This window comes from Ornithinimicrobium panacihumi, assembly GCF_052073805.1.
Taxonomy (GTDB): Bacteria; Actinomycetota; Actinomycetes; order Actinomycetales; family Dermatophilaceae; genus Ornithinicoccus; species Ornithinicoccus panacihumi.
In genome coordinates, this window is record NZ_JBQGWG010000002.1 from 54,532 (window position 1) to 108,793 (window position 54,262).

Sequence of the window (54,262 nt, forward strand, 5' to 3'; positions counted from 1 at the left end):
GCCCTTGGTGTAGCCCGCCTTGTCGATCAGCCAGGCCGCCGATGTTTTGACGGTGGCGCCGTCGGCCGAGGGGAACTGCGGGGGCACCGGCCCGTCGGGCCCGAGCCGGTCCGCCGCCCGCGCCACGAGCTCCTCGAGCTGGGCCACCGGCAGGATCGGGTTGGTGAAGAAGGAGCCGCAGCTCCACGTGTCGTGGTCCTGCGCGTCCAGCACCATCCCCCGACGGCGGCGCTGGTCCAGCACGGCCTCCCGCGCCCGCGCCAGAGGCACCCGGTCGCCGACGGCGACGTCCAGACCGCGCGCGAGATCCGCATACCCGATGGGTTGTGAGAGCTCGGTCGGCCGGAGCTGGAAGGAGACGTCCAGGACCACGTGGCGCGGGGTGACGGCACCGGCGTCGGCGTCGGGGCCGAGCATGGACTCCTTGAGCACGGAGTGGCGGTAGGAGAAGTCGAGGTCGGCGCTGAACATCGTGCGGACCCGCTTCTCGTGGCGGTCCCAGACCCGCACGGAGGCGATCGTCTGGGCGACCTCCTGGCCGTAGGCGCCGACGTTCTGCACCGGGGTGGCGCCGGTCGCGCCGGGGATGCCGGAGAGGGCCTCGATCCCGGACCAGCCCTCCTCGCAGGCGTGGGCCACGACGTCGTCCCAGGTCTCCCCGGCCGCGACGGTCGCGAGCACCCCGCCGCAGGCCGAGGCCGACGGGACGGTGATGCCGCGGGTGGCCACGCGCACGACGGTGCCGGGGAAGCCCTCGTCGGCCACGAGCAGGTTGGACCCGCCGCCGACGACGAGCAGCGGCTCGCCGGCCTCGTCCACGCTGCGGACGGCCTCGATGAGCTCGGCCTCGGTCGTGGCGGTGACCATGGCGCGCGGCGGACCGCCCACGCGCATCGTCGTCAGGGTCGCGAGCGCAGCGGTCACGCGCGGACCACGGCCTGGCACCGGCCCAGGACCTTCTCACCGGCGCAGGTCGCGGTCAGCTCCAGAGTCTGGGTGGGGCCGTGCTCGTCCTCGCCGCTCTTCTTCACCACGCCCTCGACCAGGACCTCCACGGTCGCGCCCTCGGGGACGACGACCATGCCGGTGAAGCGGGTCGAGCAGGACAGGATCCGGCCCGGGTCGCCGCAGACGTAGGCCGTCACCACGTCCATCGCGGCGCCCATGGTCCACATGCCGTGCGCGATGACGTCGGGCAGGCCGACGGCGCGGGCGACCTCGGGGTCCTGGTGGATGGGGTTCTGGTCACCGGAGGCGTCGGCATAGGCCACGAGCCGGTCGCGGTCGACGGTCAGGGTGCGGGTGAGAGCCTGCTCGTCCACGGGCAGCCGGGTCGCACGGTCCTGGGGGGCCTGGCTCATCAGCCCTCACCCCTGACCACGATCATGGAGGTCACGGTCGTGACCGGGCGGTCGACCGCGTCGGTCAGCTCGACGCGGGTGGAGACCATGCCGTGGCCGCCGGCCTCACGGACCGTGTCGACGTGCAGGGTGCCGCGCAGCACGTCGCCGGCCACGATAGGGCGGTGGTGCACGAAGCCCTCCTGGCCGTGCACCACGCGGGAGAAGTCGATCCCGGCCTCCGGGTCCTGCACCAGCTGCGCCTCGCAGCGCTGGGCGAGGGTGACCGCGAATGTGGGCGGGGCCACCACGTCGGCGTGGCCCAGGCCCTGGGCGACGACGGGGTCACGGTGGGCGGCGGAGGTCGCGCCGACGGCGTCGGCGAAGGCGACGACCTGCTCGCGGGTCACCTCGAACGGGCCGGCGGGGGCGTACTCCCGGCCGGCGAAGTCTGGGTTGACGGGCATGCCGGCCAGCCTAACGCCGCCCGGGCACGACGAAGGCCGCCACCCGGGTGGGTGACGGCCTCACGCGTGATGCTGCGGCTGGTGCCTCAGCGGGTCTCGCGGTGCGCGGTGTGCTTGCCGCAGCGCGGGCAGAACTTCGCCATCTCGAGCCGGTCGGGGTTGTTCCGACGGTTCTTCTTGGTGATGTAGTTGCGCTCCTTGCACTCCGTGCACGCCAGGGTGATCTTGGGGCGGATGTCAGCGGACTTGCTGGCCACGGTGCAACCTGCTCTCGGAAGGTGGTTCTCGGTCTGGACGGGGGTACCGGGATGGTACGTGGTAGCGGGAGCGGGGCTCGATCCCGCGACCTCACGATTATGAGTCGTGCGCTCTAACCAGCTGAGCTATCCCGCCTCGGGCGACCGACGCTCTGGCCGGCCTGCCAGAGCCCCCAAACGGAATCGAACCGTTGACCTTCTCCTTACCATGGAGACGCTCTACCGACTGAGCTATAGGGGCCTGCTACCCGCAGGCAGCGAGAAGCAACTTTACACGCCACAGGGCGCACCGACAAAATCCGCGTCGGCTAGTGCTGCTCCCGTATCTCCACGGGCTGCACGTGGGCGGTCAGGTGCAGCCGGGAGGCGTCGCGCGAGGTGACGGCGAGCCGCATACCGTCCTCCTCCACCCCGTCACCGCGCAGGACGACGGTCGAGGGCAGCAGGATGGGCTTGACGAACTGCACGTCAACGGTGAACGCGTCGGCCAGGCGGGGCTGGACGGCGGCGAGCACCTTGGCGTGGGTCCACATGCCGTGGGCGATCGCGCGCGGGAACCCCAGCGCCTTGGCCGTCAGCGCGGTCAGGTGGATGGGGTTGGCGTCGCCGGAGACCGAGGCGTAGCGGCGGCCCAGATCCTTGGGGAGGCGCCAGGTGGCCAGCTCGGTCCCGGGCAGCGGCGAGGCGTCGGTCGAGGGTGCGGCCCCGCCCGGGGTCGTGGGGGTGCCGGAGCCGGCCGTTCCGCCGGACTCCTCCGAGCGCCCACGGACCAGGTAGGTGCTGCGCCCCTCCCACACGACCTCGTCGCCCACACGGGCCTCGCCGACCAGGTCGACGGTGTGGCCCTTGCGGTGGGGGGCGAGGCGCTCGCTCCAGGAGGAGAGCGTGAGGTCCTCGGCGACCCGGACCGGGCGGTGCTGGGTCATCGAGTTGGCCACGTGGACCATGCCCATCATCGGGAAGGGGAAGTCCTTGCCCGACATCAGCGCCACCTGCATCGGGAAGGTCAGCACGTGCAGCCAGGTGGCCGGCACCCGGTCGGAGAGGACGGAGCCGGTGACCTCGCAGTAGTCGGTCAGCCGTCGCACGTCCTGCTCGACGCCGGTCATCATCAGCCGCGTCTGGGGCAGCGTGCCCTTGGCGCCGGGGCGGGAGAAACCCGTCGCGACGCCGCGGGCGAACATCGGAGCGATCGCCGGCGGCCCGTCGAGGAGACGGACGTCCAGGTCTGTCATCTCAGGCCCCGATCTGGGACTGGCCGCAGACCCGCACGACCTGGCCGGTGACGGCGGCGGAGGCGGGCTCGGAGAGCCAGGCGATCGTCTCGGCGACGTCGACCGGCTTGCCGCCCTGCTGCAACGAGTTGATGCGGCGGGCGACCTCACGGGTGCCCATCGGCATCTTGGCGGTCATCTCCGTCTCGATGAAGCCGGGGGCGACGGCGTTGACCGTGATGCCCCGCCCGGCCAGGCGCGGGTCGGCACCCATGGCCCAGACCAGGCCGATGACGCCGGCCTTGGATGCGGCGTAGTTGGTCTGGCCGCGGTTGCCGGCGATCCCCGAGGTCGAGGCGACTCCGATGATCCGGCCGCCGTCGTCCAGGCCACCGGGCAGCGCCGGGTCGAGGAGGATCTCGTTCATCCGGATCTGGGCGGCCAGGTTGACCTCGAGCACGCTGCCCCAGCGGTCCTCGTCGGTGTTGGCCAGCAGCTTGTCGCGGGTGATGCCGGCGTTGTGCACGATCGTGTGGATCCGGGCGGAGTCGCCGAAGCGCTGAGCCACGTGGGCGGCGATGCGCCGCCCGGCGTCCGGGCTGGTGATGTCCAGCTGCAGGGCGGTGCCGCCGATCTTGTTGGCGACCGCGGCCAGGCCCTGGCCACCGGCCGGGACGTCGACCGCCACGACCATGGCACCGTCGCGGGCGAAGACCTCGGCGATGCCGGCACCGATGCCACGGCCGGCGCCGGTGACCACGACGATCTGGCCCTCGAACGGACGCGCGGCGCCCACCTCGGCGACGCGGCCCTCGGCGGCATGACCGACGTGGACGACCTGGCCGGAGACGTAGGCCGAGCGGCCCTCGAGGAAGAACCCGAGGGTCGAGGCCAGGTCGGTGGCGGTCGTGGGGGTGTCGGTGAGCAGGTCGACGCGGACCAGGTTGGCGGTGGCGCCGGCGCGCAGCTCCTTGCCGACGCTGCGCACGATGCCCTCCAGCGCCTGCTGCACGGCCACGGCGGTCGGGGCGCCGGCGGACTCCGGCTCGACGCCGACCACGATCACGCGGCCGGAGGGCTCCAGCCCCTTCATGGCGGGACGGAGCAGGCCGCGGACGGTCTCCAGGTCGGCGATGGAGGTCGCCGAGGTGGCGTCGACCACGAGCGCCCCGATCTTGGCCTCGTAGGGGGCGGGCACCTCACGGGTGCGGCCGTCCTCGGTGGTCTCGGTGACCCGGGTGGCCGGGGTGTCGACCAGGGCATCCTGGACCTGCACGCCGAGCAGCTCGAGGCTCTCGCGGGTCAGGCGCGGGGCACCCCCGACGGTGCCGAGGGCGACGGCCCCCTTGGGCAGCTCACGGCCACGGCGCAGGCGGGCGGCCTGCGGGACGCCCAACTGCTTGGCCAGCGGGTTGGTGGTCAGCATCGTCATCAGGTCGGCCATGTCAGCACCCTTCCAGGATCGCGACGACGCCCTGGCCGCCGGCAGCGCAGATGGAGATCAGGCCGCGGCTGCCCGCGCCCTTCTCGTGGAGCATCTTGGCCAGGCTGGCCACGATGCGGCCGCCGGTGGCGGCGAACGGGTGGCCCGCGGCGAGCGAGGACCCGTTGACGTTGAGCTTGCTGCGGTCGATGGACCCCAGCGGGGCGTCTAGCCCGAGGCGGTCGCGGCAGAAGTCCTCGGACTCCCAGGCGGTCATCGTGGCCAGGACGGTCGAGGCGAAGGCCTCGTGGATCTCGTAGTAGTCGAAGTCCTGCAGCGTCAGGCCCTGGCGCTCCAGGAGGCGCGGCACGGCGTAGGCCGGGGCCATCAGCAGCCCCTCGTCGCCGGAGACGTAGTCGACCGCGGCGACCTCGGCGTCGACGAAACGGGCCAGGGCCGGGAGGTGGTGCTCGTCGGCCCAGGCCTGGGAGCCCAGCAGCACCAGGGCCGCGCCGTCGGACAGCGGGGTGGAGTTGCCGGCCGTCATGGTCGCGCCCTCGCCCTTGCCGAACACGGGGGACAGCTTCGCGAGCTTCTCCACCGAGGTGTCGGCGCGCAGGCCCTGGTCCCGGGACAGCTTGAGGAAGCCGGTGGCCAGGTCGTCGAAGAAGCCGGAGTCCCAGGCCCGGGCCAGGTTGTGGTGGCTGGCGGCGGCCAGCTCGTCCTGGGCCTCGCGGGTGATGCCCCACTCCTTGGCGGTGCGCGCCTGGTGCTCGCCCATGGACAGGCCGGTGCGCGGCTCGGCGTTGCGGGGGGTCTCGGGCGCCAGGTCACCGGGGCGGATCGAGGCCAGCGCCTTGACCCGGGCCATCGGGGTGCGGGCGTGGTTGGCCTTGAGCAGGGCCTTGCGCAGGCCCTCGCCGACGGCGATCGGGGCGTCGCTGGCGGAGTCCACGCCACCGGCGATGCCGGACTCGATCTGGCCGAGCTGGATCTTGTTGGCGACCTGGATGACGGTCTCCAGGCCGGTGCCGCAGGCCTGGGTCAGGTCGTAGGCGGGGGTCGTCGGCGACAGCGCCGAGCCGAGCACGGACTCACGGGTCAGGTTGAAGTCGCGGGCGTGCTTGAGCACGGCGCCGGCAGCCACCTCGCCCACGCGCTGGCCGGCCAGGCCGAAGCGGGCCACAAGGCCGTCGAGGGCGGCGGTGAGCATCGCCTGGTTGGACGCGCTGGCATAGGCACCCCCGGCCTTGCCAAAGGGGATCCGGTTGCCGCCGACGATCACTGCGTCGGTGAGGGATCGGGACGGGGTCTGCGGGGTCGACTGCTGGGTCGTCGGCTGCTGGGTCATCGAGAACTCCTCGTGCAGGGCGTGCGTCATCGCGGGAAAACTATCCGATACCGACTGTAGCCGATACGGCGGGTACTTGGTACTGTGAAATCCATGACCACCTCCGCCTCGAGCTCTGGCACCGCGTCGCCCCGCGGCTCCGGCCTGCTGCCCGCGGTCGTGCGTGACGGCCGCGACGCCCGGTGGGAGGCGCACCGCACCCGTCGTCGTCGCCAGCTGGTCGAGGCGGCCCTGCGCGCGATCCGCAAGCATGGCGCCGGCGTCGGGATGGACGAGATCGCGGCCGAGGCCGCCACCAGCAAGACGGTCCTCTACCGCCACCTCGGCGACAAGGCCAGCCTCTACCGCGCCGTGGTGGCCGCGGTCGACGAGACCATCCTGACCGACCTCGAGGCCGCCCGCCAGCGCGAGGAGGACATCGTCGCCCGGCTCGCCGCGATGGTCACCAGCTATCTGTCGATGGTCGAGCGCGACCCGGAGATCTATCGCTTCGTGATGACCCGCCCGCTGGAGGCGCCCGAGAGCGGCTCTGCCGACCCCGTCCACCAGATCACCGACCGGATCGCCGAGCAGTTGACCGAGTCCCTCCGGGAGCACCTCGACCAGCTGGGCCGCCCCGGCCCGACGACCCTGGCCGCCGTCTGGGGCCACGGGATCGTCGGCTTCGTCCAGTCGGCGGCCGACCACTGGCTGGCCCGCCAGCCAGGCCCCGAACCCCTGAGCATCCAGGAGGTCAGCGACGCGGTCGTCGCCCTGATCTCCCCCGGCCTGAACATCTCCCCCGGACCCAACCTGCCCCCCGACCCCGCGAGGAAGACGCCATGAGCACCGACACCCATGTCCCGCACCCCTCCACCGACGTCGAGATGCCCGCCGTCGCCGGCGACGCCGCCACCGAGGAGCGCACCCGCGAGCGCATCAGCGACCTCGGGCAGAGCCTGCGCACCGCCACGGGCGGACGCTACGGCGAGGTCCGCGACCTGGCCAGGGCCACCCTCCCGGCCGAGGCCATGGTCCGTGACCCCGACATGTCGCTGGACGAGGCCCGGGAGTGGACCCGCCGCACGCTGGCCACGATGGTCGAGCACGGCGCGGCCGGCAGCGGCTTCCCGCTGGAGCAGGGAGGCCTGAACGACGTCGGCCGCTCCTGCGTCGACTTCGAGCTGACCGCCCACGGCGACCTGTCGGTGACCGTCAAGTCCGGCGTGCACTTCGGGCTCTTCGGCGGCGCGGTCACCTCGCTGGGGACCGCCTGGCACCACGAGAACGTCCTGCCCCCGACCCTGTCGCTGGAGCAGATCGGCTGCTACGCGATGACCGAGTACGGCCACGGCTCGGACGTCTCGTCGCTGGAGACCACCCTCACATACGACGCCGGCAGCGACGAGCTGGTGGTGCACTCCCCCACCCCGTCCTCCACCAAGGCCTACATCGGCGCGGCCGCCGCCGATGCCCGCATGGCCGCGGTCTACGGCCAGCTGATCGTCGACGGCAAGGGCCACGGCGTCCACGTCGCCCTGGTCCCGGTCCGTGACGAGGACGGCAACCCGATGCCCGGGGTCACCCTCGGCGACCACGGCCTCAAGGGCGGCCTGGCCGGGGTCGACAACGGCACCATCACCTTCGACCAGGTGCGGGTCCCCCGTCGGATGCTGCTCAACCGCTACGGCGGCATCAGCGACGAGGGCCGCTACGAGTCCGACATCGAGGGCGACAACAAGCGCTTCTTCACCATGCTGGGCACCCTGGTGCGTGGCCGCATCTGCGTGGCCGCCGGGGCGGCCGTGTCCAGCCGCAAGTCGCTGTCCATCGCCACCCGCTACGCCCTGCGCCGCCGCCAGTTCGACGCCCCGGGCCACGAGGGCGAGGTCACGCTGCTGGACTACCTGGCCCACCAGCGCAAGCTGCTGCCGGCCATCGCCACCTGCTACGCCCACACCTTCGCCCTCAACGAGGTCTTCGAGCGCCTCCAGGAGCTGCACGAGGCCCCGGAGAAGGACCAGGTCGCCCAGCGCGAGCTGGAGACCCGCGCCGCCGGCCTGAAGGCGGTCATCACCCGCTTCGCCAACGACACCAACCAGGTCGCCCGCGAGGCCTGCGGCGGCGCGGGCTACATGGCCGAGAACGGCCTGACCGTCCTGCGCCAGGACGCCGACGTCTTCGCCACCTTCGAGGGCGACAACACGGTGCTCCTGCAGCTGGTCGCCAAGGGCCTGCTGAGCAACTACAAGGAGATGTTCGGCGACCTGGACATGCGCGGCATGGTGCAGTTCGCCGCGCGCTCCATCGGTGACCAGTTCATCGAGGTCACCGCCGCCCGGCCCTTCGTCTCCCGCCTCATCGCCACGGCGGCCCGCCGCTCCGAGGACGAGACGCTGCTCGAGCGCGGCTGGCACCTGTCGATGTTCGCCGACCGCGAGAAGCACGTCCTGGAGACCGTCGCCAACCGGCTGCGCAAGAACGCCAAGGACTCCGACTCCTTCCGCGCGTTCAACGAGGCCCAGGACCACGTCCTGCTGGCCGCCCGGACCCACGTCGACCGCGTCATCCTGGAGGCCTTCGTGGCCGGCATCGAGGAGTGCCAGGACGAGGAGGCCCGCACGGTGCTGGAGCGCCTGTGCACCCTCTACGCCCTGAGCTCGATCGAGGCCGACTCCGGCTGGTTCCAGGAGCACAACCGCATGTCGGCCGCCCGGTCCAAGGCCGTCACCGCCCAGATCAACCGGCTGTGCGCCGAGCTGCGTCCTGACGCGCTGGCGATCGTGGAGGGCATGGGCGTGCCCGAGGCCTGGCTCAACTCGGCGATGCTGCGCGAGCCGGAACGGTGGACGCCGGGTGCCGGGCAGGCTCAGGCCGACACCGGGCAGGTTCAGCCGAGCGCGGTCGCCACCGCCGAGTAGACGGCGGTCAGCACCAGGAGCACGGCGAAAGTGCGCTGGAGGAGGGTCGGGTCCAGCCTCGGCCCCCACCAGCCGCCCAGCAGGGTCCCCACGATCGCGGCGGCGACGTAGACGGCGACCAGCGGGACGTCCACCGACAGGTCCGTGCCGAGCCGACCGAGCAGGCCGGTGGCGCAGTTCAGCGTGATGACCAGCAGGGAGGTCCCGACGGCCTGCGTCATCGGCAGCCGGAGGACCAGGACCAGCGCGGGCACGATCGCGAACCCGCCGCCGACGCCGAAGAAGCCGGTCAGCACCCCGACACCGGTGGCCACGACCAGCACCAGCCAGGCGCGGACCCAGCGGACCGAGAACGGCCGCCAGGTCACCCAGGGCGCGCCGTGCTCCTTGGGGTCGGTCCGTTCCTGCACGCCTGACCGGCGCCACATCACCCCGGCGACGAGCAGCAGCAGGGCGGCGAAGAGCCCCATGGTCAGGTCCGGGTCGGCCTCGGCCCCGACGCGACCCCCCAGGACCGCACCCGCGGTGCCGAGCAGGCCGAAGGCGATGCCGTCGGCCCAGCGGACTCTGCCGTGACGGGCGTGCTGGATCACGGCCACGATCCCGGTGAGCCCCACGACGATCAACGAGGTGGTCGTCGCAACGGCAGGCGGCTGGTCCAGCAGGTAGACCAGGGCCGGGACGGTGATGATCGCCCCGCCCCCGCCGAGGGCACCCATGACGAGACCGACCAGCAGGCCGACCGTGATCTCGATGACGATGTCCATCGCGGCCCAGTGTCCTCCACCGGGTGATCAGGAGGGCCGGCGGCCCCTCATGCTCCGGCCGCGTCGGCGAGGCGACCGGAGAGCTCCTGCATCCGGTCCTTCAGCTCGGGCGGCTCCAGCACCTCGAAAGGCACGTCGAGCCACAGGATGTCCCCGACCAGGTGGTCCAGCGTCGAGGCACCCGTCTCCAGCTCGCAGGTGCCGTCGCCGAGATCGCTGAGGGTGCCGGCGTTCTGCGGGATCTTGACGGACATCTCCTGCGCCTCCGCGTGGAGGCGCAGGCGCGCCACATACCGGTAGGGAGACCGGATCACGGACTCGCGGATGTAGGCGACCGCGTCCGGGGCCTCGCGCCTGGTGAAGCGGAAGCTGGTGAGGTGCAGGCTGTCGGGCGCCACCCGGTCCAGCCGGAAGGAGCGCCAGTCCTGGCGGTCCGTGTCGTGGGCCAGCAGATACCACCGCCGCCCCATCGCGACGACCCGGTAGGGCTCGACGCGGCGGGCGCTGGCGGTCCCGTCGCGGGCCAGGTAGTCGAAGTCGACCAGCACGCGGTCGCGGCAGGCGCGGGCGACGCCGCTGAGGACCCCTGCCTCCACCGCCGCGCCGGGCCCCTCGACGGAGACGACCGCCTCCGAGAGCGCCTCGACCTCGGCGCGCAGCCGCCCGGGCAGCACCTGGTCGAGCTTGGCCAGCGCCCGCAGCGCCGACTCCTCCACTCCGGTGACCGAGCCACCGGCCGCCAGGCGCAGGCTCACCGTGACCGCGACCGCCTCGTCCGGGTCGAGCAGCAGGGGAGGGAGCTTGCCGCCGGCGCCGAGCTGGTATCCACCACCGGTCCCCGAGCTGGCCCGCACCGGGTAGCCGAGGTCGCGGAGCCGCTCGACGTCCCGGCGGACGCTTCGCGTGGTGACCCCGAGCCGGTCCGCCAGCTCCTCCCCCGTCCACAGGGCGCGGCCCTGGAGCAGCCCCAGCAGCTTCAGCACCCGGGCGGTCGTGTCGCTCATGGCCCCACTCTTGCACCGATCGAGGACGAATTCTGTCCGCGAGGGGGTGGACGCTGGGGCCATGACTCAGACAGCGCACGGCACGGCCCACGACAGCTCGCACGACACCGCCCCGGACACGGCCGGCCAGCCGGCCCATGTCGTGCTCGTCCCGGGCTTCTGGCTCGGGGCCTGGGCCTGGGAGGATGTCGTCGGCCACCTGCGCGCCGGCGGGCTCGAACCGCTCGTCCTGACGCTGCCCGGCCTCGACCCCGAGGGCACGAGCACCGGGCGGGGCGCGATCACCCTCGAGGACCACGTGACGGCGATCGAGGACGCCCTCGCTGCGGCCCCGGCCGGCGCGCGGACGATCCTGGTCGCGCACAGCGGGGCGGCGATCCCGGCCACGGTGGCGCTGGACCGGCACGTCGAGCGGGTGGACCACGTGGTCTGGGTCGACACCGCACCGGTGGTCCACGGGTTCGCCCTCGCCCCCGACGTCGAGGGCGGTGAGCACCCGCTCTCGGCCCAGTGGGACGAGGAGTTCGAGATGGGCGCGATGGAGGGCCTCACGGAGCAGCAGCTCACGACCTTCCGGGAGCGGGCCGTGCCCCAGCCGACGGGCACCATGCGCGACGCTGCCGCCCTGCGCGACGAGCGCCGGCTCGACGTCCCCGGCACGGTCGTCTGCACGGCCTTCGACGCGGACTCCTACCGCTCCTACGCCGAGCAGGGGATGGACCTTCTCGCCGGCATCCTGGAGCACCGCCAGCTGCGGCTGGTCGACCTGCCCACCGGCCACTGGCCGATGTGGAGCCGCCCGGGCGACCTCGCGGAGATCATCCTCGAGGTCGCCCGGGCGGAGTAGGTCCTCCTGGGGCGGTCAGCCCTTGGCCGCGCGGGCGTGCTCCAGGGTGTCCTCCAGCGCCTGCACGATCTGCTCCAGGTCCTCTGCGGAGATGGACAGCGGCGGCGCCAGTCGGATCGTCGAGCCGTGGGTGTCCTTGGCCAGCACGCCACGCTTGGCCATGCCCTTGCAGGCCTCCTTGCCAGTCATCAGCTCGGGGTCGATGTCGATCCCGGCCCACAGGCCACGGACGCGGACCTCCTGCACTCCCTTGCCGATGAGCGACTCCAGGTGCTCGCGGAAGCGGGGCTCGAGCTCCTTGGCGCGCTGCTGGAACTCACCGGTGGCCAGCAGCTTGACCACGGCGTGGCCGACGGCGGCGGCCAGCGGGTTGCCGCCGAAGGTCGAGCCGTGGGTGCCGGGGGTGATGACCTCCATGACGTCCTTGTTGGCGGCGACCGCGGAGACGGGGACGATGCCACCGCCCAGGGCCTTGCCCAGGGTGTAGACGTCGGCCTCGACACCTTCGTACTCGCAGGCCAGCGTGGTGCCGGTGCGGCCCAGGCCCGACTGGATCTCGTCGGCGATCATCAGCAGGTTGCGCTCGGTGCACAGCTCGCGCACGCCCGGCAGGAAACCCTCCTTGGGGATCTGGACGCCCATCTCGCCCTGGATCGGCTCGAGCAGCACCGCCACCGTGTTGTCGGTGATCGCGGCCTCGATCGCGGCCAGGTCGCCGTAGGGCACGCTGGTGAAGCCGGGGGTGTAGGGGCCGTAGTCATCGCGCGCCTCGGGGTCGTTGGAGAAGGACACGATCGTGGTGGTGCGGCCGTGGAAGTTGTTCTCCATGACGATGATGTGCGCCTCGTCGGCCTCCACACCCTTGACCCGGTAGCCCCACTTGCGGGCCAGCTTGATCGCGGTCTCCACGGCCTCGGCACCCGAGTTCATCGGCAGGACCATGTCCTTGCCGACCAGCTGGGCCAGGTCTCGGCAGAAGGGCCCCAGCATGTCGTTGTGGAAGGCGCGGCTGGTCAGCGTCGCCCGGTCGAGCTGGTCCTTGGCGGCCTTGATCAGCTCGGGGTGGCGGTGCCCGAAGTTCAGCGCGGAGTAGCCGGCGAGCGCGTCCAGGTAGTGGTTGCCCTCGACGTCGGTCACCCAGGCACCCTCGGCGCTGGCCACGACGACCGGCAGCGGGCTGTAGTTGTGGGCGGCGACCTCGTCCTCGAGGTTGATGTAGTCCTGGTTGGTGGACAGGTTCGCGTTCGCGGAGGCGTTCGTCATGGGCGTCATCCTAGGGTGCGGCGCCGACCCCCGGAGGGCAGGGGGCACGGCAATTCATACACGGTCACGCATAAGTATGCAGCATCCGCGGCGGTGCTGCGGGCCACGCCGATCAGCTCGCGTCGAGGGCGTCCCCGGCCTGCTCGGGCAGGAGGAAGAAGGCCGCGGCGGCACCGATCAGGAAGGTGACCCCGAAGAGCGCGAAAAGTCCACCGTTGCCCCATACCCCGAGGATCACCGGGACCGACAGGGGCGCCAGGATCGAGGCGATGCGCCCGAAACCGGCGGCCGCACCCGCCCCGGAACCACGCACGGTGGTCGGGTAGATCTCGGGCGTGACCGCATACAGGGCACCCCAGGCGCCGAGGTTGAAGAAGGACAGCGCCATGCCCGCCGCGATGATCTGCCCCGGGCCGTCGGCCAGCCCGAAGAGGGCGGCCGAGACGCCCGAGCCGACGAGGAAGGTCGCCAGGGTCAGCCGGCGGCCCCAGACCTCGACGAGGAAGGCCGCCGCCGCATAACCGGGCAGCTGGGCGAGCGTGATGATCAAGGTGTAGCCGAAGCTCTTGACCAGGTCGTAGCCCTGCGCGAAGAGCAGCGAGGGCAACCAGATGAAGGCGCCGTAGTAGGAGAAGTTGACGCAGAACCAGACGAGCCAGATCCCGGCGGTGCGGACGCGGTAGGCGGCCGACCAGAGCTGGCCCGGCGTGCGCGGCGGAGTCGGCGGGAGGGCGCGGGACTCGGGGTGGTCCAGGCCGGCGGAGCGCTCGAAGGACCGGACGACCTCCTCGGCCTCCTCGACCCGACCGCGGCGCTCGAGGAAGAGCGGCGACTCGGGCATCCCCCACCGGATCACGACGGCCCACAGCGCGGGAACCAGGCCGACGGCGAAGGCGATCCGCCAGCCGTTCTCGAAGTTGGGGACGATGTAGAACCCGATGAGGGCGGCCAGCAGCCAGCCGACAGCCCAGAAGGACTCCAGCGCCACGACCATGCGCCCGCGGATCTTCGTGGGCGAGAGCTCGCTCACCAGCGTCGAGGCCACGGGCAGCTCGGCGCCCAGCCCGATCCCGACCAGGAAGCGCAGCAGGAGCAGCATCGCCAGCCCCGTCGCCAGCGCGCTCGCGCCGGTCGCCAGGCCGTAGACGACCAGGGTCAGGGCGAAGACGGTGCGGCGGCCGTAGCGGTCGGCGAGCATCCCGCCGAAGGTCGCCCCCAGGGCCATGCCGACGAAGCCGATCGACAGCAGCCAGGACTGCTCGGTCTTGGTCAGGTCCCACTCCGTGGCGATCGCGAGCCCGACGAAGGAGATGAGCCCGACGTCCATCGCGTCCAGGGCCCAGCCGGTGCCGGACCCGAAGAGCACCTGGGTGTGCTTGCGGGTGTAGGGAAGTCGGCCCATCCGCTCCGGGCGGGTCGGCGCGTCGGTAGAAGACATGAGGGGGATGCTATGCCTTTGCCGGGGCCTGCCGAACCGAAGGCTCGGGGACGGTGCCAGGATGGGAGGGTGACCACGCTCCAGCACTTCGAGGCCGCCTACTCCGACACCTACCTGACGGACGTGCTCTTCGACGCGTTCGTCGACCACCCGCCGATCCGCGCCCGCCGGATCACGGTGCACACCGACCACGTCTCCGAGCCGGACGTCCGTCGTCAGGTGCGCGTGCGGGTCACGGTGACCGGCGAGCGCCTGCAGAAGACCGATGAGGGCTGGGCCACGGCCGGCCCGGCGATCCGCGCCTACGGCCTCGCCGAGGAGCCGGTCCGGTATGGCGTGTGCCGCAAGGCGGTCCTCGACGCCCTGGAGCGCCATGGGCTGGAGCCTGCGGATGTGGCGGGGTTCGCCTTCCTGGAGCCCTGGGATGAGCACGAGAAGACCCTGGACGCCGGCACGGCCGACCTGAGCGGGAGCCGCAACGTGGTCACCGCGATCGTGGACCGGCCCGACCTGCCGGGGCCCAGGGCCTGACGGCCGGCGGCTAACCGCGCGGGCTCCGGACGCGGTCGTTCACCTGCCGGAGCACGTCGCTGCTCACGTCCTGGAGGGCGTCGGTGAAGCCGGCCTCGGACGAGGTGGCGACCAGACGCGTCAGTCCGTGGATCTTCGCCTCCAGGGTGGTCTTCATCCCGGGCTGGTCGCGATCCTTGACCGACAGCTCCAGCTCGGCGCTGCGGTCCTCCAGCCGGTTGAGCAGCTGACGGAAGGTCCTCTCGACCTCGGGGCGGTCGGCCTCGGCCAGTCCTCCGGCGAACGTGACGCGTTCCATGTGTCCTCTCCTCGTTGAGCGGTGGACCACCATTGTCCCACCGCTCCATCGGGTGCGAACGCGCAGGTCAACCTCACCTTCGCGCCCCTTCAACGGTAGTTGGTGAACTGGATCGCGAAGTCCAGGTCCTTGCTCTTGAGGAGCCGCTGGACGGCCTGCAGGTCGTCGCGGGACTTGGAGGTCACCCGCAGCTCGTCGCCCTGGATCTGCGGCTTGACGCCCTTGGGTCCCTCGTCGCGGATGATCTTGGAGACCTTCTTGGCGTTCTCGCTCGAGATGCCCTCGGTCAGCGCAGCCTCGAGACGGTACTCCTTGCCCGAGGCCCTGGGCTCGCCGTCGTTGCTGTAGTCCAGGTGCTTGAGGGAGACCCCTCGCTTGACCAGCTTGGTCTGGAGCACGTCGAGCACCGCCAGGCAGCGCTCCTCGCTGTTGGCGGCCATCTTGATGGAGCTGCCCGAGAGCTCGACGGAGGCGCCCACGTTCTTGAAGTCGTAGCGCTGGGAGATCTCCTTGGCCGCCTGGTTCACGGCGTTGGCCACCTCCTGGTGGTCGATCTTGCTGACGATGTCGAAGGACGAGTCGGCCATGTGCTTGTCTCCTGGTTCGGTCGGCGGTCGATTGGCTGTTATCCTTTCATCCGCGCCTCGCTCGAGGCGCAGCGGCAGGTTGTCCGAGTGGCCAATGGAAGCGGACTGTAAATCCGTCGGCGTACGCCTACGCAGGTTCGAATCCTGCACCTGCCACGCGATCACGAGAGGCACCGGGAGATCCCCGGTGCCTCTCGTGCTGTCGGGGCCCGTAGTTCGGTCGGATGGTGCAACAGGCCGGTGTTCACCGACATAGTGATGGTGTCCGATGCATCACGACACATCACGACGACACATTCCGGAGGAGGCCGCGATGGCCCTGCGCCTCGCTGGGGGCGACCCCACGGCCGGCGACCTGCGGACCGAGCGGGACACCGTCTGGTTCGACAGGTTCTTCGCCGACCACGCCACTTCCATCCACCGTTATTTCGTGCGACGCGCCGACCCCAACGACGTCGAGGACCTCACGGCCGAGGTCTTCGCCACGGCGTGGCGGCGCAGGGACAAGGTCCCGGCGGACTTCGAGCTGCCCTGGCTCTACAAGACCGCGTCGTTCGTGCTCGCCAACCACCGGCGCAAGCCGACGCTGACGCTGCTGGCCGACTACGGCCACGACGACAGCGGCGGCGCGCGTCATCCCTCTCGCAGCGTCGACCCGGCCGAGCTGGTCATGGTCGATGACGAGGTGCGGCGGGCCATGTCACGACTCAGCGCCCGGGACCGCTCGGTGCTGATGCTCCATGCCTGGGAAGGTCTGGACGGGGAGGGCCTGGCGCACGCGCTGGGCCTCACGCGAGGAGGCGCGGCCGCCGCGCTCTCGCGGGCCAGAGCCAGGTTGCGTCAGGCGTGGGAGGACGACCACTAGGTCGACCCCCATGTCATCCCTGTCCGATCACGGTTCTGCGAGGAGTACACGATGAACCACCACCACGACGACGAGGCCCTGGCCAGGCTGCGGGCCAGCGATCCGGCCACCGGGTCCCATCCCGACCTGCACTCGCTGCGGCGCACCATCGCTGCCAAGGCTCCCACCAGCCAGGGTGACGACGCCGACGTCGTCACCGGCATCGACGACGACCTGCTGCGCGGTCCCCGGGTGCGGGCACCCTGGATCGCGGCGGCCGCCGTCGCCGCCATCGGCATGGGTGCGGGCGGCTACGCGCTCGGCGCCCAGTCCACGACGGCCACCCCGGCAGCCGGTGGCGCCGACGACGCCGGCCAGACCGCCAGCCAGACCGTCGCCGCCGACGCCGACGCCGACGCCGACGCCGAGGAGATCGTCCCCGACAAGTCCGGGATGGGCGGCGGTGGCGGGATGAACGGCACCTACTACGATCCCGGTCCCGTCCGGCTGGTGGCCAGCGAGGGCCTGTCCGACGAGCGGACCACCGGCGAGGTCAAGGCGCTCGTCAGCGGGACCGACCCGGTCGAGTTCGCCGAGGAATGGGCCCAGGAGCTGGGCATGACCGTGACCGCGCTGGATGAGCGCGCCCAAACCTGGTTCGGGCCCAACGCCCTGCTCGACGCCGACAAGCTGCGCGTGGTGACGGCGTACCGGTCGGACACGGGGGCCCTCAACTTCAACTACGAGGACATCCTCGGCAGCCCTTCCTGCACGGAGATCTTCTCGGCGGTGCTCGGCAGCGACCTGGAGTCGGCCAAGGAGGAGTGGGAGCGCAGCGTCGACGGCCAGGTCCCGTTCCCCGACGCCTCACGTTGCACCCCGGCGCAAGGAGACCGCCCCTCCCAGCAGGAGGCCATCTCCATGACCCAGGACTTCTTGGCGAGCACCGGTCTGGATCTGGACGAGTTCGAGTTCAGCGTGACCAACGCCGACGACCCCGAGGCGGTCACCGCACAGGTGGAGGCTTTCCCGCCCGGCCTGGAGCCCGGCCAGGTGTCGGTCAGCGCCAGCGTCGGCCCCGGCGGGGTCATCAGCGCCTGGGGCAGCGTGGGCGAGCTCACCTCCCTCGGCGGCTACCCGGTGATCTCGGCGCAGGAGGCGGTCGAGCGATACGCGAGCCGCGAGTTCAGCACCGACTACAGCGTCGCTCTGAACGAGGACATGGACCCCGGGGCCGACGAGAGCCCCATGGCGGTCGAGCCCGAGCTCCCGCAGGTCGGGACGCCCGTGCCCGGCATGAAGCTCCAGCTGCTGCGCCAGGACAAGATCGTGACCGAGGCCGAGCTGGTCCAGGGCACGCTCTGGACCCGCGGAGGCACTCTCGAGGTGCCCGCCTGGAAGCTCGTCACCACCGACGGCGCCCACTACGCCGTCTTGGCGGTGGCGGATGAGTCGATCGACTGGGTCGGCTGGCAGTAGTCCCGTCGGGCAGCGGGCGTCCGGAGGCGGGGACCGGACGGCTGCTGCCCGCCGGATGGGACGATGCACGGTATGAGGTCACGCCCCTCCCCCGTGCCGCTCACCCTGCAGCGTTCGGCACCTCTGGTCCTGCGGGGCCAGGTCTTCGACCACGGCCGGCCCGCCGTCATGGCGATCGTCAACCGGACCCGTGACTCGTTCTGGTCCGGCAACCGCCACGCCGCCCTCGAGGACGCGCTCGGGGCCCTGCATGCGGCGGTGGCGGACGGGGCGGACATCGTCGACGTCGGCGGGGTGCGGGCCGGGCAGGAGGGCGAGGCCGTGACCGCTGCCCAGGAGATCGACCGCGTGGTGCCCTTCCTGGAGGCGGCGCGTGCCGCATACCCCGAGATCATCCTGTCCCTCGACACCTGGCGCAGCGAGGTGGCCGTGGCCGCGGGCGGTCTGGTGGACCTCGTCAACGACACCTGGGCGGGCCACGATCCTGAGCTGGTCGACGTCGCGGCGCGGATCGGTGCCGGGGTGGTCTGCTCGCACACCGGCGGGCTGCCGCCCCGGACCGACCCGGTGGGGATGCGCTATGCGGACGAGCAGGGGGACGACGAGCTGGCGGTGGTGCGTGACGTCCTGCGGACGCTGGCGGCCGGTGCCGAGCACGCGCTGGAGGCGGGCGTGCCGGCGGAGCGGATCCTCATCGATCCCACGCTGGATTTCGGGAAGACCACACGGCACTCGCTGGTGACGTTGCGGCATACCGCCGACGTGGCCGGGTTGGGCTATCCGGTGCTGCAGGCCCTGTCACGCAAGGACTTCGTCGGTGAGACGCTCGACCTGCCGGCCGACGACCGGCTCGAGGGCACGCTGGCCGCGACCGCCGTTGCGGCGTGGCTGGGCGCGACCGTCTTCCGTGCCCACGACGTGCGCGCGACCCGACGGGTGGTGGACATGGTCGCCTCGATCCGCGGGGACCGTCCCCCGGTGCTCAGCATCCGGGGTGAGCCGGCGTCGCAGCGGTGACGCCGGTCACGCTCGGTCAGTAGCGCTCGATGCCGGGCTGGCGTGAGTCGGCCATCCGCTCCAGGCGCTCGATGCGCGCCGCCATCGGCGGGTGGGTCGCGAACATCCGGCCAGCGTCACGGGCGCGGAACGGGTTGGCGATCATCATGTGGCTGGCGTTGACCACGGCCGGCTCCGGGGCGAGCGGGGCGCGGGCCGTGCCGGCCTCCAGCTTGCGCAGCGCGGAGGCGAGGGCCAGCGGGTCACCGGTCAGCTCGGCGCCATCCTCATCGGCGTCGAACTCCCGGGTGCGGCTGATGGCCAGCTGGATGACGGTCGCGGCGAACGGCGCCAGGAGCGCCATGGCGATCATCGCGATCGGGTTGCCACCGTTGTTGCGGTTGGTGCCCCCGAAGAAGAACATCATCTGCGCGACGGAGGTGATGACCCCGGCGATTCCCGCAGCGACGGAGCTGGTCAGGATGTCGCGGTTGTAGACGTGCATCAGTTCGTGCCCGAGCACCCCGCGCAGCTCGCGCTCGTCCAGGATGTGCAGGATGCCCTCGGTGCAGCAGACCGCGGCGTTGTCCGGGTTGCGGCCGGTCGCGAACGCGTTGGGCGCGGCGGTCGGGCTGACGTAGAGGCGCGGCATGGGCTTGCCAGCAGTGGCGGAGAGCTCCTCGACGATCTTGTACATCGTCGGCTGCTGCTCACGGGTGACAGGCTGGGCGCGCATGGCCCGGATGGCAAGCTTGTCGGAGTTCCAGTAGCTGTAGAAGGTCGTGGCCAGGCCGAACAGAGCGAACAGCCAGATGTAGCGGCCGTTGCCGATGACGGCCCCGAGGGCCAGGAACAGCGCCCAGATGGCGCCGAACAGCAGCGCCGTCTTGAGACCGTTGAAGTGGTTGTGCATGACCGGTCAACGAGCGATGGGCATCGCGCTGTTCCCGGCCCCCGCCCACCTGGCCGACGTCAGGCTTCGTAGACCGGGCGGTAGGTGAGGTGGAGGGCGCCTGCGGGCAGCGCGCGTGAGTCGACGAGCTCGTCCAGGAGGCGGGCGTGCAGCAGCGACCTGACCGTGGTGAGCGATCCGGACATGCCGATCCATCCCTCGGTGCGCTCCTTGAGCTGCCGGACCTGGTCGAGATCACGCAAGATATCGGTGTTGTCCCACGTGGCCGCGTCGAGGATGGTGGTCAGGACGTACTTCTGAATGGGGTTGATGAAGTCCTTGAAGTCATCGTCCTCGGCGGTGGGCCAGTAGGCGGACCACAGGTCGTAAAGACCCCGGCCCATGAGATAGGCCTCGCACCGGCCGGTGTGCGCGTCGACCGCCTTGCCCATCTCGTCGTCGAAGTAGGGGAAGTGCCACTGGTCGGGACGCTCCGCGGAGCCGTCGAGGGTGGTGAAGAGGTTGGCGGCGATCTTGCCTATGGCTTGCTCGGTCTTTCGCTGGTCGACAGCGGGATCGTCCCTGTCGCGAATGGGTGGGCGGGATGAGGTGGGTGGGATGGGGTGGGTGGGATGAAGCGTGTGCTGAGGGGGTTGACCGATCCCGGGGCACTGACTCATCGCTGTCGACCCGAGGATCTTGCCACGTGCCGCGACCAGCTCAGGAGTTGAGGAGTTTCAAGAGCCTCAGGAGCCGGTGCGGCGACGTCTAACCGTCTCCGGCACCACCTGGCGGTGGGCCCGGGCGACGACGGCCGTCCTCGGTGTGGTCGATGGTGAGCCACTCGTGGCATCCCGGCCGTCGACGGAATCGCGGGTCGCGGGCCAGGGCGCCGTAGAGCGCTCGGGCATCATCGTCGCGCCGGACGTCCCGTTCTTCGGGGCTGTGATCTCCGGGGCTGTGGTCTTCGGGGCTGTGGCCCTCGGGATCGTGGCCGCCGGGTGCCGGATGATCTGGTGACCCATCGGCCACGGGTCCTGGCCTAGCCGGTGGGTCCCCGGAGGCGAGGTCGTCGGGGTCGAGGGTGGCGGTGTACTGCCGATAGTCGTGCACCCTGCTGCCCGCGATCTGGCCGAGCAGGGTCGTGAAGGTGAGGTCTCTGCGCTCGTTGATCGACAGCGCCAGCAGACCGAGGGTCTTGGTGACGTGGGTCCTCTTGTCCAGGCTGGCCAGGTGCAGCTCGCCGGTCGGCCCACCGGCTGCCGGGTCCGCGTGAAGGTAGGGGACGACGTGGTCGATCTCCAAGGAGCGCCCCGTGAGGCGGGACCACGGTGCGCGGGAGTAGACGTCGGCGGCCCTCACCTGGCGGCGCATGTCAGGGTCGGGACGGTAGGCCTTGATGGTGCGCTCCACGATCCTGCCGTCCGGAGGGTTGACCAGCATTCTGAACATGGTCGTGTCCGGGCCGTAGAAGAGCTCGCGCACGTGCCCCGGCGTCAGGAACGCAGGATGAGACCCGATGATCTCCGCCACGAGCCCCCGCCCCGGCACCGGCCCATCTCGTCCCGCACCTGACGGCGGGACCAGGGTCTTCTCCGGGATAGCTGTGGGCTCAACCTGGTCACCCGCATCCCCCGTCTCGCACTGATCCCCCGCCTGGCCCGCAACCCCCGCCTGGCCCGGGTCCGCCCCGTCCAGGTCGGAGAAGCACGATCCACAGACGGGGTGCCCGATCCCCAGCGCGTCGACGGGCACAACCACCTGGAGGGTGACCTTCGGCGTGCCGTTGACCACGGCGATGAGGTCGTCCAGCTCCTCCGGCGAGAGGTCGCCCAGGGTGCTGGGCTCGGGAAGATCGAGAGAACCATGCCCCAGCACGGCCAGCATCGAGTCGACCACGAGCTGGTCGAACGTGTTGTCCGCGCCACCTGCGCGCAGGTTGCGGGCGATGTGGTCGAAGCGGGCCCACGCCCCCAGGATCGGCACCAACGGGCCACGGACCGTCAAGGTGGCGGTGCCATCGTCATGGGCGCGGATCCAGGCACGCCGCTCGGCCCGTGCCCTGGCCCGGCGCTCGCGCTCGGCACCGACGTCGATGCCCTCGCAGGCGGTGATCTCCCTGAGCAGGGCAGGCCCGTAGAGCGCATGCGGCCACGGATGACCCTCGAGCAGCTGTCCGCTCTCGTCGAGCTTCTCCGGGGCTGCCATCTCAGGGTCGCGGCCGAACAGGACCGTCGCCACCAGGAGCCGCTGGTCGTCGGTGAGGGCACGGGTCGAGGAGAAGGCCATGTCGACGAAGCGACGGACCTGCGGCCAGCAGGTCTCGCCGCGCTCCAAGGCCGAGACGACTATCCCGAAAAGGTCGCGCGGACCCATCGCCAGCGTGATCAGCGACGTCGCCTCGACGGTGGACAGGCCGGTCGCCACCTGGACCTCGGTGATCGACGAACGTTTGACCTCCGCGGTCAGGGAACGTCGCTGCGTGCCGGAGACGTCCTCGTCCACCCAGCCGCGCCGTTCCCGCACGACAGGATCGGTGGCCCCCACGATCTCCACCGCGGCCCTGACCAGCCCGGCGTCGGCCACGGCCCGGTCTCGCCAAGCGGTCTTCAGCGCCGAGATGGCGGCCGGCCCCCCAGCAGGCGCAGAGACAGAACGGCAGGGACCGGACGCAGCAGAGTCGGACGGAGCAGAGCCGGACGGAGCAGAGCCGGACGGAGCAGAGCCGGACGCGGCAGCATCGGGCAACTCGGCACCATCGGACGGCGCTCCAGCGACGATCACGCTGAGACCATGGCACTGGTCCTTGGGCACGACATGGAGCGGAGGTCGACGCTCAACCCCCGTGCTCCACGGAGGGTCCCCGGCCCCAGCCTGGGCCGCACGCTGGTCGAGGGTGACGCCGAGGAACTGACCCCAGCGTTCTTCGATCGGCGAGACACTCATCCCGCTCCCCTCCTCCCCAGCCGCAGATCCGGCCGCACGACTCGGGAACTGGAGTCACCCCATACCTAGAAGGTGTGTCCTTCCCGATAACTCAAGATTAGCACACACTTTCGATCTGCAGAAGGCTCCTGGGGCAGCGTGTTGATAACTTTGTTCGATCAGATCACGCCGATCGGCGCGACGCTCCCGAGCACGAGAAGGGCTGAGAGAACGGCGACGAGGACCCACCAGTGGAGAGGCACGCGCGTGGCGGACAGGCCTGCGGCCTCGCCGTCCCCCGCATCCGTCCCGGTGACGGCAGCGGTCGAGGCAGGGGCGGGTGCCAGCATGAGCACCAGCCACCGGAGGTAGACGGCGATGCCGAGCGCGACGTTGACCACAGCGATGATCGCCAGCCACCAGGTCTCGTCACCGACGACGGGGCGCAGGGCCACGACCTTGGCGACCAGTCCGGCGATACCGGGCGGCAAGCCGGCCAGGGTGAGCAGGGCGAGCGCGAGCGGCATCGCGAGCAGCGGTCGGGTGCGCAGCAGACCTCGATGCTCCTCGAGGGAGGTGGCCGGAGGATGTGAAGCGCCCGCCGCCCGGGACGTGGCCACCACCACGACCACGACGAACGCGAGCAGTGTGGCCACGACGTAGACGAGCAGGTAGGACCCCGCCGCCCGGGCAGCCCGCGAGGAGACCGAGGCGAGAGGCAGCAGCACCCAGCCGGCCTGGGCCACGGTGGACCAGGCAAGGAGTCGCACCGAGTCCTGCTGGACGAGCGCGACCACGTTGCCTACGGTCATCGACAGCGCCGCCAGCGCGGCGACGGCCACGAAGGTGGTGCCCTCGACCGTGCCGAGCGCCCGCACTATCACCACGAGCGCACCCAGCGGAGCGATCTTGGAGACCGTGGCCAGGAAGGCCGTCACCGGCAGCGGAGCCGTGGCATAGGTCAACGGCGTCCACGCGTGGAAGGGCACGGCGGAGAGCTTGAACGCCAGGCCGGCCAGCGCGAAGACGGCCGCGAGGGCGAGCAGACCAGGATGCGCCACCTCCGACCCGCCCAGGGCGCCGGAGAGCATCGCCGAGCCGGTCGCGGCGACCCACAGCGCCACGCCCATCGCCAGCAGCGCGAAGGACACCAACGAGGTGGCGAGCAGCGCGATCGCACCGTCCACGGCCCCCGCCCGACGCCCCGCGCTCCACCGGTGGTCGGTGAGCGCCACCAGCGCGACGGTGGGGATGGTGGCCAGCTCGAGGGACACGAGCAGCGTGCCCAGGTCGCCGGCCGTGGGCAGCGCGGCGGTGCCGGCCGTGGCACCCAGCAGGAGGGACACCACCACCGGCGTGCGGTCCGTGGGCGAGGTGGCCGACCACTCCCGCCAGGCCAGGACGAGGACCACCAGGGCGCCGCCGAGCGCGCCGATCTGGAGGGCGCTGGCGAGCCGGTCGGCGGAGTACCAGCACTCCCCCGCCTCCCCGCAGAAGGACGACCGCGCATCACCCGCGCCCAGCCCCAACCCGGGGAGAGCCGCGGCAGCACCGACGGCCAGACCGGCGGCCGTGATGACGAGATGGACCAGCCGCTGCCTCGGCAGGGCGGCGTCGACGACGAGGACGAGCACGGCGGCGATCAACGGCGCCAGGACCGGCAGGAGCGCCACGAGCTCGAGGGTGAGCTTCATCGGCCGATCACCGCCTGCGTCACCGGCGCGGTGATGGTCAGCAGCAGGACGGGAAGCACGCCGAGCACCACCACGAGCGCCCCGAGCACCCGCAGGGCGAACCGCTCGGTGCGGACGGCGTCCGGGATGCGGGGCTCGGTCCGGTCGCCCGACCAGACCTCCCGCAGCACGCGCACGCCGTAGGCGGTGGCGAGCAGACCACCGAGGGCGGCGAGCACCGCATACAGGAGGAACCATCCGCCGGGGCGGTCGGGGGCGGGATTCCAGGCGGCGTAGATCGCGCCGATCTCTCCCCAGAAGCCTGCCAGGCCGGGCAGTCCCATCGACGCCGCCATGCCCAGGACGAGCGCGGCGCCCAGCCCGGGCGCGGCTTCGCGCAGCGCGGCGCGGACGGCGCTCAGGTCGGCGCTGCCCCAGCGGTGCTTGAGCCCGCCGACGACGACGAAGAGGAGCGCCGAGATGAGCCCGTGCGCCACGTTGCCGTAGAGCGCCGCCTGCAGGCCGGTCTCGGTGCCGGTGGCCAGGCCGAGGACGACGAAGCCGAGGTGGGCGATGGAGGACCAGGCGATGAGCCGCTTCAGGTCCGTCTCGACCAGGCACACCAGCGCGGCCCAGATGATCCCGGTGACGGCGAGCCCAGCGAGCAGCGGGGCCCAGGTGGCGAAGCCGTCGGGGAGGACGGGCATGACGAGGCGGACGATGCCGTACGTGCCGAGCTTGAGCAGGATCGCGGCCAGCAGCACCGAGCCTGCGGTCGGCGCGGTGGCGTGCACCCACGGCAGCCAGGTATGGAGCGGGAAAAGGGGGATCTTCAGCCCCAGGCCGACGAGCAGGACCCCCGCGAGGACGACCTGGAGCGGCCCGGCGATCCCGGTGCCGCCGAGCTCGGCCCAGCGCGCCAGGTCGGTGGTGCCGGTCGCGGTGGCGATCCCGAGCAGCCCGACGAGCATGAGCGTCGACCCGATGACGGTGACCATCAGGAAGCGCAGCGCCGCACCCTCGCGGTCGCTGTCGGGGTCGCCGTAGCGCGCGACGAGCACCCACATCGGCACCAGCACGATCTCGAAGCCGATGAAGAAGACGATGGCGTCGCCGGCCAGGAAGGTCAGCACCGCGCCGAGGACGACGAGCAGCAGGCAGGCGTGATAGCTCGCCAGCCCCGGCACGTCGACGCTGCGCACCAGCGGGATGGGCGCGGTGCGGGCGATGCCCTCGTCGCCCGCCGGGTGCTTGCGGGCCGGCGGGGGGACGTGCAGGTGGAGCATGGTGGCGATGACGCCGACGACCGCCGTGAGGAGCAGCAGGGGGATGCTGAGCCCGTCGGCCTGCAGCCGCAGCCAGACCCCGAGGCTGGGGATCCAGGACAGCTCCAGGACCGGGCGGTGCAGGGCGATCCCGGCCACCCCGACGGAGGACAGCACGGCGGCACTGACGGAGACGGCGCGGATCGCCCGGTGGCCGGGCGCCTCGGGCCAGCGGCCGGCGGTGAAGAGGGTGATGGCGGCCAGCAGCAGCGGCCCCAGCGCCAGCACGAACCAGAGCGTCCCCAGGTCGGGGACCAGGCGGACCGCGTCGTCGAGGATGTCGCGCAGCGTGCCGCTCATGCGGTGATCACCCCGATCGCGGCCAGGACGAGCACCCCGACGAGGACCAGCCCGATCGCCGGGGTGGCGCGCCGCGGCGTGGCCAGCTCGGCCACCCTGCCGACCATCCGGGGAGCGGTGCCCGCTCCCCGCACCCAGACGTCGAGCACCTCGCGGTCGAACCAGCTCACGGCCCTCGCCAGCGCGAGGACCGGGCGCACGGCGAGGATCTGGTATGCGGTGCCCGTCCCCAGTCCTTGCTCGGCGGCGATGCTCAGGCCTGCGGGGACGCGGGCCGCGGCGTCGCGGGTGCGGACCCCACGGGCCGCGAAGGCGACCGCGAGCGCGGCGACGAGCATGAGGAGCAGGGTGGCGATGAGCAGCTCCAGGTTGAGGTGGGCCGTGGTGCGCCAGACCGGCATCAGGGCGACCGCACCGCCCAGGACCGACATCACCAGCAGGACCGTGGTGCCCAGCCGGGCCGAGGAGCTGATGGCCGACTCGGCCCGCTCGATGCCCTCGGCGGCGTGCACCACCTGGGGCTCGTCGAAGAAGTCGTCGATCCGCTCGACGGCGCCGTGGTGGTAGTCCGCGGCGAACTGCTCCAGCTCGGTGGGCCGGTCGAGGACGAGCCAGGCCCGCATGCAGTAGGCCGCCGTCAGCGGTGCGGCCGCGCCCACGCAGGAGAGCACGATGACCGAGGGCAGACCACCGTCACCGATCGCGGCCACCTCCGCGGTGCCCAGGACCAACTCCTTGGAGAAGAAGCCCACGAAGGGCGGCACGCCGGCCAGCGCCAGCAGCCCCCACGCGAAGCGGCGCCGGAGGACGCGGTAGCGCCGCGCGCCGGAGGCCACCACGGCCATCGCCGTGCCGCCCACCAGCACGGCCAGCCAGCCGGCGCTGAGGAAGAGCAGCGCCTTGAACCAGGCGTGCGCGATGAGGTGCTGGGCCGCGGCGTCCGGGCCGGTGGCCGGCGTGGCCGCGGCCAGGACGGCCAGCATGAGCGCGACCTGGGACACCGTCGACCAGGCCAGCAGCCGCTTGAGGTCGCCCTGGGCGAAGGCGAGCAGGGCCGCGAAGAGCATCGTGAGGGAGGCCATCACGGCCAGCAGGAGCCGGGCGGGCTCCACCACCGCGAGGAGGTCGAAGAGGTGGGTCAGCACGACCGTGCCCGCGGCCACCATGGTGGCCGCGTGGATGAGGGCCGACGCGGGGGTGGGGCCCTCCATGGCATCGGGCAGCCAGTCCTGGAACGGGAACAGCGCCGACTTGCCGGCCACCCCGATGACGAGCAGGACGACCGCGACGGTCAGCCCGACGGTGTCGTCCGCGGCGGCCCAGTGGTCGATGATCCCCGCGATCGATGTCGTCCCGGCCCCGGCGGCGAGCGCGACGAGGGAGAGGACGAAGGCGACGTCGGCGGTGCGGGTGACCAGCAGCGCCTTGCCGGAGGCCCGCCGCGCGGCCAGCTTGGTCGAGTGGTGCCCGATGAGCAGGAAGGAGCACCAGCCCATGACCTCCCAGCCGATCAGCAGCAGGATGACGTCGCCGGCGTGCACGGTCAGCAGCATGGCCGCCGCGAACAGCGAGACGGTCGAGGAGAAGGTCTTGTAGTGGGGGTCGTACCAGAGGTACCAGCGGGAGTAGACCTGCACCACGAGCGCCACCGTGGCGACGGTGACCGAGATGAGTGCCAGCGGCCAGGTGACCACGAGCCCCAGCGGGACATGCAGCTCGCCCAGGGGCAGCGGGCCGATCGTCCTGGAGGTCCAGCGCGTGGGGTCGGCCTGGGACAGGCCGTAGAGCTGGAGGGCCGCCGCCAGGAAGGCCCCGAAGCCGCCCCCGACCGCGATCCAGGCCGCGAGCCGGTTGGACCGGCCGGCGAGGGTGATGCCCAGGAGCGCGGCCAGGGCCGGCAGGAGGATGGCCCACTGGGTCGTCGTGCCGGGCAGGTCGGGCAGCGGCAGCGCGGGCACCTGGACGGAGGGCAGGGCCAGGTCGGACCAGCTGATGTCGGGCAGGTCGGGCAGCTCGGGCAGGTTCATCCCTCGTCCACCCCCAGGTCTGCATGGAGGTCGACATGTCCCCGGGCCCGGAAGAGCGCGAGCATGATCGCGAGCGCGATGACCACCTCGGCCGCGGCGATGGTGATGAGGAAGAGCGTCAAGACGGGCGCGTCGACCACCCCGGCCGTCTGCCCGACCGTCACCAGGAGGAGCCCGGCCGCGCCGAGGAGCAGCTCGACACCGACGAGGACGAGCACGGCGTGCCGGCGGGCGAGGATGCCGTAGACCCCGAGCCCGGCGAGCACCGCCACGAGCAGGTAGGGAAGGGCCGGGCGGATCACTCGTCCTCACCTCCCGCCTCGGGTGACACGCCCTCGGGTGACACGGGCGCGCGGGACACGGCCACCGCCGCCACCAGGGCCAGCAGCAGCAGCGCGGAGAGAAGCTCGAAGGGCCAGACGAAGCGCCCGAAGATCCCGGTCGCCACCTCGGCGTTGGTCGGCCCGTCCAGCGGCACGCTCCCCCACCCGAACGCCGAGAGGAGGGCGCCGCCGAGCACGACCGTCGTGGCCGCACCGACCAGCCCCGCACCGACCCGCTGGCCGCGCGAGGTGACCACGGGCACACCGCCGGAGCGGGTGAGCATGAGCGCGAAGAGCACCAGGATCACCACTGCACCGACGTAGACCAGCAGCTGCACCAGCGCCACCAGCTCGGCGCCCAGGACCAGATAGCAGCCCGCGAGCCCGCCCAGCACCACCACGAGCCACAGCGCCGAGTGCAGGACGTGGCGGCTGCTCACGGCGAGCAGCCCGGCACCGGCGGTGAGCAGGGCCAGGACGAGGAAGAGCACGTCGAGCCCGCTCACCCCTCGTCCTCCTGCGGCTCGTCGGCGTCACGCCCCGGCACGCGCGCCATCCAGGTCCCCAGCCGCTCCTTGTCGTGCAGCAGGTTGCGGATGTCCCCCTCGGCGTAGGCGAAGTCCGGCGCCCAGAAGAGCGCGTCGAAGGGGCAGACCTCGATGCAGATGCCGCAGTACATGCACAGCGAGTAGTCGAGGTCGAAGCGGTCCAGCACGTTGACCTGCCGGTCGCGGCCCCCCTCGGTCGCGGCGGGCACCGTCTCCTTGTGCGAGTCGATCGTGATGCACCAGGCCGGGCACTCGCGGGCGCAGAGCATGCAGGAGGTGCAGTTCTCCTCCAGCAGCGCGATCACTCCCCGGCTGCGCTCGGGGAGCTCTGGCTCGGTATGGGGATACTGCGCGGTGTGGGATCCGCGCGCCAGGACCTTGGCCGTTGTGGCCAGCCCCTTGAGCAGACCCTTCACGCGGCCACCACCACGACCGCGGTGATCGCCAGCTGCACCAGCGCCAGCGGCAGGAGCACCAGCCAGGCGAAGCGCTGGAGCTGGTCCTCGCGCACCCGGGGCCAGGCGACCCGGAACCACAGGAAGAGCACGCCCACGGCGGTCGCCTTGAGCAGCGTCCACAGCGCGCCGACCCAGCCGATGTCGCCCCACGGGCCGCGCCACCCGCCCAGGAAGAGCACGGTGAACAGCAGCGCCATGACGACCATTCCGGCGTACTCGGCCAGCAGGAAGAAGGCGAAGCGCAGCCCGGAGTACTCCGTCAGCGGGCCGAAGACGACCTCGGAGTCGGCGATCGGTGCGTCGAAGGGCGTGCGCTGCAGCTCGGCGACCGCGGCCGCCAGGAAGACGAAGGCCGCCGGCGCCTGCCACAGCAGCCACCACCACGACCACTCCTGGACGATCCCGGTCAACGACAGCGTGCCGGCCGCCAGCGCCACGGAGGCCGCGGACAGCACCATCGGCAGCTCGTAGGACACCAGCTGGGCCCCGGCGCGCATGCCGCCGAGGAGGGAGTACTTGTTGCCGCTGCCCCACCCGGCCATGAGCGTGCCGATCACGCCGACGCTGGCGGCGGCGAGCACGAACAGGAGCGAGGCGGGCACGTCCGCGGCGACCCAGGCGGCGCTCCACGGGATGGCCGCCAGGGCCACCAGGTAGGGCACCAGCGCGACGGCCGGGGCGAGGCGGAACATCCATCGGTCCGCGGCCGCGGGGGTGACGTCCTCCTTCTGGACGAACTTGATGCCGTCGGCCACCAGCTGCAGGATCCCGTGCGGGCCGGCCTCCATCGGGCCCAGCCGCCCCTGCATGTGGCCCATCACCTTGTGCTCGAGCTGTCCCAGCGCCAACGGCAGGCTGAGGAAGGCCGCCACCACGATGACGGCCTTCAGCACGACCTCGAGGGCCAGCGGGAGTTCGGAAAGCATCGTCGGCCACCCTAGCCACACTTGCCCACACTCTGTAGGTGCCACGGCGCGTGGTGCACACTTGCGCCATGGGCGATGCCGACCTGATGTTCTCCACCTCCGACCTCCTCATCGGCACCGCGACCGCCGCGCTGCAGATCGAGGGCGGCGACCGCAACAACAACTGGTACGACTGGGCCCAGCTGCCCGGCACCATCAAGGACGGCTCCACCCCCGAGCGCGCCACCGACCACTGGAACCGCTGGCGCGAGGACACCGAGATCATGGCCTCGCTCGGCATGCAGATCTACCGGATGAGCGTGGAGTGGTCGCGGATCGAGCCGCGCCCCGGCGAGATCGACCGGGAGGCGCTGGCCCGCTATCGCGAGGAGATCACCGCGATCCGCGCGGCCGGCATCGAGCCGCTGGTCACCCTCCACCACTTCTCCCACCCGTCCTGGTTCCAGGGCCTGGGCGGTTTCAGCTCCCCCTGGGCGGTCGACCGCTTCCTGTCCTTCGCCGGGGTCGTGGTCAAGGAGCTCGGCGACCTGGTCACCGACTGGATCACGGTCAACGAGCCCAACGTCCACGCCCTGATGAGCCACCTCTTCCGCGAGGGGCCGCCGGCCAACCGCAACGTCGGCGCCCTGCGCCAGGTGCTGCGCCACATGGCCCGCGCCCACTGCCGGGCCTACCACCTCATCCACGGGCTGCAGCCGGACGCCAGGGTCGGCGTGGCCCACCACGTCCGCCCCTTCGCCCCCCTCAACCGGAGGAACCCCCTCCACCACGCTTCCGCATACCTGGACCGGTTGCTGTTCCAGGAGATCCTCGCCGACGCGACCCTGGGCGGGCGGTTCCACCCCCTGCTGGGACCGGCGCCGGACGTGACGCCGGGGAGGCACTACGACTTCCTGGGGATCAACTACTACTCGCGCACCGCGTCCAAGGGCTTCGCCGACACGACCTTCCCCGGCGTGCCGGTCAACGACCTGGGCTGGGAGATCTATCCGCAGGGCCTGGTCGAGGTCGCCGCCGACCTGCACCGCCGCTACCCGGGGCCGATCTGGGTGACCGAGAACGGCACCGCCGACGGCGCCGACCGCTTCCGCTCCCGCTTCATCCACGAGCACCTGGCCGCGATCGCCGGCTCCGGGCTGCCGTTCGAGCGCTACTACCACTGGTCCTTCGTCGACAACTGGGAGTGGGCCGAGGGCGAGGCGATCCGGTTCGGGATCGTCGCCAACGACTACGAGACGCAGGAGCGGACGGTGCGCGACTCCGGCCGCTTCCTGGCCCGGATCATCGCCGAGGGCGGGGTGTCGCGGGGCGCCTACGAGGAGTTCGTCGAGGGGCAGACCTACCCGGTGGGTCGGTGACGGTCCACCCGGACGAGCGGGCGCCGGTCTCCCGGGGCTGGGTCAGCCGGTTCGGGCTGCTCTACCTGGGGCAGAACGCCGCGTGGGCCGGGCCGACGCAGCTGCTCATCGCGATCCAGGTCGCCGACTGGTACCCGGGTGAGAAGGAGGAGCGACTGGCGTGGGTGATGGCCGCCGGCGGCGCCGTGATGCTGGTGGCGACGCCGCTGGCCGGAGCGGTCTCGGACCGGACCGGCTCGCGCTTCGGCCGGCGGGCGCCGTGGATCCTCGTGGGCGCCCTGGTGGCGGCAATCGCCCTGGTCTGGATGGGCTTCGCCCCCGGGTATGCGGTGCTCCTCGCCGGGTGGCTGCTCTTCCAGGCGGCGATCGCCTTCAGCATCAACGCCGCCCAGGCGGTGGCCCCCGACCAGGTGCCGCGACGGCAGTACGGCCTGGTCTCCGGCGTGATGGGGCTGACCTACACGCTCGGGGTGGTCGTCGGGACCCTGATCGGGACGATGCTGGGGGTACGGACGGCCTACCTGGTCACGGCGCTGGTGCTGGTGCTGCTGGTCGGGCAGTTCCTGGTGCGCTTCCGGGACCCGCAGGTGCTGCGTGAGAAGGTGGCGGTCGACCCGGTGGGCGGGGCGCGATGGGCACGGTTCTCGGTGGTGCCGTCCCCACGCCGTTATCCGGACTTCGCCTGGGTCTTCCTCACCCGGCTGCTGGTGACGCTGGGCAACTCGATCGCGCTGTTCTACCTGCTCTACTTCCTGCGCGACCGGATCCGGGTGGCCGATGCCGAGGGTGGGGTGCTGGTGCTGACGGCGGTCTATGCGGTGATGGTGATCGTCAGCGCGATCGTCTCGGGGCGCTGGTCGGACCGGGTCGACCGCAGGCTGCCGTTCGTCAGCCTCTCCAGCCTCGGCGTGACGCTGGCCTGCCTGATCATGGCCTGGGCCCTGGACTGGTGGGTGGTGGTCGTCGCGGCTGCCGTGCTCGGGGTGAGCTGGGGCGTCTACATGGCCGTGGACCAGGCCCTGATCAACGAGGTGCTGCCGACGATGGCGGACCGTGGTCGGGACGTGGGGATCATGAACGTCGCCGTCGCCCTGCCCAACACATTCTCCCCCGTGATCGCCGCCCTCGCGCTGCGCAACCTGGGCGGCTACCCCGGGCTCTACCTGCTCGCCGGTGCGCTGGCGCTGCTCGGCGGGGTGCTGGTCTGGAGGGTGCGCGACGTCCGCTGACGTCACGTGATCTTGCCATGGCATCAGAGTGATGTCATAGTGATGTCATGAACCTGCAGCCCTATCTCGCCGCCGTCGGGGAGGACCTGTCCCGCGCCACCGCCCTGGCCGACGACCACACCCGCGAGGTGGCCGCCCGCGTGGCCACCGCCGTCGAGCCCGCGCTGCGCCTGGCGCTGGTCCAGGCGCTCTCGGACGCCGCCGCCCAGATCACCACCCAGCTCGACGGGGCCGTGGTCACGCTGCGGATGGACGGGCGCGACCCCGAGCTGGTGGTCCAGGACCTGCCCGGCACCACCGACGGCACCACCGACGGCACCTCCGGGACGCAGGACGAGCAGGACGACGACATCGCCCGCGTCACGGTCCGCATCCCCGAGCCGCTGAAGAAGCGCGCCGAGTCGCTGGCGGCCGGGGCCGACCAGTCGCTCAACACCTGGATCGTGGCCGCCATCCGCCGCGCGACGACGACCGATCGCCCAGGGACCACCTCCTCCCCCCGCAGCCACTCCCGCCGGATCACCGGTTGGGCCTGAGCCCCACTCCGCACCAGAGCAGCCAAGGAGCCGCCATGGACACGATGCCCACCTCGAACCCGACCACCAGCAGGACCTACTCCTTCGCCGACGACGCGCCGATCTCCCTCGACCTGAAGAACCACAGCGGAGACGTCGTCGTCCTCCTCGACGCGCCCGAGGGCACCGCCGAGGTGACGCTGCGCACCTCCCGGCCCCTCGACCTCGAGCCGGTCGTGACCAGCTGCCACCGGGGCCGCGTCCGGGTGGAGATCCCGGCGCTGCTCGGCGCCGACGGGTCCCGCGGCTTCGCCTTCTCCCTGGGGCCGATCTCCATCGGCGTCGGCAACGAACGGGTCGACGTCGAGGTCCACCTGCCCCACGGCGCGGACCTGGCGGTGAGCACCAAGGAGGGCGACATCGTCGTGCAGGGCGTCTCCGGTCTGACCGAGGTGCGCTCCGGCTCCGGCGACCTGCGCGTCGACGAGACGGCCCGGCTGCGGGCAGCGACCGGCAGCGGCGACGTGACCGTCGGCCGGTGCACCGGCGGGTCGGTCACCAGCGGCTCCGGCGACATCGACATCGAGACCGCGGCGGGTCCGGACACCCTCGAGGTCCGCACCGGCAGCGGCGACGTGTCCCTGGCCGACAACCGTCACGACCTGATCGTGGCCACCGGCTCCGGCGACATCAGCGCCAGCCACCACCACGGCAGCCTCACCGCTCGCACCGGCACCGGCGACGTCGACCTCACCGTGCCCCGCGGCATACCGGTCTGGCTCGACCTGACCAGCGCCATGGGCGACGTCTTCCGCGACCTGGACCCCATGGGCGCCCCCGCCGAGGGCCAGGAGCACCTGTCGGTGACCATCCGCACCGGCACCGGCGACATCCGCGTCCACCACTGACGTCGCGGGCCGACCCGGCCCTGGAACGACGCGGCGAGAAGCAGCCGAAGCTTCGAGAAACAGCCGAAGCGCTGAGAAGCGGTCCCTATGGGCCTGCCTCTGCGACCTTCCGTTGTTTCTCGTCTAGGCGAACAGGTCGAGCATCACCCGCACGTCCTCCGGCGGCTCCCCCTCGGGAGAACCTTCTGACGCGGCGACCTCGACCCCCAGCAGCCTGGCGTAGAAGTCGGCCAGCTCTTGGGGCCTGGGTGTGCTGATCGAGATCGAGGTGGCCTCGATGCGGGGGCGGTCCATGGTCTCCTCCGTGGGCTCAGTCGCCGCGGGGGCCCCAGGACTCGTCGGGGACGCCGGGCGGCAGCAGCCGGCGGCGGGAGGGGGCGCGCTTGGTCGTCGAACCCTCGCCCTCCCCGGGCTCTTTCGCGCCGGGCCACGGCTTGGAGGCGCGGGCGGCGAGCTGGAAGGACTTGCGCAGCGGCGTGCCCTCGAAGCCGTCGGGCAGGAGCAGCGGGCGCAGCCCCTCCCCCGACCCGTCCTCGAAGCCGTCGAAGCCGATCCCGAACATCTCGTGCGTCTCGCGCTCGTGCCAGGCGGCGCCCGGGTAGAGGTCGGTCACCGAGGCCAGCGCCGCGCCGTCGGACACGCGGGTGGTGAGCAGGACGCGACGCAGGGGGCTGCGGACGTCCATCAGGTGGCAGACCACGTCGAAGCCGGGACCCGGCCCGCCCTGCCCTTCACCCTCCTCCGCCTCCGGCGCATCGGTCTGATCCACCGCTGACAGCCAGTCGAAGAAGGCGTAGCCGTCGGCCCGCAGCCCCTTGACCACGTCGTGCCACTCCCCCGGCTCGACACGACGCTGCTCGACCTGCGCGACCTGCTCGACCGGGTGCTCGGCTGCCGACGTCATGAGGCGACCTTACCCAGTCGGTCGGCGAGCGTCGGCCGTTCCGTTACGGTTGTCGCCATGTCTGAGGTTCTCTCCGACCTGGGGGCTGCGCTCGATGCCGGTGATGCCGGGCAGAGCCATGCCCTCGTCCGGACCGTGCCGACCGAGGACCTCGACGACCTGCTCGGGGTCCTCGCCACGCGTGCCCGGGACGGCTCGGGGCTGGCCGCCGAGCTGCTGGTCGAGCGGCTCGATGACTCCGGGGTGATCCGCAGGTTCGTGCGCGGCGCGCTGCTGGACGAGTCCGCGGTCGACGACGTCAGCCAAGACGTGCTCATCTCCGTGGCCGGCTCGGTCGGCTCCTTCCGGGGCGGCTCCAAGGTCACCACCTGGGTGCACACCATCGTGCGCAACCGGGTCGTGGACCACCTGCGACGCCAGCGCGCGACCGCTCCACTGCCCGAGGACGACCTCTCCCCCGCGCAGCGGATGAGCTCGATGATCGCCACCCGTGCCACGGTCCAGGACGCCCTGGCCTCCCTGCCCGAGCTCTACCGGCAGCCCGTCGCCCTCCGCGACCTGGAAGGGCTGAGCTATGCCGAGGTCGCCGACCGCCTCGACCGCAACGTCGGGACGGTCAAGGCCCAGATCTCGCGCGGGCGGGCGATGGTCGCCGCGGCGCTGCGCGGCGTGCAGGACGGGGTATGGGTATGAGGCAGGGCCGGGTATGAGGACCGCGGGACGGTACCTCCTGGAGGAGGTGATCGGGGTCGGCTCGTTCGCCACCGTCCACCGGGCCCGCGACGAGCGCCTCGACGCCACCGTCGTGGTGAAGATCCTGGCTGAGAACCACAGCCTCAACCCCGAGATCCGCGAGCGTTTCATCGCCGAGGGCCGCAGCCTGCGCCGGGTCAGCAGCCCGCACGTCGTCGCCGTCCACGACATCGGGGAAAGCGAGCGCCAGCAGCCCTACCTCGTCCTGGAGCACGCCGACCGCGGCACCCTGGGCGACCGGGTGGCCGCCCTGCGCCGGGAGGGCTGGACGGCGAGCCCGGCCGACCTCCTCGTCCTGGCCCGCCAGCTCGCGTCCGCGCTGGAGGCGGTGCACACCGCGCGCCTGGTCCACCGGGATCTCAGCCCCGCCAACGTCCTCATCTCCACGCCGGCCGACGACCCTGAGCCCGAGGCGACGCTGCTGCGCCCCGACGAGCGCCTCCTGGTCGCCGACCTGGGCATGTGCAAGGACCTGGCGGTGAGCTCCGGGCTGACCGTGGCCGGCGGCACCAGCGGCTTCCGCCCGCCCGAGATGGACGAGGGCCCAGCAGTCATCGACACCCGCGCCGACCTGTGGTCCCTCTCCTCGCTGGTCGCCTGGGCTGCCGAGGGCGCCGACCTGCCCCCGGCCAGCTCCGCCGCCCTGGGCTTGGCGCTCGACCGGAGCCTGGCGACCGACCCGGCAGAGCGTCACCAGGACGTGGGCGACTGGCTCGCCGAGGTCGAGGCCGCGCTGGCACCCGAACCGGCGGCACCCGAGGTGCCCGGGGCGAGCGAACCGCATACCCCACGCCTGCCGTTCGTCGCGGTCGCGCTGGCCGCTCTGCTGCTCGGGCTGCTCGGCGGCTGGCTTGTCCGCGGATCGGGCGACCCGCCGGCCGCGACGCAGACCGCCCGCATCGAGATCGAGGGCCCGCAGGAGGCCGCGGTCGGGGAGGAGGCCACCTTCACGCTGCGCCACCTCGGCGTGCGGTCCTGGGTCTGGGTGCTGCCGAACGGCACGCACCTGGCCGACCGCGAGAGCGTCAGCCTGACACCGACGTCCCCGGGCACGGCCAGGGTCGTCGTGGACGCCCGCGACGCCGAGGGCCGCGACCTGCGGTTCGAGCACGATCTCGAGGTGCGCGAGTAGGCGTGCAACTTTTCCGCCCGACCCTCCGACGTACCACGTGACCGATCAACTGACCACCATGAAGACCATGAGGGGAACACCATGAAGATCACCCGCCACCGCGCCCTGGCCCCGCTGGCCCTGGTCGCCGCGCTGACGCTGACCGCCTGCAACCAGGGCCAGACCGCCGAGTTCGAGGCCGAGCCCCAGCAGAACACCGCGCAGGAGCAGCCCGCCCAGCAGGAGACCACCCACGAAGAGACCACCGAGCAGGAGAGCACCGAGGACGACCTGACGGCGCAGTCCGCCGCAGCGGCCGGCGTCAACCCCGTGACCGTGCCCGACGCGGTCGCGACCGTGACCGTGCCGGCCCGTGTCGAGCGGGACCCCGAGGCCACCCTCGACGTCTCGATCCACAGCCTCACACGTGAGGGGAAGACGCTCGTGGGCGTCTTCTCGTTCACCCTCGACTCCTCCGCGGACGACGGCTCGATCTGGCTCTACCACCTGCTGGGCAACACGTCCTGGCGGCCGCACCTGATCGACACTGAGAACCTCGCCCGCCACGACGTGCTCTCCAGCACCGGCATCAACGCGGTGACCGACTCGCAGGGCAGCACCTACCTCCGACCCGGTCACACCACCTACGCCTACGCCGCCTTCGCCTCGCCCCCGGAGGGCGTCAGCTCGATGATGGCCAGCCTGATCGACGGCACCCAGGCCGTCGAGGTGCCGATCCAGTGAGGACCCTGACCAGCATCCTGGTCGCGGCCTCCCTGGCCCTCCCCGCGGCGGCGCTGGCGAGCACCAGCGAGCGCGAGGAGATGCTCGCCTCCCTCCCCGACTCGGCGTGGCCGGACAGCGTCACCGCCCTCGACGAGCGGATCACCAGCCTGGACGACCGCATCACCCAGCTCGACGAGCGCATCACCCCGGTGGAGCGCCAGATCACCGAGGGCGACCAGGCCGTGATCGCGCTGTCCTCCGACATCCTGTTCGAGTTCGACAAGGCCGAGATCACCGGCACCGCGGAGAAGAAGATCGCCGAGCTCGTCACCGACGTCCCCGACGGAGCCACCGTGCAGGTCCACGGGCACACCGACTCCCTGGGCACCGACGAGCGCAACGCCGAGCTGTCCCTCGAGCGCGCCGAGACCGTCGCCGCCGTCATCGAGGAGGCCCGACCCGACCTGCAGCTGGAGGTCGAGGGCTTCGGCCCGTCCCGGCCGGTGGAGCCCAACGAGGTGGGCGGCGAGGACAACCCCGAGGGCCGGGCGCTCAACCGCCGGGTGGAGATCCGCTACGACGAGTGAGGAGGTGCGACCAGGCCTCGGGTGACCTCACCCGCAGACACCGGCCGGTCCGCATACCTGCTGCCGATCCTCGCCCGCGCCCGACCGGGCGTCTCGGCCGCGATCTGGTCCTGCAGCGTGACGATGCCGTGCAGCAGCGCCTCGGGACGCGGCGGGCAGCCGGGGACGTAGACGTCGACCGGGATCAGCTGGTCGACGCCCTTGGTCACCGAGTAGGAGTCCCAGTAGGGGCCGCCGGAGTTGGAGCAGGCGCCGAAGGAGATGACGTACTTGGGCTCGGCCATCTGGTCGTAGAGGCGGCGGATGACCGGCGCCATCTTGTCGGTCACCGTGCCCGAGACCACCATGAGGTCGGACTGGCGCGGGCCGGGGGCGAACGGGATGACGCCGAGGCGGATGAAGTCGTGCCGAGCCATCGAGGCGCTGATGAACTCGATCGCGCAGCAGGCCAGGCCGAAGTTGAACACCCAGAGGGAGTACTTGCGCCCCCAGTTGAGGACGACCTGGACTGCGCGGGGCGCCTTCTCGACCGGGGCACCGACGCGCGGGGTCGGCAGGGCGGTGGGGGTATGCGGCTCCGTCGGCTTCTCGCTCACGTCACCACCACCTCAGCAGGCCGCGACGCCAGACGTGGAGGAGGGCGACGACGAGGACGCCGATGAAGATGGCCATCTCGACCAGGCTGGCCACGCCGAGCTCGGAGCGGATGACCAGGGCCCAGGGGAAGAGGTAGACCGCGTCGACGGCGAAGATCACGTAGAGCAGGGTGAAGACGAGATAGCGGACGCTGCCCTGCTGCCAGCCGGTCCCGACCGGGTCGACGCCGGACTCGTAGGTGGTCAGCTTGGCCGGGGTCGGGTCGGCGGGCGCGAGCAGGCGGCGCACGCCCATGGCGGCGGCGAAGATGGCCAGGCCTGCCAGGACGACGAGTCCGACGACGAGATACTCACGCATCGCCGATCACCCTAGCCGCCGGTGGCGGCCAGGTGCTGGAGGCCGGCCTCGACGATCGTCATGGCGCGCAGCTGGTCGACCGCCTCCTCGCTGCGGGTCTGGACGACGAGGACCAGTCCGTCAGCCCGGGTCTCGGTCTCCACGGGCTCGAGGTAGTAGCTCAGCGCGAGCACGCCGGGGGCCGAGCAACCCTTGAAGGCCTGGTAGGCCACGCCGTCGGGCACGGCGCCGCCGGGGTTGGCCGACAGGATCTCGCGCACGGGCTCCCCCGCCCCGGTGCCGGCCAGCTGCTGCAGCCGGGCGTGGACGTTGCACACCTCGCCGCCGGTCATCGGCCAGTCCACGCCGTCCTGCCAGGCCGGGGTGGTCACGGCCTCGGGGGTGACGAGGGTGAGGTCCTCCGGCAGGTCGGCCAGCTGCGCGGTGCGGGTCTCGGGGACGGAGGCGCGGGCCCAGCGGTCACGCACCTCCTGGTCCACGCCCCAGCCCAGGATGAACAGCTGCCGGGTGGTGACGATCGGGGCGAGGCGCAGCGGGTCGACGCCGGCGTTCTCCATGGCGGTGCGCATCCGCGGGCGGTCGACCGCGCCGATGAGCAGGTCGGTGGCGGTGTTGTCGCTGATCGAGATCATCAGCTCGGCCGCCTCCCGCACCGTGACGGTGGAGCCGGCCTCGCGGTCCTGGAGGATCCCCGAGGGCAGGCTCTTGACCTCCTCGGTGATGGTCAGCTCGTCCTCCCAGGCGAGCTCTCCGGCCTCGACCGCCTCCACCACCCCTGCGAGGACGACGAGCTTGAAGATGGACCCGGTCGGGGCGGGCTCGCCGCCGGGCTCCAGTCCCGCCGTGGTGTGGATCGGCGTGCAGGTGCCGTCCTCGACCCGACCGACCACGACCTGGCTGGTGCCGCCCAGCTCGGTCAGGGCTGCGTCGAGGTCGGCCCACCCGGAGATCACGGGTGGCTCGCCGGAGGTGTCCGGGACGAAGACCAGGCCCGCGATCCGGTCCTCGTCGTCGAGGGCGAGGGTCATCAGGAGCGGCTGCTCGGCGTCCAGGGACAGCACGGCGCTGCGGGTGCCGCCGCCGGCCTCGGCCGACACCTCGGTCACCTCGGTCACCGTGTAGGGGCCGCCAGCCCGCAGCTGCGGGAAGACCGTGACGACCTGGAAGGCGGGGAGCTCGCGCAGGAAGTCCTCGGAGAAGCGGTCGACGACCGCCTCCAGGTCCGGCCCCAGCGCGTCCTCGTCGAGCAGCCCCAGCACCCACTGCGTCTGCTCCAGCAGGGCCTCGTCGGTGAGATGGTCGGCCGGGTCGACCGGGTCGACCGCCCCCGGGGCAGGGCGCGTCGTCGCAGCTGTGTCGTCCGTCGTCGGCACAGCCCCGGTCTCCACCGCGCCGTCCACCGCGCTGTCCACGGCCCTGTCCGCCGTCGCTGGCGCCGTCGTCTCCCCCTCCGGGCCGCTCCCGTCACCCTCGCACCCGGTGAGCAGGAGCGAGGCGAGGAGCGCGCCGATCATCCGTGACCGCATACTCACATCATGAACGAGCGCTTCCTCGACCTCGCGGACCCCTCCTTCGACGTGACCGGACCGGAGGTCATCGCCGCGCGCGAGGAGGGGACGTGGGTGCGGACGAGCTATGGCTACGCGCTCCTGAGGCATGCCGAGGTCACGGCCCTGCTCAAGGACCGCCGCTTCCAGCAGGGCAATGCCAAGTGGCCGGCGCAGAACGGCATCCACTCCGGGATGTTCAGCGACTGGTGGAAGCAGACCCTGCTGTCGTTGGAGGGGCAGGACCACCTGCGGCTGCGGCGGCTGCTCAACCCGGCCTTCAAGCAGGGCGTGGTGCAGGGCATGGTCCCCGGCTTCGCCGAGCTGGCCCACGAGCTGGTCGACGGCTTCAGCGAGCGGGGGTCGCTCGAGCTGGTCTCCGAGTTCGCCGAGCCCTACTCGAGCCGGATCCTGTGCCGGCTGCTCGGGCTGCCGGAGGAGGAGTGGGAGCAGGTCGCGCACTGGGCCGACGACCTGGGCAAGAGCTTCGGCGTCCGCGTCAAGGAGGACCTGCCGCGGATCGAGGCGGCGCTGGAGGGGCTCTACGGCTACTGCGACGCGGTGGTCCGCGACCGGACAGCCAACCCGCGCGACGACCTCGTCAGCACCCTGGTCCGCCACCAGCAGGAGGGTTCGCTGAGCGCCGAGGAGCTCTCGGTGGCCTTGGTCTTCCTGGCCTTCGCCGGGATGGAGACGACCCGCAACCAGATCACCCTGGCCGTGCGCACCCTGCTGGACCACCCGGACCAGTGGCGCCTCCTGGGCCAGCGTCCCGAGCTGGGCCGCAACGCCGTCGAGGAGGTCATGCGGGTCAACCCGACCGTCACCTGGATCACTCGTGAGGCGATCGACGACGTCGACCTCGGTGACGGGCTGGCGCTGAAGGCGGGCGACATCGTGCAGGTCCTGTCGCACAGCGCCGGCACCGACCCGCGCGCCCAGCCCGACCCGTCCTTCGACATCGAGGTCGAGCACCCGATGCACATGGGCTTCGGCGGCGGGGTGCACCACTGTCTCGGGCACTGGGTGGCGCGGCTCGACATGGCGGTCGCGCTGCCGATCCTGGCGGCCCGGATGCCGGACGCCCGGCCGGACGGGCCGGGCGAGTGGCTGCCCATGTCGGGCAACACCGGGGCGATCCGCTATCCGATCACCTTCACCGCCACTCCGGTGAGGGATGGCGGGCCGGGAGTCTCGTCGGGAGCGGTCTCGTCGTGAACGATCTCGCCACGAACGCCCGCTTCGACCATCTCGTCATCGCGGTGCCCGACCTGGACGAAGCGGTCGCCCGGTGGGGTGCGGCCGGGTTGGCGGCGACCGTCGGAGGGCGGCACCCCGGCGGCACCGTCAACGCCCTGGTCCGTGGCCCCGGCGCCGCCTATGTCGAGCTGATCACGACCGGGCCCGACGCGTCCGGGGCGTGGGCGGACCGGGTCCGCGACCAGCACGGCGTGCTGTCCTGGGCGGTCGCCGTCGAGGACGTCGACGACGCCCGCAGCCGTCTCCTCGAGGCCGGCTTCTCCCCCGCCGAGGTCGTGGACGGGTCGCGCGAGACGCCGACCGGCGAGACGATCCGCTGGCGCCTGCTCCAGGTGGGCGCCCGGGCCTTCGACCCGGGGCTGCCCTTCCTCATCGAGTGGGTCGAGCCGATGCCGACCGGGCCGGCGGATGGGCCGGTCCTGGAGTCGGTGCGCATGGCGAGCCACGACCCCGCGCCGCTGGTGCTGATGCTGGAGACGGTGGGGCTGCCGCGCGACCGCAGCTTCGAGGACGCCCCGTGGTGGATCTTCCGCGACCCTGACGGCGTGCAGGTCAGCGTGGTGACTGCGGAGGGGGACGAGGGTGCTGAGGTCGCAAACGCGCGGCGGGACGTGGTCGTCGACCACCTCTCGCTCACCGTGGCTCACACCCCGCAGCAACCTCCCGGCGAGAGCACCGTCCTCGACGGCGTCCACGTCCACCTCCACCCGGACCTGCGGGCCCACCGTGCCCACGAGGTGCTCCTGGCGACCGACCGGATCTTCGCCGCCCGCCCGGCACCCACGCCGGGCTGGCCGGCGCCCCACCCGCACCGCGCGCCGCTGGAGGAGGAGTACTCCCGCTGCCTGGACCCGGGGAAGTATCGGATCCTGGCCGAGCGGGCGGACGCCTGGATCGAGGCCCTCACCACGATGGGCCTGGCCGACGCCGAGGAGCTGGACACCACCTCCGTCGAGCAGGGTCCCACGCCCTGGTCGCGGGTCACCCGGCTGGTCCCGCGTGCCACGGGCGCCGTGCCGCTGACCATCGGACGGCGCGGCTTCGACGGACCTGACGACAACTCCGTCATGGTCGCTGTCGATGACGACCTCGTGAGCGGTCCGGGCCTGCCCGACTGCGGCTGCGACGCCTGCGACGACGGCTCCACCGACCTGCTGCACGCCCTCGACGAGGACGTCCTCGTCGTGCTGGGCGGCGGCATCCTCCGGGTCGACCACCGCGGCCGGACGCTGCGGCGCACGCTCGAAGGCTGGCAGGGCAGCGGCTCCTTCGGCCCGGACGAGGCCGAGCGCTGGCTGGCCGGGGACACGCCCCGGGGAGCGAGCGTAGTCTCGGGTCAGCCCTGGCTCTGAGCCTGCAGCAACGCTCTCCCGTTGTGCCACAGCACGTCCCGCAGCCAGTCCTCCCCCAGACCCCAGCGGTGGAGAGCCTCGAGCTGGTGGGCGTAGGGATAGGGGATGTTGGGGAAGTCGCTGCCCAGCACCACCCGCTCCCGCAGCTCGGCCAGCCGACCCAGGAAACGTGACGGCACCGGCGCGTGCCGCTCCATGAAGTCGGTCCCGACCATCGTCGTGTCCAGGTGCACCCGCTCATGCGCCTCGACCAGGTCGGCGAAGGCGTCGTAGTCGGGCATCCCCATGTGCGCGATCACCAGCGTCAGGTCGGGGTGGTCGGCGAGGAGCCGGACCACGCCCTCGGGGCCGCTGTGCCGCCCCGCCCTGGGCCCGTGGCCCGCGTGCATGATCACCGGCACCCGCGCCCGGGCCAGCAGCTCCCACGCACCGTGGAGCCGGTCGTCGTCCGGTGCCATGTCGCTGACCACGAGGTGCGTCTTGACCAGCTGGACACCGTCGCGGAGGGCGGTGGCCACATACCCCTCGACACCGTCTTCGGGATAGAGCGTGGCGCACCGCAGCACCTGGGGATGCGCGTCGGCGAACTCCCGGCACCACTCGTTGAGCGCGGCCGCCATCCCCGGCTTGTGCGCGTAGGTCAGCGCCGGGACGTCCCTCACCCCCAGGGCCGCGAGCGTGGCCAGCCGCTCCTCCACCGGTGTGCGGTAGTGGATCGGCCAGGCAACGCCGTAGTGCTTCTCGCCCTCGTCGAAGTAGGCCCAGATCCGGTCCATCAGGCGGTCGGGGTGGAAGTGGATGTGGACGTCGGCCAGACCGGGCAGCCCCAGGGCCTCGAGGTAGCCGGGGACCTCGGCGTCGGTCGCGGGCGCCCGCAGCGTGCTCATCGCCTGCCCACGCTCACCGCGTCGCCGCCACGAGCATCGAGGTGGCCTCCAGGTCGTAGCCGCCGCCGAAGAGCAGCGAGTGCACCACCAGCGGCACCGTCTGGTAGACCGCGACCCGCTCCTGCCAGCCGTCCGCGAGCGGGAAGGCCTCGGCGTAGGCCGCGTAGACCCGCCCGCTGAACCCGCCGAAGAGCTGCATCATCGCCAGGTCAACCTCGCGATGGCCGTAGTGCGCGCACGGGTCGATGAGCCAGTCGTGCCCCTTGGTGTCGATCAGCCGGTTGCCGCCCCACAGGTCGCCGTGCACCAGCGTCGGCGGCCCCACCGGCCCCAGCCGCTCCGGGGCAATCCGCTCGGCGCGCTCCAGGGAGTCGGGGTCAAGGACGCCGCGCTCGACCCCGCGCCGCACCAGCGGGACCAGCCGCCGCTCGACCCAGCTCTCCCACCACGTCTCGGTGGGCGTCAGATCGATCGGACAGGCACCCAGGTATGCGGTGCTCTCACCGTCCGTGGAGCCGTACGCCTCTCCCGTGGTCCGGTGGAGCGCGGCCAGCTCCTGGCCGAAGCGCTCCTCGGTCATGGCGCTGCGGTGGGTGCCCTGCTCGACCCACTCCAGCGTGATGTGGTCGGCGGCGACGTCCAGCACGGCCGGCACTCGGGCCCCGGCCGCCGCGAGCGCCCGCAGGCCGACCGCTTCCCGCGCGAAGAACTCCGGCGGGGCGTCGGCCAGCTCCTTGCGGAAGGCCGGCCTGCCGTCCTCGAGGGTGATCCGCCGTGGCGTCCCGGTGATGGCCATGCCGCTCATCGTGCCATGCACCTCCCGACACCCCTCCCGTCATGCACCTGTGGTCCTGCACTTGTTGGGCCAGAGCACCAGAACTGCAGGACCAGACCCGCAGGACACCACGCAGGACCCACGCGGAACCCACGCAGGGCCGGTTATCCACAGGCCCCCTGCGCCGACCCTCCGCAGCGGTCAGGCTGGGACGATGTCGAGCTCCTCAGAGGATGGGCAGCGCACCGCGCGACCGCAGCAGCCAGCCGCCGGCGCGCAGGGAGGTCATGCCCCGCAGCCGGTGGCCACCGCTGAGCAGCCGGTCGACCGTCGGCAGCGTGGCATCCGACGCCGCGCACTGGTGCAGGAGGAGCTCGGTCACCAGGACGGCGTGGTCACGGTGGCGCAGCTGCGGGAGCTCGGGCTCACCTACGACGAGATCCGCGCAGAGGTGGAGGCGGGTCGCTGGCACCGGGTGGGCCGCAAGACCCTCAGCATCACCGGCCCGGAGCCCAGCGGGCCGAGGGCGCTTGCCCGCAGGGCGGTCTGGGAGGTCGGTGGTCATGCCTGTCTCGATGGCGCCAGCGCCCTGATCCAGGCCGGGCTGACCGGCTGGAGCGAGGACAAGGTGCACGTCAGCGTCGTCCGGGGAGCCCGGTATCGCCTGGTCGAGGGCGTGCGCGTGCACGTCCTCCGCGAACGAGGGCGAGTCATCGGCAGCGATCCGCCCCGCACCCCGCCGGAGGTAGCCGCCCTTCGCGCGGCGACCTGGGCGCGCACGGACCGCGAGGCAGCCACCATCCTGGCCATGGGGGTCCAGCAGCGGATCGTCGCGGCGGACCGGCTGGGCCCGGCGTGGGAGTCGTCGCCGCGATCGTCCCGCCGTGCCCTGCTCGGGCGGCTCGTGGGGCTGGTGGCGGACGGCGCGCAGGCCCTGTCCGAGATCGACTTCGCCGAGCTCGGCCGCGCCCGCGGCTGGCCCGAGCCCGACCGGCAGGTAGTCGTGCGGACCTCCCGCGGCCGGATCTACCTCGACGTCCGTTTCACCCGCTACGGCACGGTCGCGGAGATCAACGGCGTCCAGCACTACTCCAAGCTGGTCAGCATCGACGATGCCCTGCGGCGCAACGAGCACGCGATCTCCGGCGAACGGGCGCTGGAGATCCCCGCGGTCGGGCTGCTCCTGGATCCCGAGCCGCTCCTGGACCAGGTCGAGGCGGCTCTCCGGGCCGGTGGCTGGCCGGGCCCAGACCTGTCCTGCGGCTCTGGTCCTGCAGAAGTCGCGTCATAACGCGAACAGCGCAGGACACGAAACGCAGGACAGCCTCAGCCCCCGCCCCTGGACGACACGGAGGGCGCGCCTATCCCCTCAGGACCCGCTGCGCGGCCACGACCTCACCGACGCGGTCCTCCTGGATCGCGGTGACCAGCCCGTCGACGGCGTCCTCGATCTGGTCGTACATCGCGACATAGGCCTCGCGCGGGCGCCCCCACGGGTCGGGGACGTCACGCACGCCGGAGCCGTCGGTCACGTCGCTGGCGAACGCCCCCAGCCGCACCACCTTGGCCTCGTCCTCGGGCGTGCGGGCGAGGGACAGCACGTCGTCCTCGTTGGAGTCGTCCATGACCAGGATCAGGTCGGTCCCGTCGAAGTCCTCGGCCTCGAACTGCGCGGCCCGGCTGGTGAAGACATAGCCCCGGGACTCGCCCTCGGCCTGCGACTCGTGGTGGGGCGGCTCGCCGACGTGGTAGTCGGCCGTCCCGGCGGAGGAGACCTCGACATCGTCCAGGCCGGCCCGGGCCAGCTTGGCGACGAGGACGGACTCGGCGGCAGGTGAGCGGCAGATGTTGCCCAGGCAGACGGTCTTGATGCGCATGGCCCCACTCTGGCACGGGCGGTGGCACAATCGACCGATGCTCATCCGCCCGTGCACGCCGTCCGATCTCCAGAGGCTGGAGCGGGCCTGGCCGAGCCACGGCGTCCACGCCGCGCACCTGCGCCGCCAGGAGGCCGGCGAGGCGACCTACCTCGTGGCCTGGCGCGAGGACGAGCCGGTCGGCTCTGCGATGGTCCTGTGGGGCGGGCCGCACGGGGAGGCGGCGGGCGCCGCATACCCCGGCGTCGTGGAGGTCGCCCACCTGCAGGTGCGCGAGGAACACCGCGGCGCGGGAGCCGGCACCGCCCTCATGCACGCGGCCGAGGACCTCGCCCGCGAGCGCGGCCACCGGCGGGTGGCCGTCGGCGTCGGGACCGACAACCCTGACGCGGCGCGGCTCTACGAGCGGCTCGGCTATCGCCGGACCGGGGTGCTGGACACGACCACCTATAGCTACGTCGGCGAGGACGGGGCGGAGCGGACCGCGACCGAGGAGGACGAGCTGATGGTCAAGGAGTTCCCTGACGGCGGGGTGCGGGCGCAGCTGGAGGCCAAGGAGGCCGAGCTGCTCGAGGAGATGGCGCAGCTGACCAGGCCCCAGCAGGACCAGGGCAGCATCTCCTTCGGCAAGCGGGTCGGCGACGGCACCGCGATGGCGGTGGACCGGCTCACCGCCGTGGAGGCGCACGACACCCTCGGCGCGCTGCTCGAGGAGGTACGGCACGCCATCTCGCGCATCGACGCGGGTGGCTACGGCCGCTGCGAGGAGTGCGGAGAACCCATCCCCGAGGGGCGCCTGGAGGCCAGACCGTGGGCGACGCGGTGCGTGCGGCACAGCTGAGCCCCGGCACGGCGAGCGTGCTCTGGACCGATCTGGGTGACGTCACCGCCGACCCGACGCTCCTGTCGGACGCCGAGCGCGGCCGGGCCGCCGCGATGGCTCCCGAGGTCGCCGACCACTGGGTCCGGACCCGCACCTGGGTCCGCCGGACGCTCGGCCGCACGCTCGCCGCAGACCCGGCCGCCATCGTCATCGCGGCCGACCCGCAGGGCCGCCCGACGCTGCCCGACCACCCCGAGGGCCACCTGTCCATCTCCCACTGCCCGCACGTCGTCGCCCTCGCCCTGGCCGCGGCGCCCCTCGGCGTGGACGTCGAGGACCTGCCCGGCCCGGGGGTCGACCTCGCCCAGGTCGCCGCCGTCGTCGGGGCCCCGTCGGAGCAGGCCGAGCTCGCCGACGTCCGCACGCCCGACCGACCACGGGCCTTCCAGCGCTGGTGGACCCGCAAGGAGGCGGTGCTCAAGGCGGAGGGCACCGGCTTCCTGCGCGAGCCTCGCGAGGTCACCGTCGGGGTCACCACGACCACACCCCCGGCGCCGTGGGTCGTCCACGACCTCGGCCTGCTCCCCGCCAGCGGCAGCCCCGCCCTCGCCCTGGCCACCCACGGCCCGGCCGTCGTGACGGTCCTGCCCCCGCCCTACGATCGGTGACCGTGCGCGACCAGGACGAGGCGAGTGAGACCGCATACCCCGAGGGCAGCGGCGTCGACCCCACCGACCTCGCGACCACGCTCCGGGTCCTCGGCTCGCTGCACGAGCTGCCTGCCGGCCATCCGGACATCCAGGAGGTCAAGCGGGCCGCGGGAGCGATGTACAAGAAGATCCGCAAGACCCGCCGCGCCGAGGCCCGCCGCAGCGAGCGCGCCCCGCTCCTCGCGCACGACGAGGCGCTGCTGGCCCGCACCGCCACCGGCAGCCCCGAGCGGATCGACGACGAGACCCGCGGCATCCGGCTGGAGGCCGAGGGCCACGGGATCATCGGCGAGCTGAAGATCCCGCGCGGGTGCTACATCTGCCACGAGAAGTACACCCGCGTCGACGCCTTCTACCACTGGCTCTGCCCGGCCTGCGCCCAGAAGAGCCATGCCAAGCGCGACCAGCGCACCGACCTGCGGGGCCGGCGCGCCCTGCTCACCGGCGGCCGCGCCAAGATCGGCATGCACATCGCGCTGCGCCTCCTGCGGGACGGCGCCGACCTGACCATCACCACCCGCTTCCCCCGCGACGCCGCGCGCCGGTTCGCCGAGCTGGCCGACTCCCCCGGGTGGCTCGACCGGCTCACCATCGTCGGGATCGACCTGCGCGACCCCACCCAGGTGGTGGCGCTGGCCGACGAGGTCGCCGCCGGCGGCCCCCTGGACATCCTCATCAACAACGCCTGCCAGACGGTGCGGCGCAGCCCGGGCGCCTACGCCCACCTCGTGGAGGGCGAGCAACAACCCCTGGAGGGTATGGGGTCCCACCCCGGTCCGCGCATGCTCACCTTCGACCGGATCAGCGATGCGCACCCCGCCGCGCTGGCGGGGACGCTGCGCACCGGCTCGGCCGAGCTGCCGCACACCCTCGACGTGGCGACGATGGCCCTGTCCGCGGGGTCGGCGAGCCTGGCGGCCTACCGGGACGGCACGGCCATCGACGCCGGCGGGCTGCTGCCGGACCTGGTCACCTCCAACTCCTGGACCCAGCACGTCGACGAGGTGGCCCCGCTGGAGCTGCTCGAGGTCCAGCTGTGCAACTCCGTCGCCCCCTTCCTGCTGGTCAGCCGGCTGCGGCCGAGCCTGCGGGCGGCGGTGCAGCAGGGCGCGAGGCGGGCCTACGTGGTCAACGTGTCGGCGATGGAGGGGCAGTTCTCGCGGCGCTACAAGGGGCCGGGCCACCCGCACACCAACATGGCCAAGGCCGCGCTCAACATGCTGACGCGCACCTCGGCCGGGGAGATGTTCGAGACCGACAAGATCCTCATGACAGCCGTGGACACCGGCTGGATCACCGACGAGCGGCCGCACCAGCAGAAGCTCGACATCGCCGCCGAGGGCTGGCACGCGCCGCTGGACCTGGTCGACGGCGCGGCACGCGTCTACGACCCGATCGTGAGGGGCGAGGCGGGCGAGGACCTCTACGGCTGCTTCGTCAAGGACTACGAGCCGAGCGCCTGGTGAGGCTTTTCGTCCAATTAGCCAACGCGGGCGTAGGATAAAAGATGACATGTCTAGCACCCCTCTGCAGAAGCTCGAGCGCGTCGTCATCAGGTTCGCCGGAGACTCCGGCGACGGGATGCAGCTGACGGGCGACCGGTTCACCTCCGACACCGCGGCCCTGGGCAACGACCTGTCCACGCTGCCCAACTTCCCGGCCGAGATCCGCGCTCCCCAGGGCACGCTGCCGGGCGTCTCCAGCTTCCAGGTCCACTTCGCCGACCACGACATCGCCACCCCGGGTGACGCCCCCGACGTGCTCGTGGCGATGAACCCGGCCGCGCTCAAGGCCAACCTGCGCGACCTGCCCGAGGGCGCGACGATCATCGCCGACAAGGACGAGTTCACCAAGCGCAACCTGGCCAAGGTCGGCTACGCCGCCAGCCCGCTGGAGGACGGCTCGCTGGCGTCCTACCACCTGCACGCGCTCCCCCTGACGAGCATGACCGTCGACGCGCTGGCCGACTTCGACCTGACCCGCAAGGACAAGCAGCGCGCCAAGAACATGCTCGCCCTGGGGCTGCTGTCCTGGCTCTACTCCCGCGACACCAGCGGCACCGAGGCCTTCCTGCGCGCCAAGTTCGGCGCCGCGCCGGAGGTGCTGGAGGCCAACCTGGTCGCCCTGCGCGCCGGCCACGCCTACGGCGAGACGACCGAGGACTTCGCCGTCCGCTACGAGGTCGCCCCGGCCCCGCTGCCGGCCGGCACCTACCGGACCATCACCGGCAACCAGGCCCTGGCCATGGGCCTGGTCGCGGCCGCGCACCGCTCCGGCCTGCCCCTGGTGCTGGGTTCCTACCCGATCACCCCGGCCTCGGACATCCTCCACCAGCTCTCGGCGATGAAGTCGCACGGCGTGATGACCCTGCAGGCCGAGGACGAGATCGCCGCCGTCGGCATGGCGCTGGGCGCCTCGTTCGGCGGGCGCCTGGGGGTGACGACCACCTCCGGCCCCGGCCTGGCGCTGAAGTCGGAGACGATCGGCCTGGCCGTGTCCACCGAACTGCCGCTGGTGATCATCGACGTCCAGCGCGGCGGCCCCTCGACCGGCCTGCCGACCAAGACCGAGCAGTCCGACCTGCTCCAGGCGATGTACGGCCGCAACGGCGAGTCCCCCGTGGCCGTGGTCGCGGCGCAGTCCCCCTCCGACTGCTTCGACGCGGCCCTGGAGGCGGTGCGGATCGCCACGACCTACCGCACCCCGGTCATCCTGCTCTCCGACGGCTACCTGGCCAACGGATCCGAGCCCTGGCGCGTCCCCTCCCCCGCGGACCTGCCGACCCTCGAGGTCACCCAGGCCACCGAGCCCAATGACGTCGACGCCGACGGCAACCCCGTCTTCCATCCCTACCTGCGCGACGAGGAGACCCTCGCCCGCCCGTGGGCGATCCCCGGCACCCCCGGCCTGGAGCACCGGATCGGCGGCATCGAGAAGGCTGACATCACCGGGCACATCTCCTACGACCCGGCCAACCACGACCGGATGGTCCGCCTGCGCCAGGCCAAGATCGACAGGATCGCCGACACCCTGCCCCCGCTGGAGGTCGACGACCCCACCGGCGACGCGCGCGTGCTCATCCTGGGCTGGGGCTCGACCTACGGCCCCATCGCCGCGGCGACCCGACTCGTCCGCGCCACCGGCGCCAAGGTCGCCCGCGCGCACCTGCGCCACCTCAACCCGCTGCCCGCCGACCTGGGCGAGGTCCTGCGCCGCTACGACCGCGTGCTGCTGCCCGAGATGAACCTCGGCCAGCTCGCGCTCATCCTGCGCGCCCGCCACCTGGTCGACGTCCGCAGCCACACCGCCGTGCGCGGCCTGCCCTTCACCGCGGTGGAGCTGGCCCAGCTGCTGCACGAGAACCTCCTCGAGCTCGAGGGAGACCACGCATGAGCCAGACCACCCAGCACACAGACCTCGGTATGCCGCAGCTCGGCTCGATCCCCTCCGGCACCTCCGGGGTCCCCACCCTCGGCGACGGGGAGCAGCTCACCAAGAAGGACTTCACCTCCGACCAGGAGGTCCGCTGGTGCCCCGGGTGCGGCGACTACGCCGTCCTCGCGGCCGTCCAGGGCTTCCTGCCCGACCTCGGCCTGCGCCGGGAGAACATCGTCTTCGTCTCCGGGATCGGCTGCTCCAGCCGCTTCCCCTACTACCTCGACACCTACGGGATGCACTCCATCCACGGCCGCGCCCCCGCCATCGCGACCGGCCTGGCCACCTCCCGCGAGGACCTGTCGGTGTGGGTCATCACCGGCGACGGCGACGCGCTGTCGATCGGCGGCAACCATCTCATCCACGCGATGAGGCGCAACGTCAACCTGACGATCCTGCTGTTCAACAACAAGATCTACGGGCTGACCAAGGGGCAGTACTCCCCCACCTCCGAGGTCGGCGCGGTGACCAAGTCGACCCCGGTCGGCTCGGTGGACCACCCCTTCAACCCGGTCTCCCTCGCCCTGGGCGCCGAGGCCACCTTCGTGGCCCGCACCATGGACTCCGACCGCGCCCACCTCACCGAGGTGCTGCGCGCGGCGGCCGCCCACCGCGGCACCGCGCTGGTCGAGATCTACCAGAACTGCCCGATCTTCAACGACGGCGCCTTCCAGCTGCTCAAGGACCGCGACGAGGCCACCACCCGGATCGCCCACCTGCGCGCCGGCGAGCCGGTGCGCGTGGGCGAGGAGGGCTCCCCCGAGGCCCGGGTCGTGGTGAGGGACGCGCAGGGGCGGCTGAGCCTCATACCGGAGCAGGAGGTCGACGACCGCGGGCAGCAGGTCACCGTCCTGGTCCACGACCCCACGGACCCCGACCCCACGACGGCCTTCGCGCTGTCCCGGCTGGACGACCCGACGCACCAGAACATGCCGATGGGCATCTTCCGCAGCGTGGAGCGGCCGACCTACGACGACGGGGTGCGCGCGCAGGTGCAGTCCGCCGTCGAGGAGCACGGCAGCCTCGACGACGAGGGGCTGGGCGAGCTGCTGCGCGGCCGCAGCACCTGGACCGTGCACGGCACCCGGCCCGGGGCCGCAGAGCAGACGCTGGAGGGCGAGACGACCGAGGGGCCGATCTCGGCCGCGGGGCCGGCGCTGTCCTCCGAGGGTGAGCGGGCGCTCGAGGAGTGAGCGGCCGCTCGCGGCACCAGGAGGGCCTCGCCTACGGCTTCCTGGCCTACCTGATCTGGGGCAGCTTCCCGCTGTACTTCAACCTCCTCAAGCCCGCCGGGCCGTGGGAGGTGCTGGCCCACCGGATCGTCTGGACCCTGGTGCTGTGCGCCCTCATCCTGCTGGTCACCCGCGACCTGCGCTGGCTGGTCACGCTCGCCCGCCATCCTCGCCGGGCCCTGGGCGTCGTGCTCGCCGGGCTGCTGATCGCGACCAACTGGGGCACCTACGTGTGGGCGGTGATGTCGGGGCACGTCACCGAGGCCGCGCTGGGCTACTTCCTCAACCCGCTGGTCACCGTCGCCCTGGGCGTGGTGATCCTGCGTGAGCGGCTGCGCCGGCTGCAGTGGATCGCGGTCGGGATCGGGACCCTGGCCGCGCTCTACCTGACCTTCGACTACGGCAGCCCGCCGTGGATCTCCCTGATCCTGGCCTGCTCCTTCGCGCTCTACAGCCTGCTGAAGAACCGTCTCGGGATCTCCCTGTCGGCGATGCAGTCCCTGACCGGGGAGTCGCTGGCCATCCTGCCGGTGGCCGGTGTCATCCTCTGGTGGCTCGGGCAGAGCGGGCAGAGCACCTTCGGCGGCCACGGCGCGGGTCACACGGCCTTGATGGTGTCGACCGGCGTGGCCACCGCCGTCCCGCTCATCCTCTTCGCGCTGGCAGCCTCGCGGATCCCGCTGTCCTCGATCGGTCTGCTGCAGTTCCTGACGCCGTTCCTGCAGCTGCTGACCGGTGTCCTGCTGCTGGGCGAGCACGTCCCGCTGTCCCGCTGGGCTGGCTTCGCGCTGGTGTGGCTCGCTCTGGTCGTGCTCAGCCTCGACATGGTCCGGCAGCTGCAGCGCTCCCGCCGGCTGCGCCGGGACCTGATCGACCCCGCGCCCTGACCTGCGCGCCCAGCGCGACCAGCGCGACG

General features: G+C 72.1%; 56 protein-coding genes and 3 tRNA genes (1 of these 59 cut by a window edge). 25 read left to right on the forward strand and 34 right to left on the reverse strand.

The features are described from left to right. The 9 genes from ACTMMA_RS02345 to ACTMMA_RS02385 form a co-directional block, all read right to left on the reverse strand. Positions 1-924, reverse strand: the 5' portion of a protein-coding gene (locus tag ACTMMA_RS02345) for a UDP-N-acetylmuramate dehydrogenase (RefSeq protein ID WP_441188493.1). 183 nt of this gene lie to the left of the window's left edge; only the first 924 of its 1,107 coding nucleotides appear in the window; the start codon lies at positions 922-924; its stop codon lies beyond the left edge, outside the window. Beyond that, on the reverse strand, positions 921-1,361 hold the full coding sequence (locus ACTMMA_RS02350; RefSeq protein WP_441188494.1) for a MaoC/PaaZ C-terminal domain-containing protein: 441 nt from the start codon (positions 1,359-1,361) through the stop codon (positions 921-923). Before ACTMMA_RS02350 ends, ACTMMA_RS02345 begins: the two co-directional genes overlap by 4 nt. Then, complete coding sequence (locus tag ACTMMA_RS02355; RefSeq protein ID WP_441188495.1) at positions 1,361-1,807, reverse strand: FAS1-like dehydratase domain-containing protein; 447 nt, start codon at positions 1,805-1,807, stop codon at positions 1,361-1,363. Before ACTMMA_RS02355 ends, ACTMMA_RS02350 begins: the two co-directional genes overlap by 1 nt. Positions 1,808-1,893: 86 nt before the next feature. Then, positions 1,894-2,064, reverse strand: coding sequence for a 50S ribosomal protein L33 (gene rpmG / locus ACTMMA_RS02360; protein ID WP_441188496.1), 171 nt, complete (start codon positions 2,062-2,064; stop codon positions 1,894-1,896). Between the two features lie 59 nt (positions 2,065-2,123). Continuing rightward, positions 2,124-2,200, reverse strand: a tRNA-Met gene (locus ACTMMA_RS02365). Positions 2,201-2,232: 32 nt separating this feature from the next. Beyond that, positions 2,233-2,305: transfer RNA gene (locus ACTMMA_RS02370), tRNA-Thr, on the reverse strand. A 67-nt stretch (positions 2,306-2,372) separates the two neighbouring features. Then, positions 2,373-3,299, reverse strand: coding sequence for a MaoC/PaaZ C-terminal domain-containing protein (locus ACTMMA_RS02375; RefSeq protein WP_441188497.1), 927 nt, complete (start codon positions 3,297-3,299; stop codon positions 2,373-2,375). Between the two features lies 1 nt (position 3,300). After that, positions 3,301-4,722, reverse strand: a complete 1,422-nt coding sequence (locus ACTMMA_RS02380; protein ID WP_441188498.1) for a 3-oxoacyl-ACP reductase — start codon at positions 4,720-4,722, stop codon at positions 3,301-3,303. A gap of 1 nt (position 4,723) precedes the next feature. Beyond that, complete coding sequence (locus ACTMMA_RS02385) at positions 4,724-6,052, reverse strand: acetyl-CoA C-acetyltransferase (RefSeq protein WP_441188764.1); 1,329 nt, start codon at positions 6,050-6,052, stop codon at positions 4,724-4,726. 93 nt (positions 6,053-6,145) lie between these two features. Here ACTMMA_RS02385 and ACTMMA_RS02390 point away from each other — a divergent pair, with 93 nt between their 5' ends. Further along, positions 6,146-6,877, forward strand: coding sequence for a TetR/AcrR family transcriptional regulator (locus tag ACTMMA_RS02390; RefSeq protein WP_441188499.1), 732 nt, complete (start codon positions 6,146-6,148; stop codon positions 6,875-6,877). Further along, a complete protein-coding gene (locus ACTMMA_RS02395; RefSeq protein WP_441188500.1) occupies positions 6,874-8,952 on the forward strand; it encodes an acyl-CoA dehydrogenase family protein in 2,079 nt (692 codons plus the stop codon). The genes ACTMMA_RS02390 and ACTMMA_RS02395 overlap by 4 nt, the downstream gene beginning before the upstream one ends. On the opposite strand, the gene ACTMMA_RS02400 is transcribed toward ACTMMA_RS02395, so the two are convergent. Beyond that, positions 8,922-9,719, reverse strand: coding sequence for a sulfite exporter TauE/SafE family protein (locus tag ACTMMA_RS02400; protein ID WP_441188501.1), 798 nt, complete (start codon positions 9,717-9,719; stop codon positions 8,922-8,924). The two genes, ACTMMA_RS02395 and ACTMMA_RS02400, sit on opposite strands and share 31 nt — an antisense overlap. A 47-nt stretch (positions 9,720-9,766) precedes the next feature. Next, on the reverse strand, positions 9,767-10,723 hold the full coding sequence (locus tag ACTMMA_RS02405; protein ID WP_441188502.1) for a helix-turn-helix transcriptional regulator: 957 nt from the start codon (positions 10,721-10,723) through the stop codon (positions 9,767-9,769). A 61-nt stretch (positions 10,724-10,784) separates the two neighbouring features. Here ACTMMA_RS02405 and ACTMMA_RS02410 point away from each other — a divergent pair, with 61 nt between their 5' ends. Continuing rightward, a complete protein-coding gene (locus ACTMMA_RS02410) occupies positions 10,785-11,570 on the forward strand; it encodes an alpha/beta fold hydrolase (RefSeq protein WP_441188503.1) in 786 nt (261 codons plus the stop codon). Between the two features lie 15 nt (positions 11,571-11,585). Here the strand turns inward: ACTMMA_RS02410 and rocD are convergent, their stop codons facing one another. Together rocD and ACTMMA_RS02420 are read right to left on the reverse strand one after the other, a co-directional pair. Next, positions 11,586-12,833 carry an ornithine--oxo-acid transaminase gene (gene rocD / locus ACTMMA_RS02415; protein WP_441188504.1) on the reverse strand — a complete coding sequence of 416 codons (1,248 nt, stop codon included), beginning with the start codon at positions 12,831-12,833 and terminating at the stop codon, positions 11,586-11,588. Positions 12,834-12,945: 112 nt separating this feature from the next. Next, the gene (locus ACTMMA_RS02420; protein WP_441188505.1) at positions 12,946-14,271 is read right to left on the reverse strand and encodes an MFS transporter; all 1,326 of its coding nucleotides are present in this window, start codon (positions 14,269-14,271) and stop codon (positions 12,946-12,948) included. A gap of 69 nt (positions 14,272-14,340) precedes the next feature. Here ACTMMA_RS02420 and ACTMMA_RS02425 point away from each other — a divergent pair, with 69 nt between their 5' ends. After that, a complete protein-coding gene (locus tag ACTMMA_RS02425) occupies positions 14,341-14,802 on the forward strand; it encodes a hypothetical protein (protein ID WP_441188506.1) in 462 nt (153 codons plus the stop codon). Positions 14,803-14,812: 10 nt separating this feature from the next. On the opposite strand, the gene ACTMMA_RS02430 is transcribed toward ACTMMA_RS02425, so the two are convergent. Both ACTMMA_RS02430 and ACTMMA_RS02435 read right to left on the reverse strand, forming a co-directional pair. Further along, on the reverse strand, positions 14,813-15,100 hold the full coding sequence (locus ACTMMA_RS02430) for a hypothetical protein (protein ID WP_441188507.1): 288 nt from the start codon (positions 15,098-15,100) through the stop codon (positions 14,813-14,815). 89 nt (positions 15,101-15,189) lie between these two features. After that, on the reverse strand, positions 15,190-15,687 hold the full coding sequence (locus tag ACTMMA_RS02435) for a YajQ family cyclic di-GMP-binding protein (protein ID WP_441188508.1): 498 nt from the start codon (positions 15,685-15,687) through the stop codon (positions 15,190-15,192). Positions 15,688-15,760: 73 nt separating this feature from the next. On the opposite strand from ACTMMA_RS02435, the gene ACTMMA_RS02440 reads away from it, so the two are divergent. From ACTMMA_RS02440 to folP, 4 genes are all read left to right on the forward strand, one after another. After that, a tRNA-Tyr gene (locus ACTMMA_RS02440) sits at positions 15,761-15,843 on the forward strand. Positions 15,844-16,000: 157 nt separating this feature from the next. Next, entirely contained in the window at positions 16,001-16,552 is a 552-nt protein-coding gene (locus tag ACTMMA_RS02445; RefSeq protein WP_441188509.1) for an RNA polymerase sigma factor, read from the forward strand. Positions 16,553-16,603: 51 nt separating this feature from the next. Beyond that, the gene (locus ACTMMA_RS02450) at positions 16,604-18,010 is read left to right on the forward strand and encodes a hypothetical protein (protein WP_441188510.1); all 1,407 of its coding nucleotides are present in this window, start codon (positions 16,604-16,606) and stop codon (positions 18,008-18,010) included. Between the two features lie 63 nt (positions 18,011-18,073). Next, positions 18,074-19,027, forward strand: coding sequence for a dihydropteroate synthase (gene folP, locus ACTMMA_RS02455; RefSeq protein ID WP_441188511.1), 954 nt, complete (start codon positions 18,074-18,076; stop codon positions 19,025-19,027). A gap of 16 nt (positions 19,028-19,043) precedes the next feature. Here folP and htpX read toward each other — a convergent pair whose 3' ends face one another. The 10 genes from htpX to nuoH form a co-directional block, all read right to left on the reverse strand. Continuing rightward, positions 19,044-19,919: a zinc metalloprotease HtpX gene (gene htpX, locus ACTMMA_RS02460; protein WP_441188512.1), complete on the reverse strand. Its 876-nt coding sequence runs from the start codon at positions 19,917-19,919 to the stop codon at positions 19,044-19,046. A gap of 59 nt (positions 19,920-19,978) precedes the next feature. Beyond that, positions 19,979-20,578, reverse strand: a complete 600-nt coding sequence (locus ACTMMA_RS02465) for a dihydrofolate reductase family protein (RefSeq protein WP_441188513.1) — start codon at positions 20,576-20,578, stop codon at positions 19,979-19,981. A gap of 88 nt (positions 20,579-20,666) precedes the next feature. Next, positions 20,667-22,484, reverse strand: coding sequence for a hypothetical protein (locus ACTMMA_RS02470; protein WP_441188514.1), 1,818 nt, complete (start codon positions 22,482-22,484; stop codon positions 20,667-20,669). Positions 22,485-23,002: 518 nt separating this feature from the next. Further along, positions 23,003-24,517, reverse strand: a complete 1,515-nt coding sequence (locus ACTMMA_RS02475; protein WP_441188515.1) for an NADH-quinone oxidoreductase subunit N — start codon at positions 24,515-24,517, stop codon at positions 23,003-23,005. After that, entirely contained in the window at positions 24,514-26,121 is a 1,608-nt protein-coding gene (locus tag ACTMMA_RS02480; RefSeq protein WP_441188516.1) for a complex I subunit 4 family protein, read from the reverse strand. The genes ACTMMA_RS02475 and ACTMMA_RS02480 overlap by 4 nt, the downstream gene beginning before the upstream one ends. Beyond that, a complete protein-coding gene (locus tag ACTMMA_RS02485; protein ID WP_441188517.1) occupies positions 26,118-28,148 on the reverse strand; it encodes an NADH-quinone oxidoreductase subunit 5 family protein in 2,031 nt (676 codons plus the stop codon). The genes ACTMMA_RS02480 and ACTMMA_RS02485 overlap by 4 nt, the downstream gene beginning before the upstream one ends. After that, positions 28,145-28,450, reverse strand: a complete 306-nt coding sequence (gene nuoK / locus ACTMMA_RS02490; protein ID WP_441188518.1) for an NADH-quinone oxidoreductase subunit NuoK — start codon at positions 28,448-28,450, stop codon at positions 28,145-28,147. The genes ACTMMA_RS02485 and nuoK overlap by 4 nt, the downstream gene beginning before the upstream one ends. Beyond that, positions 28,447-28,977 (reverse strand): NADH-quinone oxidoreductase subunit J family protein, encoded by a 531-nt coding sequence (locus ACTMMA_RS02495; RefSeq protein ID WP_441188519.1) that lies wholly within the window; start codon positions 28,975-28,977, stop codon positions 28,447-28,449. The genes nuoK and ACTMMA_RS02495 overlap by 4 nt, the downstream gene beginning before the upstream one ends. Continuing rightward, entirely contained in the window at positions 28,974-29,435 is a 462-nt protein-coding gene (locus ACTMMA_RS02500) for a NuoI/complex I 23 kDa subunit family protein (protein WP_441188520.1), read from the reverse strand. The genes ACTMMA_RS02495 and ACTMMA_RS02500 overlap by 4 nt, the downstream gene beginning before the upstream one ends. Beyond that, positions 29,432-30,403: an NADH-quinone oxidoreductase subunit NuoH gene (gene nuoH / locus ACTMMA_RS02505; protein WP_441188521.1), complete on the reverse strand. Its 972-nt coding sequence runs from the start codon at positions 30,401-30,403 to the stop codon at positions 29,432-29,434. The genes ACTMMA_RS02500 and nuoH overlap by 4 nt, the downstream gene beginning before the upstream one ends. Positions 30,404-30,471: 68 nt before the next feature. On the opposite strand from nuoH, the gene ACTMMA_RS02510 reads away from it, so the two are divergent. From ACTMMA_RS02510 to ACTMMA_RS02525, 4 genes are read left to right on the forward strand one after another with little or no spacing between them, the layout of a single operon-like run. Continuing rightward, positions 30,472-31,761, forward strand: coding sequence for a glycoside hydrolase family 1 protein (locus ACTMMA_RS02510; RefSeq protein ID WP_441188522.1), 1,290 nt, complete (start codon positions 30,472-30,474; stop codon positions 31,759-31,761). Continuing rightward, a complete protein-coding gene (locus ACTMMA_RS02515; protein ID WP_441188523.1) occupies positions 31,758-32,990 on the forward strand; it encodes an MFS transporter in 1,233 nt (410 codons plus the stop codon). Before ACTMMA_RS02510 ends, ACTMMA_RS02515 begins: the two co-directional genes overlap by 4 nt. Before the next feature lie 47 nt (positions 32,991-33,037). Beyond that, entirely contained in the window at positions 33,038-33,526 is a 489-nt protein-coding gene (locus tag ACTMMA_RS02520; protein ID WP_441188524.1) for a toxin-antitoxin system HicB family antitoxin, read from the forward strand. A gap of 35 nt (positions 33,527-33,561) precedes the next feature. Further along, entirely contained in the window at positions 33,562-34,413 is an 852-nt protein-coding gene (locus ACTMMA_RS02525; protein ID WP_441188525.1) for a DUF4097 family beta strand repeat-containing protein, read from the forward strand. A gap of 123 nt (positions 34,414-34,536) precedes the next feature. Here ACTMMA_RS02525 and ACTMMA_RS02530 read toward each other — a convergent pair whose 3' ends face one another. Both ACTMMA_RS02530 and ACTMMA_RS02535 read right to left on the reverse strand, forming a co-directional pair. Beyond that, entirely contained in the window at positions 34,537-34,707 is a 171-nt protein-coding gene (locus ACTMMA_RS02530) for a hypothetical protein (protein WP_441188526.1), read from the reverse strand. A 16-nt stretch (positions 34,708-34,723) separates the two neighbouring features. Continuing rightward, on the reverse strand, positions 34,724-35,317 hold the full coding sequence (locus ACTMMA_RS02535; protein ID WP_441188527.1) for an NADH-quinone oxidoreductase subunit C: 594 nt from the start codon (positions 35,315-35,317) through the stop codon (positions 34,724-34,726). A 57-nt stretch (positions 35,318-35,374) separates the two neighbouring features. On the opposite strand from ACTMMA_RS02535, the gene ACTMMA_RS02540 reads away from it, so the two are divergent. From ACTMMA_RS02540 to ACTMMA_RS02555, 4 genes are all read left to right on the forward strand, one after another. Further along, positions 35,375-36,010 carry an RNA polymerase sigma factor gene (locus tag ACTMMA_RS02540; RefSeq protein WP_441188528.1) on the forward strand — a complete coding sequence of 212 codons (636 nt, stop codon included), beginning with the start codon at positions 35,375-35,377 and terminating at the stop codon, positions 36,008-36,010. A gap of 13 nt (positions 36,011-36,023) precedes the next feature. Continuing rightward, positions 36,024-37,202, forward strand: a complete 1,179-nt coding sequence (locus ACTMMA_RS02545; RefSeq protein WP_441188529.1) for a serine/threonine-protein kinase — start codon at positions 36,024-36,026, stop codon at positions 37,200-37,202. An 81-nt stretch (positions 37,203-37,283) separates the two neighbouring features. Further along, entirely contained in the window at positions 37,284-37,925 is a 642-nt protein-coding gene (locus ACTMMA_RS02550; protein WP_441188530.1) for a hypothetical protein, read from the forward strand. Next, entirely contained in the window at positions 37,922-38,494 is a 573-nt protein-coding gene (locus ACTMMA_RS02555; RefSeq protein ID WP_441188531.1) for an OmpA family protein, read from the forward strand. The genes ACTMMA_RS02550 and ACTMMA_RS02555 overlap by 4 nt, the downstream gene beginning before the upstream one ends. On the opposite strand, the gene ACTMMA_RS02560 is transcribed toward ACTMMA_RS02555, so the two are convergent. Genes ACTMMA_RS02560 through ACTMMA_RS02570 form a run of 3 tightly spaced genes read right to left on the reverse strand, consistent with a single transcriptional unit; the run spans position 38,482 to position 40,974 of the window. Continuing rightward, on the reverse strand, positions 38,482-39,090 hold the full coding sequence (locus tag ACTMMA_RS02560) for an NADH-quinone oxidoreductase subunit B (RefSeq protein WP_441188532.1): 609 nt from the start codon (positions 39,088-39,090) through the stop codon (positions 38,482-38,484). The two genes, ACTMMA_RS02555 and ACTMMA_RS02560, sit on opposite strands and share 13 nt — an antisense overlap. A 1-nt stretch (position 39,091) precedes the next feature. Then, positions 39,092-39,448 (reverse strand): NADH-quinone oxidoreductase subunit A, encoded by a 357-nt coding sequence (locus tag ACTMMA_RS02565; RefSeq protein ID WP_441188533.1) that lies wholly within the window; start codon positions 39,446-39,448, stop codon positions 39,092-39,094. An 11-nt stretch (positions 39,449-39,459) separates the two neighbouring features. Continuing rightward, the gene (locus tag ACTMMA_RS02570; protein WP_441188534.1) at positions 39,460-40,974 is read right to left on the reverse strand and encodes a serine hydrolase; all 1,515 of its coding nucleotides are present in this window, start codon (positions 40,972-40,974) and stop codon (positions 39,460-39,462) included. Positions 40,975-40,983: 9 nt separating this feature from the next. Between ACTMMA_RS02570 and ACTMMA_RS02575 the strand changes: the two genes are divergently transcribed. Together ACTMMA_RS02575 and ACTMMA_RS02580 are read left to right on the forward strand one after the other, a co-directional pair. After that, positions 40,984-42,213 (forward strand): cytochrome P450, encoded by a 1,230-nt coding sequence (locus ACTMMA_RS02575; protein WP_441188535.1) that lies wholly within the window; start codon positions 40,984-40,986, stop codon positions 42,211-42,213. Continuing rightward, complete coding sequence (locus tag ACTMMA_RS02580; protein WP_441188536.1) at positions 42,210-43,607, forward strand: DUF6226 family protein; 1,398 nt, start codon at positions 42,210-42,212, stop codon at positions 43,605-43,607. Before ACTMMA_RS02575 ends, ACTMMA_RS02580 begins: the two co-directional genes overlap by 4 nt. Here the strand turns inward: ACTMMA_RS02580 and ACTMMA_RS02585 are convergent. The 3 genes from ACTMMA_RS02585 to ACTMMA_RS02595 all read right to left on the reverse strand — a co-directional run bounded on the left by ACTMMA_RS02585 (position 43,592) and on the right by ACTMMA_RS02595 (position 45,651). Further along, a complete protein-coding gene (locus ACTMMA_RS02585) occupies positions 43,592-44,494 on the reverse strand; it encodes an amidohydrolase family protein (protein ID WP_441188537.1) in 903 nt (300 codons plus the stop codon). The two genes, ACTMMA_RS02580 and ACTMMA_RS02585, sit on opposite strands and share 16 nt — an antisense overlap. 13 nt (positions 44,495-44,507) lie before the next feature. Further along, a complete protein-coding gene (locus ACTMMA_RS02590; protein WP_441188538.1) occupies positions 44,508-45,299 on the reverse strand; it encodes a fructosamine kinase family protein in 792 nt (263 codons plus the stop codon). Positions 45,300-45,495: 196 nt separating this feature from the next. Beyond that, on the reverse strand, positions 45,496-45,651 hold the full coding sequence (locus ACTMMA_RS02595; protein ID WP_441188539.1) for a hypothetical protein: 156 nt from the start codon (positions 45,649-45,651) through the stop codon (positions 45,496-45,498). On the opposite strand from ACTMMA_RS02595, the gene ACTMMA_RS02600 reads away from it, so the two are divergent. Continuing rightward, positions 45,631-46,560, forward strand: coding sequence for a hypothetical protein (locus ACTMMA_RS02600; RefSeq protein ID WP_441188540.1), 930 nt, complete (start codon positions 45,631-45,633; stop codon positions 46,558-46,560). The two genes, ACTMMA_RS02595 and ACTMMA_RS02600, sit on opposite strands and share 21 nt — an antisense overlap. A gap of 70 nt (positions 46,561-46,630) precedes the next feature. On the opposite strand, the gene ACTMMA_RS02605 is transcribed toward ACTMMA_RS02600, so the two are convergent. Beyond that, on the reverse strand, positions 46,631-47,146 hold the full coding sequence (locus ACTMMA_RS02605; RefSeq protein WP_441188541.1) for a low molecular weight protein-tyrosine-phosphatase: 516 nt from the start codon (positions 47,144-47,146) through the stop codon (positions 46,631-46,633). A gap of 37 nt (positions 47,147-47,183) precedes the next feature. Here ACTMMA_RS02605 and ACTMMA_RS02610 point away from each other — a divergent pair, with 37 nt between their 5' ends. From ACTMMA_RS02610 to rarD, 6 genes are read left to right on the forward strand one after another with little or no spacing between them, the layout of a single operon-like run. Further along, positions 47,184-47,987, forward strand: a complete 804-nt coding sequence (locus ACTMMA_RS02610) for a GNAT family N-acetyltransferase (protein WP_441188542.1) — start codon at positions 47,184-47,186, stop codon at positions 47,985-47,987. After that, positions 47,957-48,637: a 4'-phosphopantetheinyl transferase family protein gene (locus ACTMMA_RS02615; protein WP_441188543.1), complete on the forward strand. Its 681-nt coding sequence runs from the start codon at positions 47,957-47,959 to the stop codon at positions 48,635-48,637. The genes ACTMMA_RS02610 and ACTMMA_RS02615 overlap by 31 nt, the downstream gene beginning before the upstream one ends. Then, positions 48,634-50,145, forward strand: coding sequence for an SDR family oxidoreductase (locus ACTMMA_RS02620; protein ID WP_441188544.1), 1,512 nt, complete (start codon positions 48,634-48,636; stop codon positions 50,143-50,145). The genes ACTMMA_RS02615 and ACTMMA_RS02620 overlap by 4 nt, the downstream gene beginning before the upstream one ends. Before the next feature lie 46 nt (positions 50,146-50,191). Further along, the gene (locus tag ACTMMA_RS02625; RefSeq protein ID WP_441188545.1) at positions 50,192-52,072 is read left to right on the forward strand and encodes a 2-oxoacid:acceptor oxidoreductase subunit alpha; all 1,881 of its coding nucleotides are present in this window, start codon (positions 50,192-50,194) and stop codon (positions 52,070-52,072) included. Continuing rightward, positions 52,069-53,307 carry a 2-oxoacid:ferredoxin oxidoreductase subunit beta gene (locus ACTMMA_RS02630; protein WP_441188546.1) on the forward strand — a complete coding sequence of 413 codons (1,239 nt, stop codon included), beginning with the start codon at positions 52,069-52,071 and terminating at the stop codon, positions 53,305-53,307. The genes ACTMMA_RS02625 and ACTMMA_RS02630 overlap by 4 nt, the downstream gene beginning before the upstream one ends. Then, entirely contained in the window at positions 53,304-54,233 is a 930-nt protein-coding gene (gene rarD / locus ACTMMA_RS02635; protein WP_441188547.1) for an EamA family transporter RarD, read from the forward strand. The genes ACTMMA_RS02630 and rarD overlap by 4 nt, the downstream gene beginning before the upstream one ends. Positions 54,234-54,262: the final 29 nt, after the last annotated feature.

Excerpts from the sequence above, each read along its gene's own strand:
- ACTMMA_RS02355 (WP_441188495.1), bottom strand. The coding sequence starts at position 1,807 with ATGCCCGTCAACCCAGACTTCGCCGGCCGGGAGTACGCCCCCGCCGGC.
- ACTMMA_RS02420 (WP_441188505.1), bottom strand. The coding sequence starts at position 14,271 with ATGTCTTCTACCGACGCGCCGACCCGCCCGGAGCGGATGGGCCGACTT.
- ACTMMA_RS02535 (WP_441188527.1), bottom strand. The coding sequence starts at position 35,317 with ATGACGTCGGCAGCCGAGCACCCGGTCGAGCAGGTCGCGCAGGTCGAG.
- ACTMMA_RS02525 (WP_441188525.1), top strand. The coding sequence starts at position 33,562 with ATGGACACGATGCCCACCTCGAACCCGACCACCAGCAGGACCTACTCC.
- ACTMMA_RS02435 (WP_441188508.1), bottom strand. The coding sequence starts at position 15,687 with ATGGCCGACTCGTCCTTCGACATCGTCAGCAAGATCGACCACCAGGAG.
- ACTMMA_RS02575 (WP_441188535.1), top strand. The coding sequence starts at position 40,984 with ATGAACGAGCGCTTCCTCGACCTCGCGGACCCCTCCTTCGACGTGACC.
- nuoH (WP_441188521.1), bottom strand. The coding sequence starts at position 30,403 with ATGCTTTCCGAACTCCCGCTGGCCCTCGAGGTCGTGCTGAAGGCCGTC.
- ACTMMA_RS02475 (WP_441188515.1), bottom strand. The coding sequence starts at position 24,517 with ATGAAGCTCACCCTCGAGCTCGTGGCGCTCCTGCCGGTCCTGGCGCCG.
- folP (WP_441188511.1), top strand. The coding sequence starts at position 18,074 with ATGCACGGTATGAGGTCACGCCCCTCCCCCGTGCCGCTCACCCTGCAG.
- ACTMMA_RS02375 (WP_441188497.1), bottom strand. The coding sequence starts at position 3,299 with ATGACAGACCTGGACGTCCGTCTCCTCGACGGGCCGCCGGCGATCGCT.
- ACTMMA_RS02450 (WP_441188510.1), top strand. The coding sequence starts at position 16,604 with ATGAACCACCACCACGACGACGAGGCCCTGGCCAGGCTGCGGGCCAGC.
- ACTMMA_RS02530 (WP_441188526.1), bottom strand. The coding sequence starts at position 34,707 with ATGGACCGCCCCCGCATCGAGGCCACCTCGATCTCGATCAGCACACCC.
- ACTMMA_RS02385 (WP_441188764.1), bottom strand. The coding sequence starts at position 6,052 with ATGACCCAGCAGCCGACGACCCAGCAGTCGACCCCGCAGACCCCGTCC.
- ACTMMA_RS02605 (WP_441188541.1), bottom strand. The coding sequence starts at position 47,146 with ATGCGCATCAAGACCGTCTGCCTGGGCAACATCTGCCGCTCACCTGCC.
- rocD (WP_441188504.1), bottom strand. The coding sequence starts at position 12,833 with ATGACGAACGCCTCCGCGAACGCGAACCTGTCCACCAACCAGGACTAC.
- ACTMMA_RS02430 (WP_441188507.1), bottom strand. The coding sequence starts at position 15,100 with ATGGAACGCGTCACGTTCGCCGGAGGACTGGCCGAGGCCGACCGCCCC.
- ACTMMA_RS02480 (WP_441188516.1), bottom strand. The coding sequence starts at position 26,121 with ATGAGCGGCACGCTGCGCGACATCCTCGACGACGCGGTCCGCCTGGTC.
- ACTMMA_RS02590 (WP_441188538.1), bottom strand. The coding sequence starts at position 45,299 with ATGAGCGGCATGGCCATCACCGGGACGCCACGGCGGATCACCCTCGAG.
- ACTMMA_RS02520 (WP_441188524.1), top strand. The coding sequence starts at position 33,038 with ATGAACCTGCAGCCCTATCTCGCCGCCGTCGGGGAGGACCTGTCCCGC.
- ACTMMA_RS02585 (WP_441188537.1), bottom strand. The coding sequence starts at position 44,494 with ATGAGCACGCTGCGGGCGCCCGCGACCGACGCCGAGGTCCCCGGCTAC.
- ACTMMA_RS02610 (WP_441188542.1), top strand. The coding sequence starts at position 47,184 with ATGCTCATCCGCCCGTGCACGCCGTCCGATCTCCAGAGGCTGGAGCGG.
- ACTMMA_RS02550 (WP_441188530.1), top strand. The coding sequence starts at position 37,284 with ATGAAGATCACCCGCCACCGCGCCCTGGCCCCGCTGGCCCTGGTCGCC.
- ACTMMA_RS02410 (WP_441188503.1), top strand. The coding sequence starts at position 10,785 with ATGACTCAGACAGCGCACGGCACGGCCCACGACAGCTCGCACGACACC.
- ACTMMA_RS02485 (WP_441188517.1), bottom strand. The coding sequence starts at position 28,148 with ATGAACCTGCCCGAGCTGCCCGACCTGCCCGACATCAGCTGGTCCGAC.
- ACTMMA_RS02405 (WP_441188502.1), bottom strand. The coding sequence starts at position 10,723 with ATGAGCGACACGACCGCCCGGGTGCTGAAGCTGCTGGGGCTGCTCCAG.
- ACTMMA_RS02465 (WP_441188513.1), bottom strand. The coding sequence starts at position 20,578 with ATGAGTCAGTGCCCCGGGATCGGTCAACCCCCTCAGCACACGCTTCAT.
- htpX (WP_441188512.1), bottom strand. The coding sequence starts at position 19,919 with ATGCACAACCACTTCAACGGTCTCAAGACGGCGCTGCTGTTCGGCGCC.
- ACTMMA_RS02545 (WP_441188529.1), top strand. The coding sequence starts at position 36,024 with ATGAGGACCGCGGGACGGTACCTCCTGGAGGAGGTGATCGGGGTCGGC.
- ACTMMA_RS02380 (WP_441188498.1), bottom strand. The coding sequence starts at position 4,722 with ATGGCCGACCTGATGACGATGCTGACCACCAACCCGCTGGCCAAGCAG.
- ACTMMA_RS02570 (WP_441188534.1), bottom strand. The coding sequence starts at position 40,974 with ATGCGGTCACGGATGATCGGCGCGCTCCTCGCCTCGCTCCTGCTCACC.
- ACTMMA_RS02540 (WP_441188528.1), top strand. The coding sequence starts at position 35,375 with ATGTCTGAGGTTCTCTCCGACCTGGGGGCTGCGCTCGATGCCGGTGAT.
- ACTMMA_RS02565 (WP_441188533.1), bottom strand. The coding sequence starts at position 39,448 with ATGCGTGAGTATCTCGTCGTCGGACTCGTCGTCCTGGCAGGCCTGGCC.
- ACTMMA_RS02445 (WP_441188509.1), top strand. The coding sequence starts at position 16,001 with ATGGCCCTGCGCCTCGCTGGGGGCGACCCCACGGCCGGCGACCTGCGG.
- ACTMMA_RS02630 (WP_441188546.1), top strand. The coding sequence starts at position 52,069 with ATGAGCCAGACCACCCAGCACACAGACCTCGGTATGCCGCAGCTCGGC.
- ACTMMA_RS02400 (WP_441188501.1), bottom strand. The coding sequence starts at position 9,719 with ATGGACATCGTCATCGAGATCACGGTCGGCCTGCTGGTCGGTCTCGTC.
- ACTMMA_RS02625 (WP_441188545.1), top strand. The coding sequence starts at position 50,192 with ATGTCTAGCACCCCTCTGCAGAAGCTCGAGCGCGTCGTCATCAGGTTC.
- ACTMMA_RS02395 (WP_441188500.1), top strand. The coding sequence starts at position 6,874 with ATGAGCACCGACACCCATGTCCCGCACCCCTCCACCGACGTCGAGATG.
- ACTMMA_RS02510 (WP_441188522.1), top strand. The coding sequence starts at position 30,472 with ATGGGCGATGCCGACCTGATGTTCTCCACCTCCGACCTCCTCATCGGC.
- ACTMMA_RS02390 (WP_441188499.1), top strand. The coding sequence starts at position 6,146 with ATGACCACCTCCGCCTCGAGCTCTGGCACCGCGTCGCCCCGCGGCTCC.
- ACTMMA_RS02350 (WP_441188494.1), bottom strand. The coding sequence starts at position 1,361 with ATGAGCCAGGCCCCCCAGGACCGTGCGACCCGGCTGCCCGTGGACGAG.